Here is a 56356-nt window from a genome sequence, read left to right on the forward strand (position 1 = left end):
ACCGCTTTGCGTTGCGTGTCGAATGCGTATAGCGCCCGAATTGGCTGACCAGCGTACTGTATTCTCAGTTCTTTCATGTTGTGGAAGCGTGATCCGTTAACCGTATCGGCATAGGGCCGTGGCAGCAACGGGCCATAATGCTGCAGGTTTAACAGGGCCGCAGCGATGCGTTTTTTCAGTTTGTTATCCTGTGCCCGCAACCATTCCCGGAAGGTGTCGGTAAAAATGATTTCCCACATAGCGCAATCTCCATATAAGTGATTGCTTATAGTAATTTATAAGCAATCACTTATATGATCAAGCGAGTCAGCAGAAGTAAAACATCAAATGCTCAAACTGGATAATGCTGCACAAAGCATGACAGGCGTTATCTGCCGATTAACTGGTCAATGTGAGCTGAATCGCGCTAGCATTAAAGCCAGACCCTGAATTAACCGAGGACGTTATGGCGATAAAACTGATTGCGATCGATATGGATGGCACGCTGCTGAATCCGCAGCACGAAATCACGGCGGGCGTCAAAGCGGCGATTGGCCGGGCGCGGGATAAAGGTGTGTCGATCGTGCTGGCCACCGGACGCCCGTTTGTTGGTGTGGAGCGCTACCTGATGGAACTGGATCTGCGTCAGTCGGGGCAGTATTGCATCAGCAACAACGGCGCACTGGCGCACAGCGCGGACAGCGGTGAGGTGGTGGCCGAGAAGACGCTTGGCTTTGATGACTATCTCTACCTGGAACAGCTGGCGCGCGACCTTGGGGTGCATTTTCAGGCATTCGACAAATCCTTCCTCTACACGCCAAATAAAGACATCAGCGAATACACCATCCACGAAGCCAGCCTGACCGGCATTCCGGTGCGCTATCGCGCCGTAGAAGAGATGGACCCGGCGACGCGTTTCCCGAAACTGATGATGATCGACAAACCGGAGCTGCTGGATAAAGCCATCGCCGCCTTACCGGCGCGCGCCCGCGACAGTTATACCATTCTGAAAAGTGCACCTTACTATCTCGAAATCCTTAATCCGCTGGTCAACAAAGGCTACGGCGTAAAAATGCTGGCGGAGAAACTCGGCCTGCAGCCGTCAGAAGTGATGGCGATTGGCGATCAGGAAAACGATTTGGCGATGATTGAATACGCCGGCACCGGCGTGGCGATGGGCAATGCGATTGATTCCGTGAAGCAGATTGCGCAGTTCGTGACGAAGACCAATATGGAAGATGGTGTCGCGCACGCCATTGAAGAGCTAGTGCTGTAACCCTCCTCTGATGCGGGCGGCGTTCTGCTGCCCGTCACTTCTCTGCTGAATTTTTTACTGCCAGTGCGCCGATGGGTTGTCTGTTTTGTGATCCATATTGTAGTACAAACATTGCATGTGGTACTACAATATCCGCTACAGGATGCGTCAGGGATTGGGCTTTGCACTACGAAAGCAGTAATCTGATTTCTCACGCCTTTCATGGAATCGAACACGATGACGCAGGAACCACTGAGTAAAACAGAGCGCATCATCCAGACGCTGGGTGAAGAGATTGTTGCCGGAAAATATGTGCCGGGCGCCGCGCTGCCGGCGGAAGCGGAGCTGTGCGAGCGATTTTCAACCTCGCGCAATATTATCCGCGAAGTGTATCGCTCCCTGATGGCTAAACGCCTGATGGAGATGAAGCGCTATCGCGGCGCGTTTGTCACTTCACGTAACCAGTGGAACTATCTCGACAGCGATGTACTGCAGTGGGCGCTGGCGCACGATCACGATCCGCGCCTGATTGCGGCCATGAACGAGGTGCGCGTGCTGGTGGAGCCGCAGATTGCGCGCTGGTCGGCCGAGCGGGCAACGTCGACCGATCTGGCGGCGATTGAGCTGGCCTACAACGATATGGTGGCCAACCACCTCAACCGTGATGCCTTTAACGACGCAGACATCCGCTATCACGAAGCGGTGATGGCCTCGGTGCATAACCCGGTGCTGCAGCAACTCAATGTGGCCATCAGCCAGTTGCAAAAAGCGGTGTTTGCGCAAACCTACATGGCGGACTCCGGCAACATGCCGCGCACGTTAGCCGAACATAAAGCGCTGTTCGATGCCATTCGCCACCAGGATGGCGATGCGGCGGAACAGGCGGCGAAGGCGATGATTGCCAGCTCAACCGCCCGACTCAAGGAGATTTTGTGACCGGTTATATCGCTATTGACTGGGGCTCTACCAACCTGCGCGCCTGGTATTACCGCGCCGGTGAATGCGTCGATGAGCGCCGTTCGGAAGCGGGCGTGACGCGCCTCGGCGACCGCACGCCTGCTCAGGTGTTTGCCACCATTACCGACGGCTGGCCGGTGGCCGAAGTCCCGGTGATCATGGCCGGTATGGTGGGCAGCAACGCTGGCTGGCTGGCAGTGCCTTATCTCGCCTGTCCGGTGGCGCTCAATGCATTAAGCGATCGCCTGACCTGCGTGGAGGGAAAAGCGTGCATTGTGCCGGGACTGAGCGTCGAACGTGACGACAACTACAACGTAATGCGCGGTGAAGAAACCCAACTGCTCGGCGCGGTCACGCTGCAGCCCGCGCCGCTGTATGTCATGCCGGGCACGCACGCTAAGTGGGTGCAGATGGAACAGGATCGCGTCATCGATTTCCGCACCGTGATGACCGGCGAGCTGCACCATTTACTGCTGAAGCAGTCGCTGATTGGCGCCGGTTTACCCGCGCAGGAAGCCTCTCCGGACGCGTTCCGGGACGGTTTGCAGATTGGCAGCCACGACCCATCAATTCTGGCGCGCCTGTTTGAAGTGCGTGCCGCCCACGTGCTCGGCGCGCGCGATCGGCGCCATATCAGTGATTTTCTCTCTGGCCTGTTAATCGGCCATGAAGTGGCGCAGATGACGCAGCAGTTAACGCATAGCCGCCAGCCGATTGTCATTATCGCCGGCAGCGCGCTGGCACAGCGTTATCAGCAGGCGCTGGCCTTTATCGGAACAGATTCAGTCACGCTGGAGGGCGATCGTGCTTTCCAGCACGGAATAAGGAGTATTGCGCATGTCCTGGCCCACTAAACTTCCGTTGATCGCCATTCTGCGTGGCATCACGCCGGATGAAGCTGAAGCGCACGTCGCGGCGTTAATCGACGCCGGTTTCGATGCGATTGAAATTCCGCTCAACTCGCCAGAGTGGGCGAAAAGTATCGGCGCGATGGTGCAAACCTTCGGCGATAAAGCGCTGATCGGAGCCGGCACCGTGCTGCAGGCGACGCAGGTCGATCAGCTGGCGGCGCTCAATAGCAAGCTGGTGGTGACGCCCAATACCGATGCTGCGGTGATTCGCCAGGCCGTGGCGCACGGCATGCTGGTAGCTGCAGGCTGTGCCACCGCCAGCGAGGCCTTTACCGCGCTGCAGGCTGGGGCGCAGGCGCTGAAAATTTTCCCGTCGTCGGCGTTTGGTCCGGGCTACATCAAAGCGCTGAAAGCGGTGCTGCCGCCGGAGGTGCCGGTCTTTGCCGTGGGCGGCGTCACGCCGGAAAACCTGCATGAATTTATCGCCGCCGGTTGCGTCGGGGCTGGCCTGGGCAGCGATCTCTATCGCGCCGGTCAGCCGCTGTCGCGCACCGTGGAGAAGGCCCGCGCATTTATTGCTGCCTATAAGGACGCTGTACGATGAAAATTACGAAACTGACCACTTATCGCCTGCCGCCGCGCTGGATGTTCCTGAAAATCGAAACCGACGAAGGCATCATCGGCTGGGGCGAGCCGGTGATTGAAGGGCGCGCGCGCAGCGTCGAAGCGGCGGTGCATGAGCTGTCGGAGTATCTGATTGGGCAGGATCCGGCGCGGATTAATGATCTGTGGCAGGTGATGTATCGCGGCGGTTTTTATCGCGGCGGCCCGATTTTAATGAGCGCGATTGCCGGTATCGATCAGGCGCTGTGGGATATTAAAGGCAAAGCGCTGGGCGTGCCGGTGTATCAGCTGCTGGGCGGTCTGGTGCGTGACAGCATCAAAGCCTATAGCTGGGTGGGCGGCGATCGTCCGGCTGAAGTGATTGATGGCATTAAGAAATTACGTGGTATCGGCTTTGACACCTTCAAACTCAACGGCTGCGAAGAGATGGGCATCATTGACAATTCTCGTCAGGTCGATGCCGCTGTTAACACCGTAGCGCAGATCCGCGAAGCCTTTGGCAATGACATTGAGTTTGGCCTCGATTTCCACGGTCGCGTCAGCGCGCCGATGGCCAAAGTGCTGATCAAAGAGCTGGAGCCGTATCGTCCGCTGTTTATTGAAGAACCGGTGCTGGCCGAGCAGGCAGAATACTATCCGCGCCTGGCGGCGCAGACGCATCTGCCGATTGCCGCAGGCGAACGCATGTTCTCCCGCTTCGAGTTCAAGCGCGTGCTGGAAGCCGGTGGGCTGGCGATTCTGCAGCCGGACCTGTCACACGCCGGCGGCATCACCGAATGCTACAAAATTGCGGCGATGGCCGAGTCTTATGACGTGGCGCTGGCGCCGCACTGTCCGCTGGGGCCAATTGCGCTGGCTGCCTGTCTGCATGTCGACTTCGTGTCGCGTAATGCGGTGTTCCAGGAGCAGAGCATGGGCATTCACTATAATCAGGGCGCTGAACTGCTCGATTACGTGATCAATAAAGATGATTTTAAAATGGATGACGGCCATTTCTATCCATTAAATAAACCCGGCCTCGGTGTAGAAATTAATGAAGAGCTGGTGATTGCGCGCAGTAAAAATGCGCCAGACTGGCGTAACCCATTATGGCGCTTTCCGGATGGATCGGTAGCCGAGTGGTAATAACCGTGGTATTGCACCCGGTCGCTGCGTTTACCGCTTTATAACAGCACCGATTATCAGGCGATTAAACATCTGACTATTTAAACCATGTGCGAAATATATAAGGCACAGGGCAGCGCTCAACCTGTTTTCACCGCGCTGCCAGTTTACCGCTGCTGCGGCTTTTATCTTCGATAACCTTACCCTGCGTTGGCTGCGGCGTGTTTCGGCACGTCCGCCAGCTGACATCTGACGGAGAAACACCATGGATCTCTCTGCTGTTCAGGCGAAACCTACGCGTCGCCGTTATATTACGCTGCTGATGATTTTTATTACGGTGGTCATTTGTTATGTCGATCGCGCTAATTTAGCCGTGGCCTCGGCGCATATTCAGCAGGAATTTGGCATCAGCAAAGCAGAAATGGGGTATGTCTTTTCTGCTTTTGCCTGGTTATATACGCTGTGCCAGATTCCCGGCGGCTGGTTTCTCGATCGCGTAGGTTCACGCCTGACCTATTTTATCGCTATTCTCGGCTGGTCGGTGGCGACGTTATTGCAGGGATTCGCCAGCGGCTTATTATCGCTGATAGGTCTGCGCGCCATTACCGGTATTTTTGAAGCGCCGGCTTTCCCGACCAATAATCGCCTGGTCACCAGCTGGTTCCCGGAACAGGAGCGCGCTTCGGCCGTCGGTTTTTACACCTCAGGTCAGTTTGTCGGCCTGGCGTTTCTCACGCCGTTGCTGATCTGGATTCAGGAACTGCTGAGCTGGCACTGGGTGTTTATCATCACCGGCGGGATTGGCATTATCTGGTCGCTGGTGTGGATGAAGGTTTACCAGGCACCGAGCCAGAGCAAAGGCATCAATCAGGCCGAGCTGGATTACATTCGTGCCGGTGGCGCGATGGTCGACGGCGATGCGCCCGGCGAGAAAAAAGCACGCGTTAAACTCACCGCGGCCGACTGGAAACTGGTGTTTCATCGCAAGCTGTGCGGCGTGTATCTCGGCCAGTTTGCAGTGACCTCAACGCTGTGGTTTTTCCTTACCTGGTTCCCCAACTACCTGACGCAGGAGAAACATATTGCCGCGCTGACGGCCGGCTTTATGACTACCGTGCCGTTTCTCGCCGCCTTTGTTGGCGTGATCCTCTCCGGGATGGTGGCCGATCGTCTGGTGCGCAGCGGCCGCTCGCTCGGCTTTGCCCGCAAGACGCCGATCATCTGCGGCCTGCTGATCTCCACCTGCATTATGGGCGCAAACTACACCAACGATCCGCTATGGATTATGGTGCTGATGGCGCTGGCCTTCTTCGGCAACGGGTTCGCGTCCATCACCTGGTCGCTGGTCTCGTCGCTGGCGCCGGTACGCCTGATCGGCCTGACCGGCGGCATGTTTAACTTTATCGGCGGCCTCGGTGGCATCACAGTACCGCTGGTGGTGGGGTATCTGGCGCAGGATTACGGCTTTGCGCCCGCGCTGGTGTACATCTCCGCCGTTGCCCTGATTGGCGCGCTCTCTTACATCCTGCTGGTGGGGGATGTGCAGCGCGTGGGCTAAGCTTCCGGGTGCGCATGCCTGCGCACCCGCATTAGCTGCTCAGCTTTTGCTTAACTGAACGGCATCACGTAATTTGTCCGGCAACGGTTACATCTGAGGTTGCCCCATGTCAGAAAAACAACTCACCTTTACTCAGCGCCATCATCAGCTGACCAATATCAACGTCTGGACCGCCGACAGCCAGTGGCTGGCATTTGATGTGCGGCCGTCCGGCGCCGCGTTTACCAGCCTGACCATTGAGCGCGTCAACGTGCACAGCGGCGCGGTCGAGGTGCTGTATCAGGCGCGCGATGGCGCGCACGTCGGCGTGGTGACCGTGAGTCCGGATCTGCCGCCGCGCTATGTCTGTATTCATGGGCCAGAGCATCCCGATGCGCACTGGCACTATGACTTTCATCACCGGCGCGGCGTGATTGTTCAGCAGGGCATCGCGGAGAACCTCGACGCCTGCGATATCACCGCGCCCTACACGCCGGGTGCGCTGCGTGGTGGCTCGCACGTGCATGTGTTCAGTCCGGATGGCTCGCGGCTGAGCTTTACCTATAACGATCACGTGATGCATGAGCGCGAGGTGCGTGACGACCTGCGCAACGTCGGCGTGGCGGTGCCGCTGCATCCGGTGTGCCCGCCAAAACAGCATCCGCGCGAATATGACGGCAGCCACTACTGCGTGCTGGTGAGCCACACCCGGCGCGATCCGCAACCGGGCAGCGATCAGATTGACCGCGCCTATGAAGAGTGCTGGATTGGTGAGCGTGGCTATCAGAAAGCGGACGGCAGCTGGCAGCGCTGGGCCATCGCCTTTATCGGCGATACGCGCAATGCCAGTGGTGAAAAAGTGCCGGAAGTGTTTGTGGTCGATCTGCCTGAGGCGCTGGCGGACTATGCCAGAGCCGGCAATGCGCCGCTGCAGGGCACGGCAGAGCAGCTGCCGGCACCGCCGGCTGGCGTGCAGCAGCGGCGGATCACGTACAGTAAAGGGCTGGCGCTGCAGCCGCGCCACTGGTTGCGCGCTGCGCCGAATGGTAGCGCGATCGCCTTTTTGCAGGCTGACGAGCAGGGTATTGTGCAGCTGTGGACGGTCTCACCCAACGGTGGCGCGGCGCGTCAGATCACCTCACTGCGCAGCAGCATTCAGTCTGCTTTCAGCTGGCAGCCGGACGGCGCAGCCATCGCCTTTATCTGTGATAACAGCGTGATGCGTTGTGAGATAGCCAGCGGACAGTGTACGCGCCTTACCGCGCGCAGCGCGCAACCGCCGGGCGGCGACGCGGTGGTATGGTCGCCGGACGGGAAGCAGATCGCCTACATGCGCGAGGTTGACGGCTGGCGACAGCTGTTCTGCGTCAGTGCGATTCCGCCGGCATAGCCGCCGCGGTGGCCAGGCTGGCCTGGGTGCCAGCCATCTTCTCGCTCTGCAGCACGCGTTCGCGCGGCGAATCTTTGGTTTTATCGTCGTCGGCGCGGAAGTAATCCCACGGCAGCAGCAGCGTATCCATCACCGCCGAGAAGGGCAGATCGATCAGCGCCAGCGGTTTAATCGCCCAGCTGGTATTGTCATCGGTCAGCATCTCTGCGCTGGCGCGCGTGCCGGGGTAGTAACCCTGGCTGGCACCGGTATGCGACATCACGCTGGAGCAGCCTGATGTGGCACAGGCGCAGCAGACCAGCAGGCCGGTGAGCGGAAAGCGTTTCATCATTTTCATCATCATCATCCCTACAGTCATGGCATGGCCCTGGCTGGAGTGTGTCACCTGACATCCGCATAACTCTGTGGTTATGTCCTTCCCGTCAGGCGAAGCGTCCCCTGAGTGTATGCCATATCGTCAGAATTGCTGCAAAAAAAAGCGCATTGCCCCTTGAAAGCGACCTGAGCGCACCCATCTTTAAGCTACGGTCACGACGCGGTCGCCGACAGGGACACCGACGGGCCGGACAACCTGTCCATGGTGGAAGGTTGCCAAAACTTGCTGATTATCAGGAGTCTTATTATGCGTAACTTTGATCTCTCTCCGCTTTATCGTTCTGCTATTGGTTTCGACCGTCTGTTTAACCTGCTTGAGTCCAACCAAAACCAGGCTAACGGCGGCTACCCTCCGTACAACGTCGAGCTGGTAGACGAAAACCACTATCGCATCACCATTGCCGTCGCCGGCTTTGCGCAGAGCGAACTGGATATCACCGCCCATGACAACATGCTGGTGGTGCGCGGCGCCCACCCTGAAGAGCAGCAGGAACGTAAATACCTGTACCAGGGCATCGCAGAACGTAACTTCGAACGCAAATTCCAGCTGGCCGATCACATCGTGGTGCGCGATGCGCGTCTCGAACTGGGCCTGCTGAGTATCGATCTGGAACGTATCGTCCCGGAAGAGGCGAAACCACGCCGGATTGAAATCCTGAAATAAGGCTAACGAAGTAAAGAAAAACGCCGCTGCAACGCGGCGTTTTTTTATGGCTGCATCATCAGGTACGTACCAGCAGGCGCTGGCTCACCATACCGCCAAACACATTCACCAGCAGCCCGAGAATGATCACCGACGCGCCGAGAATCTCCCGCGCCGACAGAGTTTCGCCGAGGATCAGCGCGGCGCTGAGAATACCGACCACCGGCACCAGCAGCGACAGCGGCGCCACGCGCCAGGTTTCGTAGCGGCTGAGCAGATTGCCCCAGATGGCGTAGCCAATGATGGTGGCGAAAAACGCCAGATAGAGCAGCGCCAGCACCGTCTGCAGCGAAATATCCAGCAGGCTGGTGACAATGGCGGATTCGCCCTCAAACCACCACGAACAGGCAAAGAACGGTGCAATCGGCACCAGCGCGCTCCACACCACCAGCGACATCACCGGCACCTTGCGGTTGCGCAGGATAATCTTGTTAGTGATATTGCCCAGCCCCCACGACAGCGCCGCCGCCAGCGTCAGCATCATGGTGGTCAGCGTGATGCCCGCGGTTGTCTGGCCCTCCATACCGGCGGTTGCCAGCATAAACATGCCGAGCGTGGCGACCAGAATGCCGGCGATGTGGTTCCAGCGCAGCTTCTCGGCCAGCAGCAGCGCGCCGAGCAGCAGGGTGAAAAATGCCTGCGCCTGCAGCACCAGCGAAGCCAGCCCGGCTGGCATGCCAAGCTTGATGGCGAGGAACAGAAACGCGAATTGACCAAAGCTGATGGTCATGCCATACACCACCAGCCAGCGCAGCGGAATTGCCGGACGACGCACGAAAAAGATCGCCGGAAACGCCACCAGCGTAAACCGCAGTCCCGCCAGCAAAAAGGGCGGCATGCCCTGCAAACCCAGCTTAATCACCACAAAATTTACGCCCCACGCCACCACGACGCACAGGGCTAACAACATATCTTTCACGGACATACGCATTCCTCAGCGCGGCAATCAGGCGGTTGCCGTCACCGGTGTGGCGATCTCTGCACCGCAGTCGTCGCCGATCAGTCGAAAATAATCATCCACATCCAACGCTACCGAGCGGTCCAGCGCACCGGCGTTAAACCACAGCGTCCCGACATCACGCAGCCGCGCATCCACGCGCAGCGCCAGTCGGTCATCAAAACTAAACGGCGGCACCGCGCCCATCACACACTGCGTCAGCGCTTGTGCCTGCTCAGGGGTGGCAAACGTCGACTTCTTACCGCCAATGGCACGCGCGGCGTGTTTGAAGTTGATTTTGCAGTCGCCGGGTACGATCGCCAGCAGATAGCGCGGCGCGGCACCGTCCGGCATAGTGACTTCCAGCACCATAGCTTTGGCCGCCTGCTGGAGATCGTTTCCGCGGATGGCGCTGATCACCTCGGTCTGGCCGATGGCCTCATGCTCCACCACGCGGTAGCGGGCCTGCTGCGCATCCAGCAGCGCGATCACTTTGTCATAGGTTGTCATACTGTCTTCCTCGTCTAAGGCCGGGATTAACTCCAGGCAATGGCGTGCTTCATTTTTTTGTCGGTCAGGCCAAAGAAAAAGCCCATGGTGATGCGCGTGTCGCCCTCAACGCGATCGATTTCATGATAAAACGCGGGATTAAACAGATAGATATCGCCACTGCGCGGCGCGAACTCGCAGGTCTCGCTGCCGGCGATGACGCCGCTCTGGTAGCCCAGCTCGCCGGGCGTTTTAAAGCGCTCGTCTTCCGACTGCCATTTCTTATTGAAGATGCGCAGCGCGCCGCCGGCGTTGCACTCCTGCAGGCACACCACGCAGCTCAGCTGATGCAGAATGTGCGTCACCGCCAGACCGCTGCCAGCGGCATCGCGCACGATGTTGTCGTTATGCAGCGGATTAGCGACGCCGTCAGCGTGGAAACGCACAATCGAGCCAGCGTAATCACCCAGTGCCGGTTCGGTGGCGGTTTGCAGACTCTCAAGGCGCAGCGCATGCTGCACCCAGTGGTAAATCTGCGCGCGCAGGTGGTGCAGCGAGGCCGGCAGCGCCGGCTGGATGTCGCGCAGTTCGGTGAAATAGTTTTCCGGCGCGGCGGTGTGCTTCGCCAGATACGGGCCGAGCGTGGTCAGCGCGCCATTTGGATAGTGAGAAACCCGTACCTGCTCGCGGCACTGCTGGAGATCAGCCACCACCGCGGTGCGCACCTCTGGCGTGAGGAAATTGCGCAGCACCAGCAGCGGCACGCGCGCGGTGACGATGTCATCCAGCCAGGTGCTTTCGACGAACATGTTGGGGTTAATGACGCGAATCTGATTGAAAATGGCCATGGGTTCACTCTCCAAAAGGAATTTCATGAAGTTCATGGTTGCTCATACGGTGCCATGCTGACGCCGTGCCCAGTGTTGAAACAGGTTCAGAGGAGATAAAGGTGCTGTTGTTCTGCTGACAACGATGCAGGGTGAAATAGTCGGGGTAAGGCGTGTCATCAGGATGCCATTGCCACGCCCAGGCCTTCTCGCGGGTGACGAAAATGGCGTTTGCCGCGCTGCCACCCGGCGCCACCCGGGCCATTTTTTCGCGCAGATAGTCGCGGGAGAAATCGGCGGGCGTCACGCGGTCGACGATATATTCCAGATATTCAGCGGAATCAAAGCGCGACTGCGCCATGCCGAGCTGCGCATAGACGGTCGGCAAAAAGCCGTTGTGCATCATGTACCACTGGGTGGTGCCGCTGGTGCGCCGCAGCGGATGGGAGAACGCAATGCCCTGGTTTTTGCTGAGCGTGGCGTGACGCACGTGCACCGCCAGAAAGCGGCTGTGCTGCATGCGCGTGACGTCAATGGCTGGCAGTGCTTCGGCAAAGGTGCCGCTGCCATGCAGCGTACGGATCTGACCGTGCTCCAGCCACAGACAGCCCCAGCCGTTGGGATGTTGTTTAATCGGGCCGTCGTGCGCGGCGGTTTCACCGCAGCTCATGGCGCGTGCGGCGTCCAGTACCGCAGCGGCGTCAAACTGGCCGTGTGCCAGAATCATTCTGCACATAGTAAATCTCTCCGTGAGGTCAAAGCGGGAACAGCAAGAAGGGCGTGAAACACCGCCAGAATTTCGTCGCGGCTGGCGGCAGGCAGACGCAGCGTAGCGAGAATCCCGGCGTGGCGCGTCAGATCGGCGTACAGCGATGAGCGCGGCGAGACCTCCAGCGCCGGTAAGTTGAGCGGCGGTAACAGCTGGCCGCGCTGGTGCTCGGCAATCCAGCGCTCGGCGGCGTCATGCTGCAGCCGCTGGCGCAATCGCAGCCGGCCGACGGCCTGTGACGGTGAAGCGAAGTGCAGTTCAGGCAGGCCGCGTCCGGCTTCAACCTGAAAGGCCACCTCGGCCCAGTTGATGCCGGTGACCTCTTCCACCAGGTTCACCACGCCCATGCCGGACAGGCGAAAGCCCATTTCGAGAAAGTGCGGCTCGCCGTTCACCATAATGAAATCAATGTGGAAAGCGCCGCGCCGGTAGCCGAAGGTTTCACAGCAGAAGCTCATCAGGCTGGTGAAGGCGGCGGGCAGCTGCTGCGCCGCCATCGCCACATGGCCGGATTCGTAAAAGCTGATACAGCCGTCGGCCTCGGTATGCTGCTCAATCACCTTCTGGCAGCAGGTCAGCGCCACCGCGTGTCCATTCTCCACCACGCCCTGCAGCGAATATTCGTCACCGGCCAGCCAGCTTTCGACGATAAAGCCGGTAAAGCCGCGTCCGCCATAGTTCATGGTGTCGAGCAGCCGGGCAATCACCGCATCCAGCTGGCTGGCCTCTTCCACCAGCCAGATGCCCAGCCCGCCGCCGCCGTCGACCGGTTTGATCACGCAGGGGTAGAGCAGTGCATCCCGCGCGTCGCCAATGCTGAGCGGTGAGGCAAAGAAGCGAAACTCCGGCTGCGGAAAACGCGGCCAGGCTTTGCGCAGCGCCATGCGCTGTGCATATTTATCCGGCGGGATAAACCCCGGACCGGCATCCGGGCCGGCCAGCAGTTCACGCACCCGGCCAGCGCTGGCGTTGTAAGCCTCAAAACCGGCCAGCACCACCTGTGGATGCTCCAGCAGACCGGCGTGCAGACAGGCATTGAGGACATCCCACGGGTTTTCCGGGCGATCGAGACGCACAATCAGATCGAACGGCAGGGCGATGCTGAGCGATTGATAGTCGACAAAATCCCCCATTTCGGCCAGTACGGTAAAATAGCCTTCGCGTTTTGCCACCGCGCAGTAGGGATTTTGCCCGTCGCGCGTGGCGCCAATCTGCAGAAAAATCTTTCTCATCGCGTCGCCTTACCGGGTTAACGCCCGGAAATCACTTCAGTAACGATGTCCTGTAACGCACCGTTGTTAACCTGAATCACCGCTTTGTGCGGGTCGAAACGCAACACGCGCGACAGCGCATCGCCGCGCGCGCCGTCCAGCAGCGAACTCACCGCCGCGCTGCGCCAGCAGTGCCGCATCTGCGCCACGCTGAGGCCAGACAGCTGCGTGAGCTGCTGCGCCAGCGCCACATCTTCGCTCTCTCCGCTCAGCAAGGCGCGCACCGCGGCTTCTTCCGGCGCGGCCGGCAACTGCAGCAGCCAGGCTTTCAGCTGCTGGCCGGCGGCGATAAACGGTGAATAGATCATGCATACCAGTTGGGTTTCACTAAGGCCGAAAGCGTCGAGTGCGAACTGCGCGGCGCGCTGGCGTGCACGGGCAATCGCGGCATCGTCCTGATAGCGCGCGGCCATCTCATCAATCAGCTGCGGCGGAAAGTCCTTCTGCACCATCAGGCCGAGCGCAAAGCGCACATATTCGCGAATGCCTTCGGCGTAGCTGCGCTGCAACAGCGTCTCCGCACGCAGACCGCGAATATGTGCCATTAACGTCGGGTTGCCGCAGTCCGATTCGGAGAAGCTGAACATCAGCTCGTCGAAGCGGAAATGCATGAATTCGGTCAGCAGCGCCCAGTGCGCGCCAGCCTCATAAGCGGTGTCCTGATAGATGTTGAAGAACAGCGGGTCGCGCGTCAGCTGCCAGGTAATGCGATGTGCCGGCGTGACCTGGTCAGCGCCGTAAATGTCGGCGAAGTAACGCGCCGCCACGCCGTCCAGCGTGTGCAGAAAGCCGCTGAAGCCGCGCGACTTATCGGCCATCGGCGCATCAAACAGTTTTGACAGGTGGCGCGCCCACGCAAGGTAAGCGGTCTGTTCCTGCGGCGAATCGCCGGTGATGATCACATCGACGCCGCCATCGTAATGCGCCGCCAGGCCAAACGAATTCACCATACTCAGGTTGCAGGCGTTGCAGAAGGTGGAGCGCGCGTCGGCACGGAAGCGGTGACCATTCATCAGCACATCGTCGCGGTTCTGCTGACGCACGCTCTGCGGCATCGGCAAATGGCGATCGAAGGGTCGAATCTGCAGCCCGTCGGTCACCAGGCACTCGGTGAACGCGTCGTCATGGATACGCAGCGCGCGATAGACGCGGTCGATGTTTTCCATCACGCTGTCGTTCATGGCGGCATGGCGGTTAGTGCTGATGCGCAGCTGAAACGTGCTGTTGCGCTGTTGCCAGATTAACCCCTGAATGTAACGTACGTAGGCCACCATATAGCTGCTGTCTTTGCCGCCGCCATAGGCCAGCAGTACGCGGTTACGTTCGGGATGGTCGGGATCGGGCAGGGCGGCGAGCAGTCGCTGAGCACAGTGCTGGGCGGAATCGAGAATCGCGGGCGTCAGGTATTCTTCAATTTCACTCATCATCGCGGACAGATTATTCATTTTTCACTTCATCCTTTGGCTAATAAAATCGCCGCTGCCGTGCGGGCGACAACGGGCTGGAAAACGGGCCACGAAGGTGCTGCATGAAGCTGAATTAACAGATGCAGCCTAAAGTACTTTGAATGTAATCTGATGAATACGCACAGATCAGCACGATATGGGGTGGAACAGATGGCGGGTGAAACGCAGGAACAGGAGAGTCAGAGCAGTCGTTACCGTCAGATCGCTGAGCAGATAAAACAGGCCATTCATAGCGGATCGCTACCGCCCGACAGCCGTTTGCCGTCGGTGCGCACGCTGGCGACGCAGTATCGCGTCAGCATGACCACTGCGCTGAAAACATTACGCACGCTGGAGGATGAGCACTATGCGGTGGCGCGGCCGAAGTCTGGCTTTTTTGTCGCATCGCGTCCCACAGAGAAAAAAGTGCCGGCGGTATTCAGCGAGCAGCCGCGCGAAGTGGCGCCGCTGGATGAGCAAACCGAACTGCACCTGGCGATGCTGGGATCGGACTGCCGCGTGCGGCTCGATCTGGCCAACGGCGACATCTCGCTCTATCCGGTGAAAAAAATTGGCCTGCTGATGCGGCAGATGGGTTACAGCAAACCGGCGCTGCTCGGTAATACGGTGAAAGGCACCGGCTATGCGCCGCTCAAGGCGGAAATTGCCCGGCGCGCGGTGGATTATGGCTGCAATATCAGCGCCGATGACATCCTGGTCACTAACGGCTGCATTGAGGCGATTTCGCTGGCGCTGCGCGCCACCACGCGGCCAGGCGATATCGTGGCGGTAGAGTCGCCATGCTACTTCGTGCTGCTACAGATGTTGCACAACCTCAACCTGCGCGTCATTGAAGTGGAAGCCGGGCCGGAGGGTTATGTTAACGTCGCGAAACTCACCGGGCTGTTCCGGCGTAAAGCGGTGCAGGCCTATCTCACCATCAACAACATCAATAATCCGCTGGGCAAAAGCATTCCCAACGAGCACAAAGCGTATATCGCGCGCCAGGCCGATGAGAATGATGTAGTGATCATTGAGGACGATATCTTTGGCGATACGGCTTTCGGCGAGCGCCGGCCTTTTCCGATGCGCGCCTTCAGCCCCAATGCCATCCTGTGCAGCGGCTTTTCCAAAACCGTGGCGCCTGGCATCCGTATTGGCTGGGTGCATAGCACCAAGTACATGCGCAAAATCGCCTCGCTGAAGTACACCACCAGCATGGGCACGTCGGTGCTGTCGCAGGCGGCGATTGCCGAACTGCTGCGCAGCGGCGGTTACGATGCGCACCTGCGCAAGCTGCGGCGCGAGCTGAAAAATCAGATTCACCATATGCGCCAGGCGGTGCTGCGCTACTTCCCGGCGGGCACGCGTGTGTCGGATCCGGAGGGCGGTTACGTGCTGTGGGTGGAGATGCCGCAACAGGCGCTGAACGTGCGCGCGCTGTTTCTCAAGGCGCGCAACGCGGGCATCGGCATCGCGCCTGGGCACATCTTCGCCACCGATCACCGCTACGATCACTGCTTCCGGCTCAACGCCGGTTTTGGCTGGAACGCCGAAGTCGAACAGGCGATTCAGCAGCTGGCGCAGTGGTGCCAGCTGTCGTTAAGCGCGGATTAAGCGTTCCAGGCGTTATCCAGCTCTTCCGCCAGAATCTGTACCGCACGCTCAATCTTGTCGCTGTCCGGTACGTAATTCATGCGCATGCACTGATGGGTGTGCGGCCAGGCCTGTTCCAGCCCCGGGAAGAAGAAGTGGCCCGGCACCATCAGCACGCCGCGCGCTTTCAGACGCTGATACAGCGCTTCGGTGCTGATCGGCAGGTCGCGGAACCACAGCCACAGGAAGATAGCGCCTTCCGGTTTGTGGATCAGGCAGCGATCTTCGCTGATATAGCGACGAATAATCGCGATAGTTTCGCTAACCTTGGCCTGATAGAACGGTTTAATCACTTCCTGCGACAGGCGCAGCAGATCGCCACGCACAATCATCTCGGTGGCAATCGCCGGACCGATGCTGCCCGGCGCCAGACTGATAATGCCATTCATGTTACCAATGGCACCGATCGTGCTCTCATCGGCAATGATAATTCCGCAACGTGCGCCCGGCAGGCCCAGCTTCGACAGGCTCATGCATAGAATGGTGTTGGGGTTCCACAGCGGACGTGCCTCACTGAAGATGATGCCGGGGAACGGCACGCCGTAGGCGTTATCGATTAGCAGCGGGACGCCGTGCTGCTGTGCCAGCGCATCCAGCTGCAGCAGTTCGTCATCGGTGATGACGTTGCCGGTTGGATTGGTCGGACGCGACACGCAAATCAGGCCAGTCTCATCATTCAGCGGCAGATGGTCGAAGTCGACGTGGTATTTGAACTGGCCTTCCGGCAGCAGTTCAATATTGGGTTTGGCGGAGATGAACAGATCCTCCTCCAGCCCGGCATCGGCATAGCCGAGGTATTCCGGCGCCAGCGGGAACAGCACGCGCTTTTTGCTGCCGTCGGCGCGGCGGCCGGCGAACAGATTAAACAGGTAAAAGAACGCGCTCTGGCTGCCGTTGGTGAGCGCGATATTTTGTGGCGTCACCGGCCAGCCGAGTTCCTCGCGCAGTAGCGTAGCCAGCGCCTCCAGCAGCAGCGCTTTGCCGCGCGGGCCGTCGTAGTTGCACAGCGCTTCGTTCAGCTTGCCGTCCTGATGCATCTGCAGCAGCAGCTGACTGAAATAATCATTGATGGCCGGAATCTGCGCCGGATTACCGCCGCCCAGCATGATCGTGCCAGGCGTGCGCAGCCCTTCGCCCATATCTTCCATCAGACGAGAGATGCCGGAATGTTGCGTAAATTTGTCGCCGAACTGAGAAAAAGCCATAGGAGGTAAAAACATTGTTATCAGGGGGAAGACCACCATAGCGCCCGCAACCGGCAGGCGCAATGGCTAAAGCCGTGGGATCAAGCCTGGACCTGCGGGTTAACGCAGTTTTTCTCCACTTTACCGCTCAGTGCGGCGATCAGGTTGTCGACCGCATCGCGCGCCATGCCGTAGCGCGTTTCATGCGTGGCGGAGCCGATGTGCGGCAGCGCGACCACGTTCGGCAGCGTGAGGATTTCCGCATCGGCTGGCACCGGCTCGACTTCAAACACATCCAGCCCGGCGGCGTGAATGGTGCCGTCTTTCAGTGCGGCGGTCAGCGCCTGCTCATCGACCACCGGACCGCGTCCGGCGTTGATCAGAATCGCGCTCGGCTTCATCAGTTTCAGCTGTTCCGCACCGATCATATGGTGCGTCTGCTCGGTCAGCGGCAGGCTGATGCAGACAAAATCGCTCTCTTTCAGCAGCGTTTCCAGATCGCAGGCGCGCGCGCCAAAGCGGGTTTCCGCCTCTTCATGCTGGCGGCGGGCGTTGTACAGAATGTTCATGCCGAAGCCAAAGTGCGCGCGCTGCGCCAGTGCCAGACCAATGCGGCCCATGCCGAGAATGCCCAGCGTCTTGTGGTGTACGTCGATACCGAAGTGCTCAGCGTCGATACTCTTTTTCCACTCACCGGCTTTGACCCACTTATCCAGCTCGGTGACGCGACGCGCGGTGCTCAGCACCAGCGCCATCATGGTATCGGCCACGGTTTCGGTCAGTACGGTGGGCGTGTGCATCAGCAGAACGTTGCGCTGGTTGAGCGCATCAACGTCAAAGTTGTCATAGCCGACGGAGACGGTAGAACAGGCACGCAGTGCCGGCATGCTGGCCAGCAGCTCATCATTCACTTTGCCGCCGGAGCCCAGCAGACCCTGCGCTGCGGCGAACTGCGCCGCATGCTGTTTCACCGTCTCCGGCGAGACATCTTTCACTTCCGTGACGCTGAAGTGCTGGTCCAGCTTGGCACGCAGGTTATCGGGCAGGCTCTTATACAGAATCACAGCAGGTTTCATTATTTGCTCCCTGTAGAACGTGTGACGGGCGACCTGAGTCGCCCGGAAAAGTCATCGCTTACGCTTTCAGGCGTGCTTCGCCCCGTGAATTGGCGGCGGCGTTTTGTTGGCCGCCGGTTTGACAATCAGCGTCAGCCACACCGACGCCAGTAGCGCAGCACCCATAAAGACATAGGAGGCGGCAGGACTGCCGGTCGCCCCATTAAGATAGCCTACGATCCATGAACCGATGAAGGAACCCAGTGCGCCCATACTGTTAATCAGCGCCATGGCACCGCCGGAAACGTTGCGCGGCAGCATCTCCGGAATGATGGCGAAGAACGGGCCATACGGGGCGTACATCGCACCGCCGGCAATCACCAGCAGCGCATACGACAGCCAGAAGTTACTGGAGCCCACCATCCACGAGCCGAGGAACGCCAGTGCGCCAATCAGCAGCAGCGGCCAGACAAACAGCTTACGGTTTTGCGTCTTGTCTGACGCCCACGACACTACCAGCATGGCGATGGTCGCCACCAGATACGGTACCGCCGACAGCCAGCCCGCTTCGACCATGCCCATCTGCGTGCCGTTACGCAGAATCGACGGCAGCCACAGCACGAAACCGTACACGCCGATGCTCCAGGCAAAATATTGCAGGCACAGCAGGATAACGTTGCGGTTGCGGAAGGCTTCGCTGTAGTTGCGCACCGCTTTAATGTTCTCCTGCTCCTTCTGCAGCTGCGCCTGCAGCGCCGCTTTCTCTTCGTCGCTCATCCATTTGGCCTGGGCCGGTTTATCCTGCACCATAAACCACCAGGCAATCGCCCAGATCACCGCCGGGAAGCCCTCAATGATGAACATCTCGCGCCAGCCAAAGGAGTTAATCAGGTAGCCGGACACCACCGACATCCACAGCACCGTCACCGGGTTGCCGAGGATCAGGAAGGTATTCGCGCGTGAGCGCTCGGATTTGGTAAACCAGTTGCTGATGTAGATCAGCATCGCCGGCATCACTGCCGCTTCCACCACGCCGAGGACAAAGCGGATGGCGGCCAGCATCGGAATATTGCTGACGATACCGGTCAGCGAGGCGCAGCCGCCCCACAGAATCAGACACCAGAAAATCAGTTTTTTTACGCTGCGGCGCTCGGCATAGACCGCGCCGGGGATCTGAAAGAAGAAGTAGCCAAGGAAGAACAGGGCACCGAGCAGCGATGACATGCCTTTGGTGATACCGAGATCCTCATTTATCCCTGCGGCAGAGGCGAAGCTAAAGTTCGCCCGGTCCAGATACGCCAGACTGTAGGTGATAAACACGATGGGCATGATATACCACCAGCGTTTTGGCGCGATTGTCTGCGATTTCATGGGTGACTCCTCTGGTTGAGGCGGGCGCATTCTGTGGATGCGTCTCGAAATTAGGGTGTAGAGACAGTTTTAACGTATTGGCACGGCATCGTAGCGGCGCGATTCATCGCGCGTTGTTGACGTTGCGTCCTGCATGTGCGCAATAAATTGCGCCGCTACGGGTCCGTGCGTTTGTTTAATAATCGCCGAGCGCTGCGCGCGTCGGCAGGCCTTCGCTGTCGCCGGCAACCTGAATCGCCAGCGAACCAATTTTGTTACCGCGCAGAATCGCCTGCGGCAGCGATTTCCCTTCCAGCAGTGCGCTGATCAGCCCGACCGCAAAGCCATCGCCCGCGCCGACGGTATCCACCACATTCTCCACGTGGATCGGCGCAATCTGGCCCTGTTCGCCCGCGGCGGTTTTATACCAGGCGCCGTCGCTGCCGGTTTTGATCACCACCGCCCGCACGCCTTTGTCGAGGTAGAAATCCGCGATCGCCTCAGGCTGACGGTAGCCGGTCAAAATCAGCCCCTCTTTTTCACCTGGCAGCACCCAGTCGGCGTATTCTGCCAGCAAATTCAGCTGCTTACGCATCTCTTCTTCACTGCGCCACAGCACCGGACGCAGATTAGGATCAAAGGAGATGGTTTTGCCGCGGGCGCGCATCTCTTTCGCCGCATGTTTAGCCAGCGCCAGCGAGCTATCGGAAAGCGCGGCGGCCACGCCGCTCAGATGCAGATGGCGCGCGCTGCCGAAATAGTTTTCGTCGAAATCATCCGGTGACAGGTGGCTGGCAGCGGAGCCTTTACGGAAATACTCCACTTCCGGATCGGAGCCGTCGTCCACGCGCGCTTTGAGCTGAAAACCGGTGCGATAGCGGTTATCAATGGTCACGCAGCGGTGGTCGACATGCTCTTTCGCCAGCTGCTGCAGGGTAAAACGGCCGAAGCTGTCGTCGCCGACGCGGCTGACCCAGCCAACCTGCAAACCGAGGCGCGCCAGACCAATCGCCACGTTAAGTTCGGCACCGGCAATGCGCTTCGTGAACTGATCGGCTGCGGCGAGATCGCCGGTTTGCCCGGCAATAAACATCGCCATCGCTTCACCAATGGTGACGACATCCAGCTGAGAGGTGTGTGTCATGCTCAACTCCTTACACCGCGCGCAGCAGATCGACGTAGTGGCGGGTCACCGCCAGTAAATCTGCGCCGGCTAATGGGAACTCAATACCGCGCGGTGCATCGGCCGGCAGCGCCTGCAACAGCGTGCGCCAGCTGTCGTCGGCGTCATCCAGCGCAATGGCGCGGAAGCTGTCACCGTGCGGCACCGCCGCCTTAACATGAATGTAGCTCACGTAGCGACTAAGCTGCGCCGCTGCCTGCAGGGCGTCTTCGCCGGTCCAGCGCCAGTTGCCCATGTCGAAAGTCATATCCAGCGGCAGCGCGGCATCGCAGGCGTGATGGAAGAAGTGCAGCATTGGCGTCAGCTTACTGTCCGGCGTCTGATCGTTTTCGATGACCAGCGTGACGCGCGAGCCGGCCAGCACCTCGACCAGCTGGCGATCGGCCAGCGAGACATAGTGACCCAGTGCCAGCTTGAGGCGCTGAGCGCCCAGCAGCTCAGCTTCCTGCAGGAACTGCGCCAGACGTGGATTGAGCGCACCGTCCGCCTGCCACAGCGCTTCCGGCACTGAATAGCTGACGCTGAGCTGATGCTGACGCAGCGCGTCGCTAAGCGTATGCAGCTGGCACAATTCGTCGTCGCTGAACAGCTCACGGCGGATCTCGACGCCATCGGCACCGGCCGCTTTAATCAGCGGCAGCAGCGCTGCCTGGCCGCCCAGTCCTGCCACCTTGTGCGCGCCGTAGGCGGCCGTGACCACAATAATTTCCGCTTTCGACATCTTTCCTCCAGCCTGTCTCGCTGTACTGCCCGCCGCACCGTTATGCGCCGGACAGCACGTTAATGTGCTGTAAAAAGCTTAATGGAACCGGTTCCAAAGGAAAGTAGCAGAGTGCGGAATTATGATCCTGCTCACGAAGTGAGCCGTGAAAAGCGGGATTAGCGCAGCGGCTGGCTGGAGCCGCGCACAATCAGTTCGCCGGAGAAAACCTGCTCGCGAATCGGCTGTTCGCTGCCTTCGATACGCGCGATCACCTGCTCCAGCGCGGCATAGCCGATCTGCCAGGTGGGCTGCTTCAGCGTGGTGATGCCGACGCCGGCCAGCGCCGCCCACTCCAGTTCGTCGAAGCCCAGCAGGCCAATGCTCTCGCCCCAGCGCAGCGTCAGGCGCTGTAACGCCCGCGCCACCTGTAGCGTCAGCGCACCGTTGGCCGCCATCACCGCGCAGCGTTTGCCCGGATGGCGCTGATGAAACGCCTGCAGCACCTGTTCCAGCTGTGCCGGCTGATGCAACACCACTTCGGCATTCTCCGCCACCACCTGTGGCGCGCTGCTGATGGTGTCAAAGAAGGCGGCGAGACGTTCGCGGCGGGTATTGACGCTGCCGAGCGGCTCACTGAGAAACAGCAGCGCTTCGTAGCCGTTATCCAGCAGATGCCGGGTGGCAATGCGGGCGGCCTCCGGGTTGTTGAGCCCGACCACGTCGCAGGCGAAGTCGGGAATTTTGCGGTCAATCAGCACCATTGGCAGCATCGACTGCTGCAGACGGTTGAGCACCTCTTCGTGCATCCCGACCGCATTCACCACAATGCCTTCCACCTGATAGCTGCTGAGCAGCTGCAGGTAGTGCTGTTCGAGGTCAACTTCGTTGTTGGTGTTACACATCAGCAGCGTAAAGCCGCGCGCGCGGCAGGCGGCTTCAATGCCGCTCAGCACATCCACCGAGTAGGGGTTGGTGATATCGGCAATGATCAGGCCTATCAGCCGGGTGCGGCCGCGTTTGAGTCCGCGCGCCATCTGGCTGGGGCGGTAGTTGAGGTCGGTAATCGCCTGTTCGATACGGGCTTTCAGATCCGGCGAAAGCAGATGAACTTCGCCATTCAGATAGCGGGAAACGCTGGTTTTACCGGTTTTTGCCGTGCGGGCAACGTCACTGATTGTGGCTCGTGGCGGCCTGGTTTTCATCACATACACCTGATTAATTGCATCAGGCGAAGACTATCACAGCGCGGCACCCGCGCAATCACTGTGCGTCAGAAGTGAGGCGCAGCATTGGCTGCCACAGCGTCTGTAACTGCGCGGGCGGCGCGCCTTCCAGCAGCTGCAGCACCATTTCGGCGACGCGTTCGCCAATCCGCTGCTGTGATGATTGCAGAATCGCGTTGACCGGTTGCGTGATAATGGAGTCGTGCGGCAGACCATCGTACACGTACAGGGGAATTGCCTGCGCGCCGCTCAGACGCCCGGCCTGCTGCAGGGCAATCGCTGCGCCTTCGCCGAGTGGGCTGCAGTCGGTAATGATGGCGTCAGGCTGGATAACGTGCGCCAGCCAGGCACGGGTTTGCTGATAGCCCGCGCGGCGCGAGGGCGGCAGCGCGGCTATCCAGCCAGCCTGCTGCGCGCAGGGCGTGGCGGGCAGCGCGTCGATAAACCCCTGCCGGCGGTCAAGAATGTAGGTGCTGGGCTCGTTACCGCCGAGATAAGCGATGCGCGTATAGCCCTGCTGCTGGCAGTGCTGCGCCGCCAGTAGCGTTCCGGCATGGTTATCATAATCAAACCAGGCGTAAGGCTGCGGCAGCTGGCTGCGCCCCAGCGTAAGAAAGCGAAAACCCTTCTGCTGCAGGCGCTGCAGTCGCACATCCTGCGGCGTGGTATGGGTGACAATCAGCGCGTCCAGCACGCCGCTGCGCAGCATACGCAGCAAATTGCGCTGCTGATCCTGCGGTTTGTCGGGGAGCAACAGCAGATCGATCTCGTGCAGGGCAAGGCGCTGATCAAGCGTCAGCAGCATTTCACTGTAGTAGCTGTCGTTGAGTGAGGCATTGCTGACCGGAAACACCAGCCCGACCGCATTGGCACGACCGGTCTTCAGGCGACGCGCGGCGGCATTCGGGCGATAACCGCGCCGGTCGGCTTCCTCTTCAATGCGTTTGCGGGTAGCAGCGGCGACATCATCAAACCCATTCAGCGCGCGGCTCACGGTGGTCACAGAGAGGCCAAGGGCGGAGGCGATAGCTTTGAGTGACATGATGGCTTTCCACTGATCAAATTTTGATCACGCTAGCATAAAGTCATCGCTGGCTCTATCGTCCGGCGACGTTTACGCGTCATCTGCTGCTTTGCGCGCCAATAAGCGCGTAAAAACGCGTCAAAAGCCGGCCTGCAGCGGCAGACCGGCCTGTGCCTTAGCCCAGCGGACTCAGGGTAATTTCGACGCGACGGTTTTGTGCTTTACCGGCTTCGGTGCTGTTGCTGGCGATCGGGTTATCCGGGCCCATGCCCTGGGTGCGCAGGCGGTTCTGCGCCACGCCCTGCACGATCAGCGCGCTGGCAACGCTTTCTGCACGCTGCTGCGACAGGCGCATGTTCAGCGCGCGCGTGCCGGTGCTGTCGGTAAAGCCGACCACGTTGACGGCGGTTTTCGGATACTCTTTCAGCACCATCGCCACGCCGGTCAGCGTATTTGCGCCGGCCGGTTTCAGGTTGGCGCTGCTCGAGTCAAAGGTCACGTTGTTCGGCATGTTCAGCACGATGTTATCGCCCTGACGCGTTACGCTGACGCCGGTGCCGCGCATCTTGTCGCGCAGTTTGGCTTCCTGCACATCCATGTAATAGCCGACGCCGCCGCCCAGTGCCGCACCGGACGCTGCGCCAATCAGCGCACCTTTACCGCGATCTTTCTTCGACGAAGAGAGCACGCCCACGCCAGCGCCCAGCACCGCGCCCAGACCCGCGCCGATGCCCGATTTCCCGGCCTGCGATTCGCCGGTATAAGGATTGGTGGTACAACCCGACAGCGCCACGCTGCCGCTCATTAACAAGGCCAGCGCCAGTACACGCTTTTTCATGAAAAAGTCCCTCATACGGAAACGGGGAAAACGCCCCAAAACGGCACTATTATGCCGTTCAATGATGGGGAAATTCGTGAGGCGCAGTCTTAATTTGTAAACTTTTGCCTTAAAGATTATCGGGATGGCAGAAACAGCTGGTTTGATGATCGTTGATCAGCCCGCAGGCCTGTAAAAAAGAGTGGCAGGTTGTAGGCCCGACGAATTTAAAACCACGCTTCTTAAGCGCTTTAGACAGCGCAATGGCCGGTTCGGAGGTGGTTGGCGCCAGTTTATAATCCGCGTAACGGTGCAAAATCGGCTGGTTATCGACAAATGACCAGATAAAGCGGGAAAAGTCTGCGCCGGTGGCCTCCAGCGCCAGCAGCGCTTTGGCATTATTGATGATGGCTTCCAGCTTGCCGCGATGGCGGATCAAACCGCTGTTCTGCAGCAGGCGCAGCAGATCGGCCTCATCCATCAGCGCCACCGCCTGCGGATCAAAATCATGAAACGCCTGGCGGTAGTTCTCGCGCTTTTTCAGCACGGTGATCCATGACAGGCCAGCCTGTTGCCCCTCCAGACACAGCATCTCAAATAAGGCGCGCTTATCGGTCTGCGGCACGCCCCATTCCGTGTCGTGGTACGCCAGATAAAGCGCATCCTGTGTTACCCAGCCACATCGCTGCATTGCATCACTCCCTAAGCATGAGGAAAAAGCGGTCAGTCGCTTGACGTTTGAAAGAATCGATTAATAGTTAATCAATGGGTGCCGATAATAACGTCATGGACGTTCGCGCTGCAACCGGGTGAACGCTTCAGGATCATCATCAATTTCAAGGCCAACCCGATCCCTTCCGGCTCGTCAGGAGTCTTTCATGTGGCAGAACAGTCAGCGGACCGGCCAGCGTCTCCTTGCGCTGGCCTTTAGCGGTGGGTGGCTACTGGTGGCGGCCCTGCCGGCGCACGCGTGGGATCAGGCCAGCGAGAGCAGCGCGCCGGATTATAATGCGATACTTGCCGAAAAAATTTCCAGTAATCATCTGATGTTGACAGAAAACCGCGACAGCGATCTGCTTGATGCCGCGCTCAATCCGCCCGGCGGCGGCATGGCGCTGCACAGCGAAACGGCCAGCGTCGGCAACTCGCCGCTGGTGAACCGCTACTCGGCAGGCTGGAACCTGCCGATGAATGACCGCCTGCGCACCGGTCCGGTGGCGCAGTTTGCCGTCGATGATTCCACCCTGAGCTGCGCCGCCTGCGCGCCGGTCGATCGTAACAACGCCGAACACATCGCTTCACTGGGCTGGCGCGTGGATTCCAGTTTTGGCTGGATATCGCCGTGGGCACAGGTGAGTTACAGCCATCAGCTCAGCTTCGACGGCACGGCCGCGCCACGCGATCGGCCGGAAGAGATGAACCGGGAAACGAACTGGATGGATGTCAGCGTCGGTGCCCGTCTGCCGCTCGGCCAGAACATGGCGGCGTTCGCCTCCTTCGCCCAGACCGGCGCGGTCAGCAGCGGCGAACAGTTCATTTACAACCTCGGCGTCAGCGCCAGCTTCTGAAGCGGCATGAAATGAGAAGTGGTGCCAGCCAGCAGAAATATAATAAGCGCGCTAATTATTTTCTGATTTGGTATCACAATGCGCGAAAACATTATTCTTATTAGCCGCGAACTGGCGGCCTTTATCATCAGTGGATTGGTGCTGGTCTTCTGTATGGCGATGGTCTACATCGACGTCAACTGGATGAACGATGCACTGCACGAAACCTCTTTCACCGAAGCGACACAGGAGCTGATGCTGGCGGCCATTGCCGCACTGTTCTTCCTCGCCGCCTGGCAGCGACCGCAGCAGCGCAGCGCGCTGATCCTGGTCGGTGGCTTCTTCAGCTGCATGCTGATTCGTGAAATGGATTTTCTGTTCGACGTGGTGCAGCACGGCGCATGGCTGTGGTTTGCGCTGGCAACGACCGCGGCCTCGCTGGCGATGGCGCTGCGTCAGCCGCGGCAAATCCTGCCGGGCCTGGCGGCACTGCTGCAGCATCGCAGCTGGCAAATGATGGCCGCCGGGCTGCTGGCGGTGCTGGTGTTCTCGCGGCTGTTTGGCATGCATGAGCTGTGGCAGCAACTGATGCTGGATGGCTATAACCGCGTGGTGAAGAACATGGCGGAAGAGGGCAGCGAGCTGTTTGGCTACAGTCTGTGTCTGGTGGCATCGCTGCGCTATCTGTGGCAAACCCGCCCGGCGCTGGCAACGGCCCGCGCCAGCCGTCGCGTGGTCAGCATTGAGGCGGCTGAAGCGCACTTCGCCTCGCGCTAAATCCGCGCGGTTTTATGGCGATCCCCGGTGCTAAAACAGGTACACTGACCGCTTAGCACCGGGTCGCCGGTGCACCGGGTGAGTCAACGTCAGGTTTCTTCATGTCAGTCAAAATCTTATCTTCAACGCTGGTGGGGCTGGACGGCTTTTGCCACGATCCCCTCACCACGCTGCAGCAGGCCGATAACGGCACGCTGGCGGTGCTGCACAACAATGTTCCGGCGTTTTACGCGATCACGCCGCAGCGCCTCGCGCACCTGCTGGCGCTGGAAGCGGCGGCGCAGCAGCCGAATGATGTCACGCTGGACGACAGCCTGTTTCACAGCGACGCCGCGCCGATCGCCGTACCGGTGGGCAAGTTTGCCATGTATCCGGGCTGGCAGCCGGACAGCGACTTCCAGCGCCAGGCGGCGATCTGGGGCGTGGCGCTGAGCGAGCCGGTGACCGCCGCAGAGCTGGCGGCTTTCGTCGCCTACTGGCAGGCAGAGGGCCGGCTGTTTCACCATGTACAGTGGCAGCAGAAACTGGCGCGCAGCGTGCAGATGAACCGCGCCGCCAACGGCGGTCAGCCAAAGCGCGATATCACCCAGATCAGCAATACTGATTATGATATTCCCGATGGATTCCGAGGTGAGTAATGAAAACGCCGAACGATCTTTTCAGTCGCCTGAAAAAAATTATGCCCGCGGATGTGCAGCCAAAGTTTAAAAACGGCGCCGAGCTGCTGGCGTGGAATCAGGAGCAGGGCCGGCTGCGCTCAGAAGCGATTGTGCGCGAAAACCGCGCCATGAAGATGCAGCGCATCATGGGCCGCTCCGGCATTCGTGAGTTGCACATGAACTGCTCGTTCGACAACTACCGCGTTGAAAATGACGGCCAGCGCAAGGCGCTCAGTCTGGCGCGTGAATACGCCGCCGGCTTTGAGAACAGCATCGCCAGCTTTGTCTTCTCCGGCCGTCCCGGCACCGGCAAAAACCATCTGGCGGCGGCGATTGGTAACGATCTGATTCTGCGCGGTAAAAGCGTGCTGATTGTCACGGTGGCCGATCTGATGTCGAGCATGAAAGGTACCTTCAGCGGCGGCAGCGACCTGACCGAAGAGCGGCTGCTGCAGGATCTCAGCCATGTCGATCTGCTGGTGATCGATGAGATCGGCATGCAGAGCGAATCGCGCTACGAGAAAGTGATCATCAATCAGATTGTTGATCGCCGTTCGTCGTCAAAGCGGCCGACCGGCATGCTCTCCAACCTCGATCCGGCCGGCATGAACACGCTGCTTGGCGAACGGGTGATGGATCGCATGCGCCTCGGTAATAGCCTGTGGGTGCGTTTTGACTGGGAAAGTTACCGCAGCCGCGTGCGCGGCGACGAGTACTGATACGCGGCAGAAGCGGTAAAAACCCGGTTTTACCGGCGATTAACCGCCGGTGCGGGCTGCTAAACTTACACCTATTACTCTTTGTCAGGTGAGGGTGCGATGAAAGCAGCCGGGAAAGGACCAGCGGTACTTCGACTGAACAACCTCAAGCGGGTGATGACGCAGCTGCGTACCACCCGTATCACTTCCCGCCAGGAACTGGCGCTGGCGCTCGACCTGAGCAAAAACACCGTTTCCCTGATTATCGATGACCTGCTGGCGCAGGGGCTGATTCACGAGCTTGGCCCGGTCAGCGTGGCTGCGGCCGGTCGGCCCAAAATTGAGATCGAACTGCGCGCGGGTCAGCTGAAAAGCGCGGGCATCATGGTCGAGCGCCAGGCGATTCACTGGCGCGTGTGCGACTACTTTTCGCGCGTGGTGGCCGAGCAAACCTGGCGCACCGAAACGGCCGATGCCGACGGGCTGCTGCACGAGCTGACGGAAGTGTGTCAGACGCTGCGCGCGGCGCATCCGGCGCTGCTGGGCGTGGCCATCGGTTTTCCCGGCATCATTGATTCTCAGCGCGGACGGGTGCACTTTTCTGCGCCGCTCGGCTGGCAGGATGTCGATGTGCTGACGCCGCTGCGGCGTGGCGTTGAGCTGCCGCTGCGCATCATGAATAACGTCAAAGCGGCCGCGCTGCTGGCGGTGCAGCAGCTGGAGCTCAATAAAGCGCAAAGCCACTTCTATCTGCGCATCGCCGACGGCGTGGGCGGCGCACTGGTGGAGCGCGGCGAGGTGTTCAGCGGCAGCAGCTGGACTGCCGGTGAGATTGGCCATCTGAGCGTGCAGCCCAACGGCGCGCGCTGCAGCTGCGGGCGACAGGGTTGTCTGGAGACGCTGGTGAGCCTGCCGGCGATCCAGCAGCAGCTGGCCCGGCGCAAGCCCGGCTTACGCTGGCAGTCTGGCGACAGCGAGCCGGAGATCGTGTATGAGCTGATGGCGCAGACCGGCCGCTATCTCGGCCATGCGCTGAGTCAGGTGATGCAACTGGTCAATCCGGCCAGCATCATCATTGACGGCCCGTGGAATGCGCAACCGGCGTTTGTGCAGGCGGTACAGCAGGCGGCACAGGCCGGCACGCTGGCGTTTACCTTTGCCCATACCGCGCTGCACTTTCTGCCGCAGCGCATCGATCCGGCCAACGGTCTGGCGCTGGCGGTGATTGAGCACTACGAACGAGCGGTATGACCGGCGGAGCAGCGTTTCTTTTTTGACTCGCCAGCGGGCATAATACGTTGATTGACAGGCTCTCTTTGCGGACCGCGCAATGAAAACGCAGCGCATCACTCTGGACGATATTGCGACTCTCGCAGGGGTCACCAAGATGACGGTGAGCCGCTATCTGCGCACGCCGGAAAAGGTCAGGGCGGAAACGGCGGCAAAAATCGCCAGCGTCATGGCCGAAATCGGCTACGTCGCCGAACAGGAAAGCACCGCGGCGTCGCGGCACCCGCCGCCGCGCATCGGCGTACTGATCCCCTCATTCAATAATCAAATCTTTGCCGATCTGCTGGCCGGTATCGAATCGGTCACCAGCGCCCACGGCTATCAGACGCTGGTGGTCAACTACGACTACAATCCGCAGCGCGAAGAGGAGCAGATTGCCACGGTACTGGCTTTTAACGTGCAGGGATTGATCCTGACCGAGTCGGTGCATACCGTGCGCGCGGAAAAGTATCTTAACGCGGCCACCATTCCGGTCGCCGAAGTGATGGGACTGAGCGAGACGCGCGGGCGCATCAACGTCGGCTTTGATAATTACCGTGCCGGCTACGACATGACCGCGATGCTGCTGGCCAGCGGCAAACAGCGGGTGATTTATTTTGGCTCAATGTCCGACCGCCGTGACCAGCAGCGCTACGCCGGCTATTGCGATGCCGTGGCGGCGGCCGGATTGCCGGCCGGACGCATCGTTCCGAACAAAGTCTCTTCGGTGTCGATTGGCACTGGCATGATGACGCTGGCGCGCCAGCTCTATCCGCAGATGGATGCCATTCTCTGTACCAACGATGATCTGGCGGTCGGCGTGCTGCAGGAGTGTCAGGCGGCAGGCATTGCAGTGCCGCAGGCGCTGGCGATTGCCGGATTCCACGGACTGGAGATTGGTCAGGCGACAACGCCGCGGCTGGCCAGTGTGATTACACCGCGCTTTGAGATGGGCAAAGTGGCAACGGAAATTGTGCTGAAGAAGATTAACCAGCAGCCCACCATTGAACAGGTGGATTTGCATTATCAGCTGTCGATGGGCGCCACCATTTGAGCGGTGGCGCTTTGGTGCAGGCGCGACGTGCGCCTGCTTAATCAACGCTTAGTCGCGTGCAGCGGCGGGCGGCACAATCGACGGCTGAGCGTGATGGGTGCGCTTCAGGAAACGGCTCTCCAGCAAATTCCACGAGGTGTAAGCCAGCGCCAGCGTCATCACAATTGTCAGCCCCAGGCCAGCAAACGCGTTGGCATCGAACACACCGAAATGCTGCAGCACCTGAATAATCGGCCAGTGATAGAGGTACATGCCGTAAGAGAGATCGCCGTACTGGCTGATTTTAATCTCTTTACACAGGCTGGTGCAGAACAGAATCACTACCGCCGAAAACGCCACCGGCTCAACGATAAACGCGTAATCCGTGCTCTTGAACAGCAGGAACACCACCAGCGACACAATGGTGATCTCTTTCAGGCGGTCAAAGGTTGGCTGATGCACCGCCAGCAGGCTGCCAAAGAAGAAGTAGGACGACAGCGCAATAAACTGCTTGGCCAGCGTATCGGCTTTCGGGCCGCTGTACAGCGCGGTGAAGTAGAAGTACCAGGCGCAGGAGATAATAAAAATCACGCTCCACACTTTCAGCGGGCTTCGCTTCAGCAACGGCACGATAAAGGGCAGCAGCACGTAGAGCGTCAGCTCGGCTTTGATGGTCCACAGGGAACCATCCAGCGGCTGATTGGGGTTGTTGGTAAACACGCCCGGCAGCGACGGCTGAATAAAGTTAAGAAACGAGAAGTTGGCGACCAGATATTTAAGGGTTTCTTTATTTTTCAGGAAATCCATCAGCGGCAGGGTAGTAAGACACATGCCAATCACAAAACACATGATGATGGTGAAAATATAAGCCGGCAATATACGTTGCGCGCGCTTAATAAAATAGGACGTCAGCGATTTACTTCTTAAGTAACTTTTTGCAATAAGAAAACCACTTATTGCGAAAAATCCTTTGACGGCAAAATCACTATTGAGAAAATGCGCCAGGAAACGGATATCGGCGTTTCTCGTCACCTCAGCGGAATGCACCAGCATTACGATAAAGGCGAGGGAAAGTCGTACGATGTCAAAATTGTTTTTTTCGTTCATGTCAGCATTCTTTCATTGAGTGACGACGTGCCAGGAAAAGCCATGAAAGACTTTGCATGGTTGCTTCGGAATATTCTTATCACAGGTGTTCTGCGTGAGCAGATGCAATCTATTAGAATTTTAATCCTCATAAAAAGCAAGCAATGTTCAGGACCAGTAAAATATTCGGATTTTCCCTGGATGACGATGAGAAAGGGCTTATTAATGAAAAAACGCTAACCAGTTGGCTAGCGTTATTTCTGGACCTAACGGAACAGCTGGAAAGTGCGTGACACCTCATAGCCGACAATCGACTGCTTGCTCGATACGGTGTTGTAGTAGAGATAGTACAGCACCATCAGAATGGTGACAGCCACGGCAAGCACCTTCTTCAGCTTTCTGGTTTCCCAGATACACAGCGAAATAAGCACCGGCTCAACCTGCAGCAAATAGTTCGCCAGACGACCACCGGAAGCGTAATCCTGTAGCGCCATCCTCAGGCCACTGCCGATGGCAAAAGTGATCACCAGAATGTAATAGGTATTAAACTTTTCCGGGTCGAAATTTTTAATTTTATCGCTCAGCAACATGTAGCTGAAGATAAAGACGAAGCCGATATTCTTCAGGTTCGACAGGGTCAGAATACCCTGTTCCTGGCGTGAATCGGCATCGGCATAGCCCATGGCCCTGTCGCCCAGCGCACCGAGGTGGCTGGAGAGCGCGGCGATCAGCGCCGAACTGCCGAGAAACGCCAGCGGCAGGCTGGCGACCACGATGGCAATCGGGATGTATTTGTTTTTGCGCACAATCATCGCCAGCGGAATCAGCAGCGCGACAATCGCGGTGGCGTGGCTGATAAACGACAGGATGAAGGTGGTGATCATGCCAGACTTGCTGCGCCGCGACATGTGCCAGACGAAGCCCATTAAAAACGCCGAACATAAACCGAAGCGAATCTGGTTCATGTCTTTGTTGATAAACAGGTGCGCAGAGTAGACGGCGAGGGCCACCAGCGGCAGCGGTGTCAGCTTACGGAAGTAGTGCGCGTTGACACCAACAGCGATGACCGCGAAGACAAAGATGAAAATGTCCGGATTAGCGGTAAAGATGCGTGTCGCACCGGCAATGGCGTAAATGGCTGGTTCATAACGGAATTCCACGACCGCACGCCAGAAACCTTCGATAATAATTTTATCGATAAACTGGGCATAGAAGTCGCGATACTGGAAGTCATCAAGGCCGGTTCCCAGGCCACGAATACCGCCAAAAGTAAAAAGTACTACAACGGCAACAAAATAAAGCCACGTCCTGATTTGCGCTGTGTTTTCATTTTTACTTAACATGATTTCGACAATAGCGACGAAAGTCAGGCTAAGACTTATGATCCAGTAAATTCCCATGGTCACAGATTCTTATAGTTTAAAATTCACTTATAACATACGGTCTTGTTAACGTAAACATGAGAAAAGTCTAATTTTTTCTGGTCCGATATTATATTGAATAGGTTTTGCCATATTTATTTGCTACCGTTTCCACAGACATTTTTCGATGAGTATGTTTTTTTCATTATCTCGCGGGGAGCCGGAGCGTCACTGAGCGATTTTATCCGCTCAGTTTGACTTTTGTTACTGTTTTTATTCAGGATTTGGAGCCAGTGCGATGAGAGGGTTGCGCATATTTAGCCTGTTTTTTTTACTGTATCTTCCTGCCGCGTTTGCCAATAAGGAAATTCCGATCTGGCCAGATGAAGTGTCAGCAAATAATAAATTTATTAATTTTAGTAAAAACCCGGCCATTAATAATCGGGCTGTTACCCACGTCGATGCGCCACAAATGATTTATGTTCCGGCAACGGGAAAAAATAATCATGCGGCGGTGCTAATCATTCCCGGTGGGGGTTTTTCTTATATTATGAAAGATCTCGAAGGGCTGGATGTTGCCAACGTGCTCAGCAAGCAGGGCTACGCTTCATTTGTGTTAATTTATCGTCTGCCACACGACGGTTCAGCGCAGTATCGCCAGCAGGCTTTTGCCGACACCCAGCGAGCGCTGCGGCTGATTCGGGCCAATGCGCAGCAGTACCAGGTGGCGCCTGACCGCATTGGCGTGATGGGCTTTTCCGCCGGTGCCTTTCTCGCCGCCAATCTGAGCAACACTCCCGATGAAGCTAACTATCAGGCCGTCGATGCGCAGGATAAGGTGTCGGCGCGCCCGGATTTCAGCGCGCTTATCTATCCGGTGCTGTCGCTGAAACAGGGCGTGACCCACCCAGGCACGCGCGCGGCGCTGTACGGAAAAGATCTCAGTGCCCAGCAAATGGCGCAGCTTTCACAGGAAGATCGCGTCAGCGCACACACGCCGCCGACTTTTCTGGTGCAGGCGCTGAACGACGGCACCGCCTCACCGCAAAACGCGCTGGGCATGTTCAGCGCACTGCGGCAGAACAAGGTCAACGTGGAGCTGCATCTGTTCCAGCAGGGCGGTCATGGCTTTGGCACCGGGCAGAAGCAACATCTACCGGTGCAAAACTGGCTCACCCTGTTTCACGCCTGGCAAAGCAGCCTGGTGAAGCGGTAAGCGGGATGCGCCGCGGTAACGCAGATGCCGCAGAGGAAACGGAATTCCTCCCTGGGCAGTTATACGGTGTCTGCCAGCTCACCGTCGGTTAGCCTGGCAAGGATTTGATGATAACTGCTGCACAGCAACTTACCGATCAACACACGGTTATGGTTACCGGCCTGAGCGAGAGGGTGAGCGCTACGTCAAACGGCTGTGTCTCGATAACTCTTTGCAGACGATTTATGAGGCTTCCATTTGATTGCGGTGCACGAAAGCAAATAAATCACTCATGGTTTTGCAGTGCAGTTTATCCATTAACCGGCTTTTATAAGTGCTGACGGTTTTATTACTGACGCCCATCCGCGCTGCGATGCGCATATTATTCAGGCCCTTAATAATGTGATGAAAAACCTGAAACTCCTGTGGTGACAATGATTCAATCATTTTTTTCTCCGCCAGCGTGCTTTCCTGCTCCATTTGCTGCATAAAACCGCCCAGCGGGAAATAACCGTAACCACGTTGTGTCGCCTGAATAGCAGTTGCGATCTCTGGCATATCGGTTTTTTTACTGACAAAGCCATTGGCGCCGCTGCGCAGGCTCTGCACGGCATACACGTTTTCATTTTTCCCGGAGATAACGATGATTTTTCCTGGAAAACTCTGATCGCGCAACGACTTAACCACTTCAATTCCGTCCAGCGACGGCAGGTCGATATCAATGATGACGATATCCGGCTGCTGCTGCTGAATCAGCGTTACCGCTTCCCGGCCATCGGCGCTTTCGGCCAGCACCGTATGTCCATTTTGTTCCAGCAAATAACGAACGGCCATCCGCGCGATCGGATGGTCATCAACCACAACGACCTGAGCCATAGTTAACCTTTTCCTGATGAGTGAATGACAGGTCAAACTTTAGCCGCTCGTTTAATTTTATATATTGCGTATGATCAAGAACAATAAAATAATTATTTGTAGTCTATGTCCTACAAGATTAAATTAATTATAAAAGGGAAATGGTTATTCCGCCTTGAGGAGTTATCTTTCCTGGTGGGAAATAAATATTCCCTTTCTGTCACTCACTTCGTTAATTAACTTATGCCCAATCGCCTTTTCATCGTAATTTCTTATACTGTGGCGGTTTGCCTTTTCCCATTTGGCAGCCTGATTAACGCGGATGCCTGGTCAGGGCGTCATCTACGCTCAGCCGGGATAAATTGTTGCCGCCAGCGTGGTTTGCTACAGTAGCGGGAATTTCAGAGGAAACGTCCATGCCACGCGATAACCGCCTGTCCCGCTCGCTGCACGCGCTCATTCATCTTGATCGTCACGTTAAACGCGCTACTTCCGATGCCATGGCAAAAATGCTCGGCACCAATCCGGTGGTGGTGCGTCGCATGATGTCGGGGTTGCGAGAAAAGGGATATCTGGTGTCGGAAAAGGGGCACGGCGGCGGCTGGGAGCTGCGTGCGGACCTGCACGATATCACGCTGCTGGATGTGTACCAGGCCATCGGCTCACCGGCGCTGTTCAGTATTGGCCCGGCAGCCGATCCTTCGCCCTGCCTGGTGGAACATGCGGTGGACGCCCGGCTCGACCAGGCGCTGGGTGAAGCCGAAGCGCTACTGCTGCAGCGCTTCAGCCAGATTACCGTGGCGGACATCGCCGACGATTACCTGCAAAAAATGGCCAGCCTTGGGCTGGATCCGCACACCTTTCCGCGCTGCAGCGACTAGCCGGCGCGGCCGTTAATCCTGCTTCTGCAATTTGATCTGTGCGTCATGCTTCATCACATGCGTGGTGACGGCGGCCTGAAACACTTTAAACATCATACCGCTGACAAACGTGGTCAGCGTCAGCGTAATGAAGGCTGTCATGATCCAGTCGACCAGCGGCCAACCGCTGTTCAGCAGCGTTGGGTGATAAATCAGCATCGCGGCAAACACTACCCAATGGCTCAGGCAATAGAAACAGTGAAACAGATGACCGAGCAAGGCGTGTTTGCGTGCGGTCCAGGCGCGCAAACCGGCAAACAGTTCGGTCTGCGTCATGGTCATCGCGATGCTGGCTGAGGCCAGCGCAATCGCCAGGCACACACCCGTGTCAGAGAGTAAAAAGGCATGCATATATTTTCTCCTTTGTGACGATTGGTGCAGCGGAAAGAGCGGCTGCTTATCCATAATGTAACTTACAATATTACATGATGTGCGCTGGCGCAACAGCGTGTTCTCCCCGCCAGAGTAGTGGCATGTAAATTGGCGAGTTATCGCTATTTATTGGCTTTATGCGCAAACACAGCCAGTCATCCTGTTTTTACAATGTCGCAGATTGAGTCGCACCACGGCATCAGGAGGAGAGGATGGATATTCACGCAGCCTTTATGCATCAGCTGATGATGTGGATAGAGGCGAATATTGAACAAAAGCTCATGCTGGAGACGGTCGCACGGCGGGCCGGTTATTCGCAGTGGCATCTGCAGCGGCTGTTCCGCAACTACACTGGCGTGGCGCTGGGAGCCTATATCCGTGAACGTAAGCTAACGGCTTCCGTCATCACTCTGCTCAGCAGTAATACGTCGCTGATGCAGATTGCGCTGCAGTTTGGCTTCGATTCACAGCAAACCTACTGCCGCACCTTTCGGCGCATGTTTGACCTGCCGCCGGGCGCGTTTCGCCGCAAATACCGGCACAGCCTGCCACCGATTGACGGTCCGGCTAGCCTGCTGATGCTGCATTCGCAGAGTCGGCTGGCGTCGTAAAGTATTTGCCTGGCGTTGAGCCGAAGGCGGCGCGAAACGCGCTGATATAGCTGCTGACGCTGTCGAAGCCCACCTGCCAGGCAACCTGCTGCACGCTGTGGCCGGCCGCAAGCCCTTCCAGCGATTTCAGCAGGCGCGATACCTGACGATATTTACTCAGGCTCATGCCGACCGCGCTCGACCAGTGGCGACTCAGGCTGCGCGCGCTCAGACCAGCCCACTGCGCCAGCTCCGGCCCGGTGCGTGTATCAGCCGGATCGTCCATCAGCAGGCGTGCAATCTGCCGCAGACGCGGCTCATCCGGCAGCGGCAGGGTGAGTTCCTGCGGCGTGGATTCGTACAGTTCATCAAGAAACACCTGACCCAGCCGGGTATAGCGCGCGCTGCTCCACAGTTCAGGCTCCAGCACCGCCAGCCGTTCTGCCAGCGGCTCCAGCACGGTCGGGCAGGAGAGCAGCACCGGCCGATCCGGCAGCGGTGCAGCCAGCGCTTCGTCAATCAGTACCGTCCAGCCCAGCACGCGTCCCGGCCCGACAAGGGCATGGTCAAACCACGGCGGAATCCAGCCGACCAGCCGCGGCGGATTAGCAAAAATGCCCGACGAGGTGTTCACCGTCATCAATCCCTGGCGCAGGCAAAACAGCTGTCCGGCGGCATGACGATGCGTGCGTCGCTCGCGATCCAGCTCCTTCGACAGTGACACGGCAATAACTTTAGGCGCATCTGGCCGCATCAGCCGCTGGCGCAGCTCTTCCTTACGCGGATCGCCAGAGAACGGAAGGTTGTCGGATGGATGGATGAGCATGGCTGGGCCTGAGTGGTGAGTGGCGGAAGATCACAGGAGTCGAACCTGCCCGGGACCGCTGGCGGCCCCAACCGGATTTGAAATCCGGCCGCCTCACCGGAGACGACGATCTTCCTTTGAAGATGCCGCGCAGTATAGCGGCAATTGGCGGCAAAATCTTGATCGCAGCGGGGCGTTATTGCACCTTCTCGCCGTGATGCTGTCGATACTCCTTTGGCGTGGTGGCGTAGCTTTTCTTAAACACCGAATAGAAGTACTGCAGGGAAGGATAGCCGCACATCTGCGAAATTTCATTAATATTCAATGAAGAGCAGGCCAGCAGTTCACGCGCTTTTTCCAGCTTTTCGCGGTGAATCATGGCGTGAATGGTATCGCCGGTCTCATCGCGAAAACGCTTTTCCAGATTGGAGCGCGACATGCCAATCGCATCCAGCACCTGTTCGACCTTGATGCCTTTACAGGCGTTAAAGCGGATGTAATGCATCGCCTGAATCACCGCCGGATCGCGCAGCGAGCGAAAATCGGTAGAGCGGCGGGCAATGACTTTTACCGGCGGCACCAGAATACGTTGCAACGGCAGCGTTTGCCGATCGAGCAGGCGATGCAACAGCTTGGCGGCCTGATAACCCATCTGGCGCGTGCCCTGGGCCACCGAAGAGAGCGCCACGCGGGACAGATAGCGCGTCAGCTCTTCGTTATCGATGCCGATTACGCTGAGCTTCTCCGGCACCGGAATTTTCAGGTGTTCACAAGCCTGCAGCAAATGACGCGCACGCGCGTCGGTCACCGCGATAATGCCGGTCTGCGGCGGCAGCGTTTGCAGCCAGTCGGCGAGGCGGTTTTGCGCGTGCTGCCAGTTTTCCGGCGCGGTTTCCATCCCCTGATACACCACGCCCTGGTAGCGCTCGCGCATCACCAGCTGGCGAAACGCCTGCTCGCGCTCTTGCGCCCAGCGTTTGCCGCTGGCGGCGGGCAGGCCGTAAAACGCAAAGCGATTAATGCCTTTCTCTTTCAGGTGCAGAAAGGCACTCTCCACCAGCGCAGCGTTGTCGGTGGCGATGTAGTGCACCGGCGGATAATCCTGCTGGCGGTGATAGGAGCCACCAACGCCGACAATCGGCACCGGCACATTGCTGAGCAGGCTCTCGATTGAGCTGTCGTCGTAATCCGCAATGACGCCGTCTCCCAGCCATTCGCGGATGTTGTCGATGCGGCAGCGGAAATCCTCTTCAATGAAGATATCCCAGTCGGTTTGCGAAGCCTGCAGATACTCGCCGACCCCTTCCACTACCTGGCGGTCATACACCTTGTTGGCGTTAAACAGCAGCGTAATACGGTAACGTTTTTCGTGCATCGTGGCGCGCTCCCTTAAACCTGTTGCGCATTGCATAGCACGGCGGAAAAGGCAGCAGAAATTGTTTGCGCCACATTGTGATCGCCCACGCGATTACACCCGGCGGCGCGTAGCCGTATCCATCCACACCGCCAGCAGTAAAATCGCCCCTTTGACGATGTACTGCCAGAAGGTCGGCACGTCCATCATGCTCATGCCGTTATCCAGAGACGCCATGATGAAGGCGCCCATCACCGCGCCGGCCACCGAACCGACGCCGCCCGCCAGGCTGGTGCCGCCAATCACGCAGGCAGCGATGGCGTCCAGTTCGGCAATATTGCCCGCCGAGGGCGAGCCAGCACCAAGGCGTGAGCTGAGGATCAGGCCGGCAATAGCCACCATGACGCCGTTGATGGCGAACACCGCCAGCTTGGTGCGTGCCACGTTGATGCCCGACAGGCGCGCTGCATCAATGTTGCCGCCGATGGCGTAAATCCGTCGTCCGAAGGCGGTGCGCGTGGCCATAAACATGCCGCCGAGCAGCAGCAGTGCCAGCAGCAGGACCGGTGTCGGCACGCCGCGGTAATCGTTCAGTAACCAGATGGCACCCAGCACCAGAACAGCGGTAATCGCCTGGCGTGCCACTGTGCCGCTGGCGGCCGGTTGTGATAACCCCAGCTGCTGGCGACGCAGCCGCAGCCGCCATTGCCAGAGAATAAACAGCGCCAGACCGGCGAAGCCGAAGCCAAAGCCAACACCGCCCGGCAAATAGCTTTGCCCGATCTGCGACATCGCCGGCGTTGTTGGCGCTACGGTGGTGCCATCGGTGATACCAACCAGAATGCCGCGAAACGCCAGCATGCCCGCCAGCGTGACGATGAACGAGGGCACTTTACGGTACGCGACCCACCAGCCATTCCAGGTGCCCAGCAACAGGCCAAGCACCAGCGTTACCACGATGGTCAGCGGCAGCGGCCAGCCGAGCCAGACGTCAAAGATGGCTGCGGCACCGCCCAGCAGGCCCATCATCGAACCGACGGAAAGGTCGATCTCCGCCGAGATAATGACAAACACCATGCCCACCGCGAGGATGCCGGTGATGGCGGTCTGGCGCAGCAGGTTAGAGACGTTGCGTGGGCTAAGCCAGGCACCGTCGGTGGTCCAGGTGAAGAACAGAGCGATAAGCACAATCGCTCCCAGCATCACCAGCACCTGCAGATTGAAGCGCGGAAACTTGCCCGGCGCTGGCTTGCCCGGGGTACCGGACAGGCTCTGGCTACTTTCAGTTTTAAGCATAATGTTCGCTCCGCAGGGCAGCTTCCATGACCTGCTCCTGAGTCAGGTTGTCGTTAATCAGATCGGCTTTGATTTGCCCTTCGTGCATCACCAATACGCGGTCGCTCAGACCCAGCACTTCAGGCAGTTCGGAGGAGATAACAATCACCGCGATGCCCTGCTGCACCAGCGCGTTAATCAGCAGATAGATCTCCTGGCGAGCGCCGACGTCGATGCCGCGCGTCGGTTCATCCAGAATCAAAATGCGCGGATTGAGCAGCAGGCATTTGGCGAGGATCGCTTTTTGCTGATTGCCCCCGCTGAGGCGGCCAATCGCCAGCTCGGGTGAGGAGGTTTTGACACGCAGACGGCGGATAGCATCGTTGATCGCCTGCTGCTCCTGGGCTTCATCCAGCGTGGAGAAGCGATGGCTGTATTGATCCAGCGCGGCCAGCGTGATGTTTTTCCCCACGCCCATCAGTGGCACGATGCCATCTTTTTTCCGGTCCTCCGGCACCATGGCGATGCCGTGCGCAATCGCTGCCCGGCAATCGTCGATCTTCACCTGCTGGCCATCAATCCAGATTTCGCCCTGCCAGCGACCGGGCCAGACACCAAACAGGCACTGGACCGTTTCGGTGCGTCCTGCGCCCACCAGCCCGGCAATACCGAGAATTTCGCCGCGCTTCAGGCTGAAGGACACATTATTAACGCGGCGCACGTGGCGGTTGACCGGATGCCAGGCAGTAAGGTTTTCCACTTTCAGTACCGTTTCGCCGATCTCGTGCGGCTGGTGCGGATAAAGTGCGGTGAGCTCACGACCCACCATCATCGTGATGATGTCATCTTCACTCAGCCCGGCCGCTGGCCGTGTGGCGATGTGCTGACCATCGCGGATCACACAGATGGTGTCCGAAATTGCTTTGACCTCATTAAGCTTGTGGGAGATGTAGATGCAGGCAATACCGTGCTCGCGCAGGTTAGTGATAATCCCAAGCAGCACTTCGGTTTCCTGTTCGGTGAGCGACGAGGTCGGCTCATCAAGGATTAGCAATCGCACCTGCTTATTCAGCGCCCGCGCGATCTCTACCAGCTGCTGCTGGCCGAGGCCGAGCTCACCAACTTTGGTGGCAGGCGAAACCTTAAGTTTGACCCGCTCCAGCAGCTGCTGGCAGCGCAGCGTCATGGTTTCATCATCGACCATACCGAAGCGACCCAGCTCGGCACCGAGGAAAATGTTCTCCATGACCGTAAGCTGCCGCACCAGCGCCAGCTCCTGATGAATAATCACAATGCCTTTGCGCTCGGTGTCGCGGATGGTTTGCGCCTCAATGCGATCGCCGGCAAAGCGAATTTCGCCGTCAAATTCGCCGTGCGGATAAAGCCCGCACAGCACTTTCATCAGCGTCGATTTGCCCGAGCCGTTCTCACCGCACAGCGACATGACTTCACCGGCTTCGAGCCGCAGGCTGACCGCATCCAGCGCTTTCACCGCGCCGAAACGCTTGGTGATGTTGTTCATTTCCAGCAGCATCGATCTGCTCCTTCGCGTTTCAGGCGCTTAGAGTTCGCTCTGTTTATGGAAGCCGTCTTTCACCACGGTGCTTTCGATGTTGTCTTTATTGACCGGAATCGGCTTCAGCAGGCGCGACGGCACCTCTTTCAGGCCATTATTCAGCTTGCTGTTGCTGGCGGGGGTTTTGCCGTCGCCCAGTTCCACCGCAATTTTTGCCGCTTCGGTGGCAAGTTCGGTGATGGGTTTGTACACCGTCATGGTTTGCGTGCCGTTCATGATGCGTTTGATGGCGGCGAGATCGGCGTCCTGACCGGAAATGGCGACTTTGCCCGCCAGTCCCTGCGCGCTCAGCGCCTGAATGGCCCCACCGGCGGTGGCATCGTTGGAGGCAACGACGGCATCAATGTGGTTGCTGTTAGCGGTCAGCGCGTTTTCCATTATTTTCAGCGCATTCTCTGGCAGCCAGGCATCAACCCACTGATCGCCCACCACTTTAATGCTGCCGTTATCGATGTAAGGTTTTAACACCTTCATCTGGCCGGCACGGAACAGACGCGCGTTATTATCCACCGGCGATCCGCCCATCAAAAAGTAGTTCCCTTTAGGTACCTGTTTAACCAGACTTTCGGCCTGCAGTTCGCCGACTTTTTCATTATCAAACGAGATATAAAAATCGATGTCGGCATTATTAATCATGCGGTCATAAGCGAGCACTTTAATGCCTTCGCGTTTCGCTTCGGCCACCACATTACTCAATACCTGACCGTTATAAGGAATGATGACCAGCACATCGACACCGCGGTTGATCATATTTTCAATCTGCGAGATTTGCGTCTCTTCATTGCCGTTGGCCGACTGGACAAATACTTTGGCCCCAGACTTTTCCGCCTGGCTGACAAAAATGTCCCGGTCTTTCTGCCAGCGTTCCAGACGTAAATCATCGATCGCCATACCGATTTTCACTTCTTTCGCCAGCCCGGCGTGGCTGAACAGGGCCAGTGCAGCGCTGAGGGCTAACAGCGTGTGTCTCATTTTCATCATGGTCATCCTGTAGGTTGAGGCTATTGTCGTTGTAAGGCTATGAACCAGGGCGGATGAATTGTTGCCCCGCGACGTGAACAACATCAATTACTGATTTTTATCCTGCTATTACGTTTTTTTGTTTATTTGTGATTCTTTGAGCGCGATCGAAATTTTACGCGGCCATCTGTTAAATCTTGCAGCGGCGCTGCGCGCCGGTACGCGATGTAATTAAATACATGGATTTGCGAGCTGCCGCACAAATAATAATTATCTTAAGTTCAGTGTGAAATATCGTAATTGAGCTGAACGCTTACGCCTCCGCAAAATAACGCTTCACTGCTGACCATTCGGGTCTGATGCTAAGGAGCACAACATGCACGCTTATTTCGACCAGCTTGAGCGCGTTGGTTATGAAGGGGCCAATACCACTAACGCACTGGCGTTTCGTCATTACAATCCGCAGGAAGTGATTCTGGGTAAAACCATGGCGGAACACCTGCGTTTTGCCGCCTGTTACTGGCACACGTTCTGCTGGAATGGGGCGGATATGTTCGGTGTGGGTGCCTTTGAGCGCCCGTGGCAGAAAAATGGCGATGCGCTGCAGCTGGCGAAGCTCAAAGCGGATGTCGCGTTCGAGTTCTTTTACAAACTCAACGTGCCCTATTACTGCTTCCATGATGTCGATGTGTCACCGGAAGGTGATTCGCTGCGCAGCTACCAGGAAAACCTGGCGGTAATGACCGATAAGCTGCTGGAAAAACAGCAGGAAACCGGCGTCAGATTGCTGTGGGGCACCGCGAACTGCTTTACGCATCCCCGCTATGCGGCCGGCGCGGCGACCAGCCCGGATCCGGAAATTTTCGCCTGGGCAGCCAGCCAGGTGTGCAGCGCGATGCAGGCGACGCAGACGCTGGGCGGTGAAAACTATGTGCTGTGGGGCGGACGCGAAGGATACGAGACGCTGCTGAATACCGATCTGCGGCAGGAGCGCGAGCAGATCGGGCGCTTCATGCAGATGGTGGTGGAGCACAAGCATAAAATCGGTTTCCAGGGGATGCTGCTGATTGAGCCGAAGCCGCAGGAGCCGACTAAACACCAGTACGACTTTGATGTCGCGACGGTCTACGGTTTCCTCCGGCAGTTTGGCCTGGAAAAAGAGATCAAAGTGAATGTGGAAGCCAACCATGCCACGCTGGCGGGTCACTCTTTCCACCATGAAATTGCGACGGCGATTGCACTGGGCATCTTCGGTTCGGTCGATGCCAACCGCGGTGACAGCCAGTGCGGCTGGGATACCGACCAGTTCCCGAACAGCGTCGAAGAAAACGCGCTGGTGATGTACGAGATCCTCAAAGCGGGCGGGTTCACCACCGGCGGCTTAAACTTTGATGCCAAAGTACGGCGCCAGAGCACCGACAAATACGATCTGTTTTATGGCCACATCGGCGCGATGGATACCATGGCGCTGGCGCTGAAAGTGGCGGCGCGTATGGTGAGCGATGGCGAGCTGGATAAGCGCGTGGCGCAGCGCTATAGCGGCTGGAATGGTGAGTTCGGCCAGCAAATTCTGAAAGGCGAGTTTTCTCTTGCCTCGCTGGCGGCGCATGCTCAGCAGCAGCAACTCAATCCGCAGCATCGCAGCGGACGCCAGGAGCAGCTGGAAAATCTGGTGAATCACTATCTGTATAATTTCTAACCCATCGGGAGCGAAGCATGGTTATCGGGATCGATTTAGGCACCTCCGGCGTTAAAGTGGCGCTGCTGGATGCGCACGGCCAGGTTCAGGCCACGGCCAGCGCGCCGCTGCAGGTGACGCGTCCGCAGCCGCTATGGAGCGAACAGGATCCCGAAAGCTGGTGGCAGGCCACCGATAGTGCTATGCAGGCGCTGGCGCAGCAGCACGATTTACGCCACGTCAGCGCTATCGGCTTTAGCGGCCAGATGCACGGCGCGACGCTGCTGGACGCCGCGCATCAGGTGTTGCGTCCGGCGATACTGTGGAATGATGGGCGCAGCAGCGCGCAGTGCCACGAGCTGGAGCAGTGCGTGCCGACGTCGCGTCAGATTACCGGCAACCTGATGATGCCGGGTTTTACCGCGCCCAAATTGTTGTGGGTGCAGCAGCATGAACCGGCGATATTTGCGCAGGTAGCAAAAGTGCTGCTGCCGAAAGATTATCTGCGCTGGCGGATGAGCGGCGATTTCGCCACCGATATGTCAGATGCGGCCGGAACAATGTGGCTGGATGTGGCACAGCGCGACTGGAGCGATGCAATGCTGGCGGCGTGCGGGCTGAACCGCAGCCACATGCCGCAGCTGTTTGAAGGCAACCAGATTACCGGCACGCTGCTGCCGGAAATTGCGGCGCGCTGGGGGATGGAGCCGGTGCCGCTGGTGGCCGGCGGCGGCGACAATGCGGCTGGTGCCGTGGGCGTTGGCATGGTTGAGCCAGGGCAGGGCATGCTGTCGCTCGGCACCTCCGGCGTCTATTTTCTGGTGAGCGAAGGCTATCTCAGCAATCCGCAACGCGCCGTGCACAGTTTCTGTCATGCGCTGCCGCAGCGCTGGCATCTGATGTCAGTGATGCTGAGTGCCGCCGCCTGTCTGGACTGGGCCGCTGCACTGACCGGCTGCGATGATGTGCCGCACCTGCTGGCCGAAGCTGAACGCGCCAGCGCCCAGGCCACGCCGGTGTGGTTTTTGCCTTACCTTTCCGGCGAGCGCACGCCGCACAATAATCCGCAGGCACAGGGGGCTTTCTTTGGCCTGACGCACCAGCACGGCCGGCCGGAACTGGCGCGCGCGGTGCTGGAAGGCGTGGGTTTTGCGCTGGCGGAAGGCATGGATGCGGTGCATGAGTGTGGCGTACTGCCCAACGCGGTGATGCTGATTGGCGGCGGTGCGCGCAGCGCGTACTGGCGGCAGATGCTGGCGGACATCAGCGGACTGACGCTGGATTATTGTCACGGCGGCGAGGTGGGACCGGCACTCGGTGCCGCGCGCCTGGCGCAGCTGGCGGTGGACCCGGCCAGCGAATGGCCGGCACCGGCGTTAGTGCAGCGCCATCAGCCAGACGCCGCGCAGTATCAGGCCTATCAGCCGCGCCGTGCGCGCTTTGCGCAGCTATACCAGCAGCTGTTGCCACTGATGTCCTGATTTGGCTGATGCATGGCCGGATGAGGTCGCAAGGCGTGAACAGAGTCGGGTATGATGGGAAGAATCGATGAAGATATGTGGCCGGATTTGGCTGCGCATCTTCGCCCATCGTTACCCCTTCATTGCCTGAGGAACCCACCATGCCGCAGCCCGTCTATTTTCTTGTCCTGCCGGGCGTCATGGCGCTCGACCTCACCGGGCCGGCAGAGACGCTGCAGCTGGCGGGCGGACATTTTGCGCTGCACTACATCGGCCCACAGGCGAGCGTTACCTGCTCGACCGGCATGACCATTGCGGATATTGCACCGCTGCCCGCCACGCTACCCGATAACAGTCTGCTGATTGTGCCTGGCGTGTTCGATTCCCGCATCTGGTTCGATACCGGGGCTGCCGGGCAGGCGCGCGACTGGCTGCGCCAGCAACACGGCGCGATTCATACGCGGCGCATTACCCTCGTGTGTATTTGCTCCGGCGCGCTGCTCTCCGCGCAGGCTGGCCTGCTGGATGGCGTACAGTGCACTACGCACCATGATGTGTTGCCGCGCCTGAAAGCTGCCGCGCCGGCTGCGCTGGTGAAAGACAACCGCGTGTTTGTGGAAGATGCCGGCATCTGGACCAGCGCGGGGATTACTGCGGGTATCGATCTGGCGCTGCACCTGATCAACCGTCTGTGCGGCGCGCGGCAGGCGCTAACGGTGGCGCGGGAGATGGTGGTGTGGTTCCGCCGCTCGGGTGACGATCCGCAACTGTCGCCGTGGCTGCGTTATCGTAATCATCTGCATCCGGCGATTCATCGCGCGCAGGACGCGATGATTGCGCATCCGGAACATGACTGGTCGCTGGGCGCGCTGGCCGAACGCGCCCACGTCAGCGAGCGCCATCTGACGCGCCTGTTTCGCCAGCATCTGGGTATCAGCGTGCGGGAATATCACGAGCAGCTGCGGCTGGTGATTGCGCGCCAGCGCCAGCAGCAGGGGGAGGCGGCGGAGAAAGCGGCGCTGGCCGCCGGCTTCTCCTCGGCACGCCAACTGCGTCGCGCCCGGCAGCGCTGGGACGATCAGCTCACCAGGTGATGCTTGTCCACGCGTTTTAGCAACATCGCCAGCAGCAGGCTGCCCAGCAGGGTTACGCCAAAGACCCACGGCAGATCGAGCCACGGCCGCGACATATCGTCGTAATGATGGGTACGCAGATAGTGAATGAACAGCGCATGGAAACCATAAATCGGCAGCGAATAGCGTGAAATGGTCGCCAGCAGCGGCAGCGGCCGGTGGTTCAGCACATTTTTAAACAGCACCAGCAGGCTTATCGCCGCGATAAACACCAGTGGGCCACAGTAAAGATACCAGGTGTCATTAAACGCGCCGTTAATCTTCAGCATCTGTCTGGTGCCGAGCGCGATACCGATGACGCAGGCGATAAAACTCAGCCCTGCCAGCCAGCTAATGCCGCGCCTGTCGGTATCCATCACGCCAATCGCCCGTCCAAGCAGCGCGTACAGCAGGTAGTAAATCGAGTCGCCGCTGACATACAGATTGACCGGCAGCCAGTGGAACGGCCCCAGCGACTGGCTGACGGTGTTCGGATTGGCGATCACCGCGAGGACCAGCACCAGCAGCGCCACGTAGCGCGGCGGCACGTTTTTCACCTGAATCAGCGGAGACAGCAGGTAAATGCCGATAATGGCGAAGAAGAACCACAGATGGTAGAACACTGGCTTCTGCAACAGCTTCAGCAGTGAGCGGCCTTCGCTGATTGGCGTCAGCCAGGTGATGTAGGCCAGCGCGACGGCGCTGTAGAACAGCAGGCACAGCACAATGCGCAGCAGATGGCGGCCCTGCGCGCTGCGTTCGCCAAAGAACAGATAACCGGAAATCATGAAGAACAGCGGCACGCAGACGCGCGAAGCCGAGTTAAGCAGATTGGCGACGTCCCAGCTGGGTCCGGTGACTGCCATCGGTCCGGTAATGTACCAGGTGGTGGTGTGAATGACGATCACCATCAGACAGGCGACCGCGCGTAAGTTATCAATCCAGCAGATTTTTTGCGACATGGCTTCCTCGTGCGTACTCCGTGCGAAGAAGGGTAGCCAGTGCACAGCGGGCCAACAACCCCCGCAGCCTGGATTTCGGAGCTCTCTGTTAACCGCCGCATAACCGCACCCGCCTGCGCCAGGATTTCCGGCTGCACAATGCGCGGTCAAAGGGTATACTGTCGCACTCTTTTTAAATCCACCCGTATCGCGTGCGAATTCAACATGCAAAAGTTTGATACCAAGACCTTTCAGGGCCTGATCCTGACCTTGCAGGATTACTGGGCGCGTCAGGGCTGCACCATCGTCCAACCGCTGGACATGGAAGTGGGCGCTGGCACTTCTCACCCTATGACTTGCCTGCGTGCTCTCGGGCCAGAGCCGATGGCGAGCGCCTACGTGCAGCCATCGCGCCGTCCCACCGATGGCCGCTACGGTGAAAACCCGAACCGTTTACAGCACTACTACCAGTTCCAGGTGGTGATTAAGCCGAACCCGGACAACCTTCAGGAGCTGTACCTCGGATCGCTGAAAGAGCTCGGTATCGACCCTGGCGTGCATGACATTCGCTTCGTCGAAGATAACTGGGAAAACCCAACGCTGGGCGCCTGGGGACTCGGCTGGGAAGTGTGGCTGAACGGCATGGAAGTCACGCAGTTCACCTACTTCCAGCAGGTCGGCGGCCTGGAGTGTAAGCCGGTGACCGGCGAGATCACCTACGGTCTGGAGCGCCTGGCGATGTACATCCAGGGCGTGGACAGCGTGTACGATCTCACCTGGAGCGACGGCGCGTTCGGCAAAACCACCTACGGTGACGTGTTCCACCAGAACGAAGTGGAGCAGTCGACCTATAACTTTGAGTACGCCGACGTCGATTTCCTGTTCAGCTGCTTCGAGCAGTATGAAAAAGAGGCACAGCAGCTGCTGGCGCTGGAAAAACCGCTGCCGCTGCCGGCCTATGAGCGCATTCTCAAAGCCGCGCACAGCTTCAACCTGCTTGATGCGCGCAAGGCGATCTCGGTCACCGAGCGCCAGCGCTATATCCTGCGTATCCGCACCCTGACGAAAGCCGTGGCGGAAGCCTATTATGCCTCCCGCGAGGCGCTCGGCTTCCCTATGTGCAACCGTAATAAGTAAGAGGCAGCCATGACCGATAAAACTTTCCTGGTGGAAATTGGCACCGAAGAGTTGCCTCCGAAAGCCCTGCGCAGCCTGGCAGAAGCCTTTGCTGCGCACTTTACCGCTGAGCTCGACAGCGCCGGCCTGGCGCACGGCGACGTCAGCTGGTTTGCGGCACCGCGTCGTCTGGCGCTGAAGGTGGCACAGCTGGCGGCCGCGCAGCCCGATCGCGAAGTAGAAAAGCGTGGCCCGGCCGTCGCTGCGGCGTTTGATGCCGAAGGCAAGCCGACTAAAGCGGCAGAAGGCTGGGCACGTGGCAACGGCATTACCGTAGAGCAGGCTGAGCGTCTCAGCACTGACAAAGGCGAGTGGCTGGTGCATCGTGCTGCGGTAAAAGGCGAAAGCGCGCAGGCGCTGCTGCCGGCGATGGTCGCGACCGCACTGAGCAAGCTGCCGATTCCAAAACTGATGCGCTGGGGCGCCAGCGACGTGCAGTTCGTGCGTCCGGTGCACACCGTGACGCTGCTGCTGGGTGATGAGCTGATTCCGGCCACCATCCTCGGTATTCAGTCCGATCGCGTCATTCGCGGCCACCGCTTCATGGGCGAGCCGGAGTTGACGCTGGATAATGCCGATCAATATCCGCAGCTGCTGCAGGAGCGCGGTAAAGTGATCGCCGATTACGCCACGCGTAAAGCCAAAATCAAAGCCGATGCCGAAGCCGCCGCGCAGCAGCTGGGCGGTAAAGCCGACCTGAGCGACAGCCTGCTGGAAGAGGTGGCTTCGCTGGTGGAGTGGCCGGTGGTGCTGACGGCGAAGTTTGAAGAGAAGTTCCTCGCGGTACCGGCTGAAGCGCTGGTGTACACCATGAAAGGGGATCAGAAGTACTTCCCGGTTTACGCGGAAGATGGCCAGCTGCTGCCCAACTTCATCTTCGTCACTAACATTGAATCGCGCGATCCGCAGCAGATCATTGCCGGTAATGAAAAAGTGGTGCGTCCGCGTCTGGCCGATGCCGAGTTCTTCTTCAACACCGACCGCAAAAAGCGTCTGGAAGATAACCTGCCGCGTCTGGAAACCGTGCTGTTCCAGAAAGAGCTGGGTACGCTGCGTGACAAAACCGACCGTATTCAGGCGCTGGCCGGCTGGATTGCCGCGCAGATTGGCGCTGATGTCAATCACGCCACGCGCGCCGGCCTGCTGTCGAAGTGCGACCTGATGACCAATATGGTGTTCGAGTTCACCGACACCCAGGGTGTGATGGGCATGCACTACGCGCGCCACGATGGTGAAGCGGAAGATGTGGCGGTCGCACTTAACGAGCAGTACCAGCCGCGTTTCGCCGGTGACGATCTGCCGTCCAGCCCGGTGGCCTGCGCCGTGGCGATTGCCGATAAAATGGATACCCTGGCCGGTATCTTCGGCATCGGACAGCATCCGAAAGGCGATAAAGACCCGTTTGCGCTGCGTCGTGCCGCGCTGGGCGTGCTGCGTATCATCGTGGAGAAGAACCTGCCGCTCGATCTGCAAACCCTGACGGAAGAAGCGGTGCGCCTGTACGGTAGCAAGCTGAGCAACGCCAACGTAGTTGATGATGTCATCGACTTCATGCTGGGCCGTTTCCGCGCCTGGTATCAGGAAGAGGGCCATAGCGTTGACACCATTCAGGCGGTGCTGGCGCGTCGTCCAACCCGTCCGGCCGATTTCGATGCACGTATGAAGGCGGTTTCGCACTTCCGTACGCTGGAAGCGGCCTCGGCGCTGGCGGCGGCTAACAAGCGCGTGTCGAATATCCTGGCGAAAGCCACCGAAACCCTGAACGACAGCGTGCAGGCGTCCCTGCTGAAAGAGAATGCTGAAATTCAGCTGGCGACCTTTGTCACCGCGCTGGGCGACAAGCTGCAGCCGTACTTTGCGGAAGGCCGCTATCAGGATGCTCTGGTGGAGCTGGCGCAGCTGCGCGAAGCGGTGGATAACTTCTTCGACAACGTCATGGTGAATGCCGATGACGAAGCGGTGCGTATCAATCGCCTGACGCTGCTGGCGCAACTGCGCGAGCTGTTCCTGCAGGTAGCGGACATTTCGCTGCTGCAGTAAGCGATGGGCAGAAGTGAACCGAAGGGACGAGCAATCGTCCCTTTTTTTGTTTCAGGCGGCAGAAGAGGTGAACAGGCGCGCGTCGCGCAGCAGGTGATCGTTACCGCGACGGCGGGTAAAGCCGCTGCGGTCAAAGAATTCCAGAATCTGCACCGCGACTTTGCGGCCGGTACCCAGCTGGTTGCGGAAGTCGGCGGCGCTGGTGCTGCCTCCGGCGGCCGCGCGCTGACGAATCAGATCGGCGAAGATCTGGATCTGCACGCTGCGGTAGTAGCGATCGCGCACGATCGCTGTGATATGGCCGAGACGCGCCGCGGTGAGCAATAAACCGCGAATCTGCTCTTCATCCTGCTGCAGCGCATCGGCAATGTCGCGCACCCACAGCGGCTGGTCGCTGAATAGCGGCTCGACCTGCTGCCACAGCGTGGCTTCCTGCGGATTAAAGCGCGGCGCGAAGTCGGGCAGGTGCAGCCAGCCCTGTTTCTGCCGCAACTCGCCTTGTGCCAGCATCTGGTCGATTAATCCCGGCACCAGCGGTACCGGCGCATGCGGCAGCGCCACACGGCGCAGGCGATCGTGGCCGATGCCCGGCAGCTCCGGATGCTGCTGGTGGAAGGCGCTCAGCGCTTCCCGTAAACGCTGCTGCCAGGCGCTGGCCATGGTGTCGCTCATCAGGCTGGTCCCCAGCCGTACCGGATTCAGCGGCAGCAGCAGCGAGTCCAGCGCCGGCGCAGTGAGCTGGCGCGCCCAGCCGAGCTCGTCATATGCGGCTGGTTGATACGCCAGATGCGCCTGCAGGCTGGCGCTGTCATCGCGCGCCGCGGCCAGTTGCTGCAGCCACTGCAGGTAGTCCGGCTGGCGTTTACCGCGCTTTTTGCTGTCGCACAGCAGTACGCGTCCGCCGCCCAGCGTGTGCTGCGCATTGCTGTCGCGAATAATGATCCGATCGTTTTCCGCCAGCCACAGCGGCTGGTTGAGCACCAGTTCAGCCACATCGTCCGTGAGCTGCGTTAAGCGCCCGGTGACGTGGCTGGCCGCGTGATGCAGATGCACCGGCTGTGAGGCCGTTTTCAGCGGTTGCAGCAGGCGCAGTGCAACGATCAGCCGCTGCGTGCCGGCGGGACGCGGCTGCGCCAGCAGCCAGTCGCCGCGCGTAATCTGTGCCTTCTCCACGTCACCGACGATATTCAGCGCGATACGCTCGCCCGCCTGCGCGCGCGTCACTGGCTGGTTCTGCGCATGCAGCGCCCGCACGCGCAGCGGCAGGTTCAGGCTGCTGAGCCACAGCGTGTCGCCCACCCTGACTTCACCGCTCAGCGCGGTGCCGGTGACCACCAGCCCGGTGCCTTTCAGCGTGAAAGCGCGGTCGATGGCGAGGCGGAAACGGCGGCCAGGCTCAAACGCCGGTGCGTTCAGGCTGCTGAGGTGCTGGCGCAGCGTTTCAATGCCCTGCTGCGTATGGCTGCTGGTAACAAACTGCGCTGCCGCTGGCCAGCCGAGCTGCTGCGTGAGCTGCGCGACCTGCTGCTGCACCTCCGCGATGCGTGCGGCGTCAACGCGGTCGGCTTTGGTCAGCGCCACGCTCAGCGGCGGCTGTCCGGCGAGGCTCAGCAGCTGTAAATGCTCACGCGTCTGCGGCATCACGCCATCGTCACAGGCCACCACCAGCAGCGCATGATGAATGCCGCCGATGCCGGCCAGCATGTTGGCGAGAAATTTTTCATGGCCAGGCACATCAATGAAGCCCAGGGTGCGGCCATCGGGCTGCGGCCAGTAGGCATAACCGAGATCGATGGTCATGCCGCGCCGTTTCTCTTCCGGCAGGCGATCGGCATCAACACCGGTCAGGGCCTGCAACAGCGCGGTTTTACCGTGATCGACATGTCCGGCCGTGGCAATAATCATGGTACTAAGGTCCGTATCAGGGCGGCTTCGTCATCAAGGCAGCGTAAATCCAGCCACAGTTTGCCCTCCTGCAGGCGGCCGATCACCGGGCGTGCCAGCTGGCGCCAGCGCTGCGCCAGGGCGTTGAGCTGGCTGCCGTGACCGTCGCGTGGCGTGAAGGTGATAGCAAAGCTGGGCAGGCGTTCGACCGGCAGCGAACCGCTGCCAATTTGCGAGGAACAGGCAGCGATCGCCAGCGAAAAATCGGCGCTGAAGGCGTGCTCCAGCGCCGGCATCAGACGTTCAGCCTGTTGCAGAATATCGTGCGCGCTGCGCGTCAGCAGGCGCAGTGTTGGCAGCGCCTCGTGCAGGGTTTCTGGCTGACGGTAGAGCTGCAGTGTCGCTTCCAGCGCCGCCAGCGTCATTTTATCGACGCGCAGTGCGCGCTTCAGCGGATGCTGTTGCAGCTGGTCAATCAGCGCTTTTTTTCCGACGATAATCCCGGCCTGCGGGCCACCCAGCAGTTTGTCACCGGAGAAACTCACCAGGCTCACGCCGGCCGCAATCAGCTGCTGCGGCATCGGTTCAGGCGGTAACCCGTACGTCGTCATATCCACCAGCGAACCGCTGCCGAGATCGCTGATCACCGGCAGGCCGTGCGCGTCGCCTAACTGCACCAGCTCGGCTTCAGACACGGCATGGGTAAAGCCCTGAATCTGGTAATTACTGGTATGTACCTTCATCAGCAGGCCGCTATCCTCGCCGATGGCGCCGCAATAATCCTTCAGATGGGTGCGATTGGTGGTGCCGACCTCCACCAATCGGCAGCCCGCCTGGCGCATCACGTCAGGGATACGGAATGCGCCGCCGATCTCCACCAGTTCGCCGCGCGACATAATCACGTCGCGGCCCGCTGCCAGGCTGGCCAGCATCAGCAGCACCGCAGCGGCGTTGTTATTGACGATACAGGCAGCTTCGGCGCCGGTTAGCTCGCACAGCAGTGCGCTGACCGCGCGATCGCGATGGCCGCGCGCCGCGTCGTCCAGCGCATACTCCAGCGTTACCGGCTGGCGCAAACAGGCGCTGACCGCCGCGATGGCGCGATCGCTGAGCTGCGCGCGCCCGAGATTGGTGTGCAGCACGGTGCCGGTCAGGTTAAACACCGGGCGCAGCGCGCTTTGCTGCTGCTGCTGCGCGCGGCGCAGCGCTTCATCCGGCCAGCTGGCGTGCCAGTGTGGTAACGATTGATGCTGCTGAATGTGGTCGCGCGCCTCCTGCTGCATGCCGCGCAGCTGGCGCGTGATAAAGGCGGTACCGGTTTGTGCCAGCAGCGGCTGCAGCGCTGGATCGCGCAGCAGGCTGTCGATGGCAGGGAGCTGACTGTAGAGGGCTTTCATCACATCACTTAGTGGGTGGGCGGAACCGTACGGGCAAAGCTTTCCCGCTCGAACAAGGTCTCTGCCAGTTTAACCAGCGCCGGGCGATTGACGCACCAGTTGGGCAGCACGCGGCGAAAATTGAGATAGCCCAGGGTGCAGCCGGTGGCGATATCGGCGAGGTTGAGCGTGCCGCTGTTGAGCAACTCGCCCTGCGCGGCGGCGGTTTCCAGCGCGTCGAGGCCGCGTGCAATTTTCTCGCGATTACGCAGCAGCACCTCTTCCGATTGCCGATCGCCGGGACGCATCTGTTCGCGCACGATCATCACCGCCGCATCATTGATGCCGTCGGCCAGCTTCTCCAGCTGGCGGATCTGCAGGGCGCGCAGTGCGTCGTCGGGCAGCAGGGCAGGCGCATCGCCACGCAGCTCAATCACCTGAGCAATGATCGAGGAGTCAAACCAGGTCAGCTGCTGGTCATCTATGAAGGCCGGCACTTTACCCAGCGGATTGTACTGCGGGACGTGGCTGTCAGGCTCCCACGGAGAGTGGTTGACGAATTCAAACACCAGGCCCTTTTCCAGCAGGATCACTGAGATTTTGCGCACAAACGGGCTGGTATAGCTGCCAATCAGTTTCATCAGATGTCTCCGTTGCGATAAATGCCAGGCTCCACATTGTAGCGGCGCGATTTATCGCGCAGGGTTTGATGGTGCAAAACCGCGCGATAAATCGCGCCGCTACAAATCGCAGAATGAGTAAATTTACTGCATCAATCCCCGGGAAACATAAACGGATTCAGGCTGCTGCGCGCGAATCCTTCCTGCTCCATGCGGGCATCCAGCACCAGCGAGGCGAGATCGTCGGCCACCGGTTCCAGCGCCGGATCTTTCTCCTGGTATAGCATCTTCAGATAGGTACCGCAGTCGCCGCAGCTTTCGGCTTTCACGGCAGCCTGCTCGCTGTCCAGCGACCAGTAATGCAGATCGCGCGTTTGCTCGCAGTTCGAGCACTTGCTGCGCACCACGTACCACTCGCTTTCGCACAGATTACAGTGCAGATAACGCAGACCCTGCTGGCCAACGTCCATGTGCACCACGCTGGCGACCGGCACGCTGGCGCACACCGGGCAGAACTGACGGTGCTCGCCATATTCGGCCCGCGCTTTGCCGGGGATCATCGCCGCCATCTGCGCCCAGTAAATTGACAGCGCCGCCCAGATGAACGGGGCTTTATCACTGCTGACCTGGGCGAATTCGCCCTCCAGCAGCGCGCTGGCAAGGGTTTCCAGCTCGGTGGACGAGGCCTTCTCCAGATTCTCCAGCACCGCCAGCGCCTGGCCGCTCATCTCTGGCTTCAGCTCGGCGATCAGCGAATGCAGCAGCCGCTGCCAGTGCACATCGCGCGGGTAAGTGTGGATATCCAGCGGCGGTTTGCCCTGCTGCGCGCTCTCTGCCAGCCGCTGATGCAGATCGATCTGCAGCGGATGGTCATACAGCACGATTTCCTGGGCCTGCGCGATCACCGCGGCAAAACGCAGGTAGTCGCCCAGCGGATTTTTCGCCGCCAGATCACGCAACCGCGCCGCACGGCGGCTGTAGAGATTTTTCAGCCGGGGGAAAAGTAACGGCGGAACTTGCTCCGCCGTG

The 56356-nt window shown here is 59.0% G+C and carries 55 protein-coding genes and 1 tRNA gene (2 of these 56 only partly in view); 24 read left to right on the plus strand and 32 right to left on the minus strand.

The window, feature by feature from the left end; all coding sequences use genetic code 11:
• A protein-coding gene (locus tag CBW22_RS04980; RefSeq protein WP_088516156.1) for a type II toxin-antitoxin system RelE/ParE family toxin crosses the window boundary here: on the minus strand, positions 1 to 239 show its 5' portion. It extends 115 nt beyond the left edge of the window; 239 of the gene's 354 nt are visible here — the first part of the coding sequence; the start codon lies at positions 237 to 239; its stop codon lies off the left edge, out of view.
• A gap of 206 nt (positions 240 to 445) precedes the next feature.
• Here CBW22_RS04980 and yidA point away from each other — a divergent pair, with 206 nt between their 5' ends.
• The 7 genes from yidA (at position 446) to CBW22_RS05020 (ending at position 7697) form a co-directional block, all read left to right on the plus strand.
• Entirely contained in the window at positions 446 to 1255 is an 810-nt protein-coding gene (gene yidA, locus CBW22_RS04985) for a sugar-phosphatase (protein WP_088516157.1), read from the plus strand.
• A 216-nt stretch (positions 1256 to 1471) separates the two neighbouring features.
• The gene (locus tag CBW22_RS04990) at positions 1472 to 2170 is read left to right on the plus strand and encodes a FadR/GntR family transcriptional regulator (RefSeq protein ID WP_021506909.1); all 699 of its coding nucleotides are present in this window, start codon (positions 1472 to 1474) and stop codon (positions 2168 to 2170) included.
• Complete coding sequence (locus CBW22_RS04995; RefSeq protein ID WP_088516158.1) at positions 2167 to 3045, plus strand: 2-dehydro-3-deoxygalactonokinase; 879 nt, start codon at positions 2167 to 2169, stop codon at positions 3043 to 3045. The genes CBW22_RS04990 and CBW22_RS04995 overlap by 4 nt, the downstream gene beginning before the upstream one ends.
• A complete protein-coding gene (locus CBW22_RS05000) occupies positions 3029 to 3646 on the plus strand; it encodes a 2-dehydro-3-deoxy-6-phosphogalactonate aldolase (protein ID WP_021506907.1) in 618 nt (205 codons plus the stop codon). Before CBW22_RS04995 ends, CBW22_RS05000 begins: the two co-directional genes overlap by 17 nt.
• Positions 3643 to 4791, plus strand: coding sequence for a galactonate dehydratase (gene dgoD, locus CBW22_RS05005; RefSeq protein WP_058758194.1), 1149 nt, complete (start codon positions 3643 to 3645; stop codon positions 4789 to 4791). Before CBW22_RS05000 ends, dgoD begins: the two co-directional genes overlap by 4 nt.
• 244 nt (positions 4792 to 5035) lie before the next feature.
• Positions 5036 to 6328: an MFS transporter gene (locus CBW22_RS05015; protein WP_021506905.1), complete on the plus strand. Its 1293-nt coding sequence runs from the start codon at positions 5036 to 5038 to the stop codon at positions 6326 to 6328.
• Between the two features lie 106 nt (positions 6329 to 6434).
• Positions 6435 to 7697, plus strand: coding sequence for a DUF3748 domain-containing protein (locus CBW22_RS05020; protein WP_088516160.1), 1263 nt, complete (start codon positions 6435 to 6437; stop codon positions 7695 to 7697).
• Here CBW22_RS05020 and CBW22_RS05025 read toward each other — a convergent pair.
• Positions 7675 to 8034, minus strand: coding sequence for a YceK/YidQ family lipoprotein (locus tag CBW22_RS05025; protein ID WP_040679624.1), 360 nt, complete (start codon positions 8032 to 8034; stop codon positions 7675 to 7677). The two genes, CBW22_RS05020 and CBW22_RS05025, sit on opposite strands and share 23 nt — an antisense overlap.
• Positions 8035 to 8319: 285 nt before the next feature.
• Here CBW22_RS05025 and ibpA point away from each other — a divergent pair, with 285 nt between their 5' ends.
• The gene (ibpA, locus tag CBW22_RS05030) at positions 8320 to 8736 is read left to right on the plus strand and encodes a small heat shock chaperone IbpA (RefSeq protein ID WP_010617843.1); all 417 of its coding nucleotides are present in this window, start codon (positions 8320 to 8322) and stop codon (positions 8734 to 8736) included.
• Positions 8737 to 8794: 58 nt separating this feature from the next.
• Here the strand turns inward: ibpA and CBW22_RS05035 are convergent, their stop codons facing one another.
• From CBW22_RS05035 to CBW22_RS05060, 6 genes are read right to left on the minus strand one after another with little or no spacing between them, the layout of a single operon-like run.
• A complete protein-coding gene (locus tag CBW22_RS05035) occupies positions 8795 to 9700 on the minus strand; it encodes an EamA family transporter (protein WP_088516161.1) in 906 nt (301 codons plus the stop codon).
• A 21-nt stretch (positions 9701 to 9721) separates the two neighbouring features.
• Positions 9722 to 10222, minus strand: coding sequence for a YbaK/EbsC family protein (locus CBW22_RS05040; protein WP_058775617.1), 501 nt, complete (start codon positions 10220 to 10222; stop codon positions 9722 to 9724).
• A gap of 26 nt (positions 10223 to 10248) precedes the next feature.
• Positions 10249 to 11049, minus strand: coding sequence for a 2OG-Fe(II)-dependent halogenase WelO5 family protein (locus CBW22_RS05045; RefSeq protein WP_088516162.1), 801 nt, complete (start codon positions 11047 to 11049; stop codon positions 10249 to 10251).
• Positions 11050 to 11053: 4 nt separating this feature from the next.
• The gene (locus tag CBW22_RS05050) at positions 11054 to 11764 is read right to left on the minus strand and encodes a class II glutamine amidotransferase (protein ID WP_088516163.1); all 711 of its coding nucleotides are present in this window, start codon (positions 11762 to 11764) and stop codon (positions 11054 to 11056) included.
• Complete coding sequence (locus CBW22_RS05055) at positions 11752 to 13029, minus strand: ATP-grasp domain-containing protein (protein WP_088516164.1); 1278 nt, start codon at positions 13027 to 13029, stop codon at positions 11752 to 11754. The genes CBW22_RS05050 and CBW22_RS05055 overlap by 13 nt, the downstream gene beginning before the upstream one ends.
• A gap of 17 nt (positions 13030 to 13046) precedes the next feature.
• Positions 13047 to 14513: a hypothetical protein gene (locus tag CBW22_RS05060; protein ID WP_088516165.1), complete on the minus strand. Its 1467-nt coding sequence runs from the start codon at positions 14511 to 14513 to the stop codon at positions 13047 to 13049.
• Positions 14514 to 14684: 171 nt separating this feature from the next.
• Here CBW22_RS05060 and CBW22_RS05065 point away from each other — a divergent pair, with 171 nt between their 5' ends.
• Positions 14685 to 16130 carry an aminotransferase-like domain-containing protein gene (locus tag CBW22_RS05065; RefSeq protein ID WP_088516166.1) on the plus strand — a complete coding sequence of 482 codons (1446 nt, stop codon included), beginning with the start codon at positions 14685 to 14687 and terminating at the stop codon, positions 16128 to 16130.
• Here the strand turns inward: CBW22_RS05065 and CBW22_RS05070 are convergent.
• The 9 genes from CBW22_RS05070 to CBW22_RS05110 form a co-directional block, all read right to left on the minus strand.
• Positions 16127 to 17374 carry a valine--pyruvate transaminase gene (locus CBW22_RS05070; RefSeq protein WP_088516167.1) on the minus strand — a complete coding sequence of 416 codons (1248 nt, stop codon included), beginning with the start codon at positions 17372 to 17374 and terminating at the stop codon, positions 16127 to 16129. The genes CBW22_RS05065 and CBW22_RS05070 overlap by 4 nt on opposite strands.
• Before the next feature lie 80 nt (positions 17375 to 17454).
• Positions 17455 to 18429: a glyoxylate/hydroxypyruvate reductase GhrB gene (gene ghrB / locus CBW22_RS05075; protein WP_088516168.1), complete on the minus strand. Its 975-nt coding sequence runs from the start codon at positions 18427 to 18429 to the stop codon at positions 17455 to 17457.
• Positions 18430 to 18495: 66 nt separating this feature from the next.
• A complete protein-coding gene (locus tag CBW22_RS05080; RefSeq protein WP_021506893.1) occupies positions 18496 to 19779 on the minus strand; it encodes an MFS transporter in 1284 nt (427 codons plus the stop codon).
• Between the two features lie 175 nt (positions 19780 to 19954).
• Positions 19955 to 20902 carry a sugar kinase gene (locus CBW22_RS05085; RefSeq protein ID WP_058775610.1) on the minus strand — a complete coding sequence of 316 codons (948 nt, stop codon included), beginning with the start codon at positions 20900 to 20902 and terminating at the stop codon, positions 19955 to 19957.
• Positions 20903 to 20912: 10 nt separating this feature from the next.
• Complete coding sequence (locus CBW22_RS05090; protein ID WP_088516169.1) at positions 20913 to 21662, minus strand: sugar phosphate isomerase/epimerase family protein; 750 nt, start codon at positions 21660 to 21662, stop codon at positions 20913 to 20915.
• A 158-nt stretch (positions 21663 to 21820) separates the two neighbouring features.
• Complete coding sequence (locus CBW22_RS05095; RefSeq protein WP_088516170.1) at positions 21821 to 22846, minus strand: LacI family DNA-binding transcriptional regulator; 1026 nt, start codon at positions 22844 to 22846, stop codon at positions 21821 to 21823.
• A 58-nt stretch (positions 22847 to 22904) separates the two neighbouring features.
• Positions 22905 to 23909, minus strand: a complete 1005-nt coding sequence (locus tag CBW22_RS05100; RefSeq protein ID WP_058770744.1) for a LacI family DNA-binding transcriptional regulator — start codon at positions 23907 to 23909, stop codon at positions 22905 to 22907.
• A gap of 157 nt (positions 23910 to 24066) precedes the next feature.
• Positions 24067 to 24729, minus strand: a complete 663-nt coding sequence (locus CBW22_RS05105) for an OmpA family lipoprotein (protein ID WP_088516171.1) — start codon at positions 24727 to 24729, stop codon at positions 24067 to 24069.
• Positions 24730 to 24838: 109 nt separating this feature from the next.
• On the minus strand, positions 24839 to 25399 hold the full coding sequence (locus CBW22_RS05110) for a DNA-3-methyladenine glycosylase I (protein WP_088516172.1): 561 nt from the start codon (positions 25397 to 25399) through the stop codon (positions 24839 to 24841).
• 187 nt (positions 25400 to 25586) lie between these two features.
• Between CBW22_RS05110 and CBW22_RS05115 the strand changes: the two genes are divergently transcribed.
• The 6 genes from CBW22_RS05115 to CBW22_RS05140 all read left to right on the plus strand — a co-directional run bounded on the left by CBW22_RS05115 (position 25587) and on the right by CBW22_RS05140 (position 30712).
• Positions 25587 to 26276, plus strand: a complete 690-nt coding sequence (locus CBW22_RS05115) for an autotransporter domain-containing protein (protein WP_058775605.1) — start codon at positions 25587 to 25589, stop codon at positions 26274 to 26276.
• A 78-nt stretch (positions 26277 to 26354) separates the two neighbouring features.
• Positions 26355 to 27032: a hypothetical protein gene (locus CBW22_RS05120; RefSeq protein ID WP_059010246.1), complete on the plus strand. Its 678-nt coding sequence runs from the start codon at positions 26355 to 26357 to the stop codon at positions 27030 to 27032.
• 101 nt (positions 27033 to 27133) lie between these two features.
• On the plus strand, positions 27134 to 27670 hold the full coding sequence (gene dnaT / locus CBW22_RS05125; protein WP_021506884.1) for a primosomal protein DnaT: 537 nt from the start codon (positions 27134 to 27136) through the stop codon (positions 27668 to 27670).
• Positions 27670 to 28410 carry a DNA replication protein DnaC gene (dnaC, locus tag CBW22_RS05130; RefSeq protein ID WP_021506883.1) on the plus strand — a complete coding sequence of 247 codons (741 nt, stop codon included), beginning with the start codon at positions 27670 to 27672 and terminating at the stop codon, positions 28408 to 28410. Before dnaT ends, dnaC begins: the two co-directional genes overlap by 1 nt.
• A 99-nt stretch (positions 28411 to 28509) precedes the next feature.
• Positions 28510 to 29640, plus strand: coding sequence for an ROK family protein (locus tag CBW22_RS05135; protein ID WP_088516173.1), 1131 nt, complete (start codon positions 28510 to 28512; stop codon positions 29638 to 29640).
• Between the two features lie 79 nt (positions 29641 to 29719).
• Positions 29720 to 30712: a LacI family DNA-binding transcriptional regulator gene (locus tag CBW22_RS05140; RefSeq protein WP_088516174.1), complete on the plus strand. Its 993-nt coding sequence runs from the start codon at positions 29720 to 29722 to the stop codon at positions 30710 to 30712.
• Between the two features lie 48 nt (positions 30713 to 30760).
• Here CBW22_RS05140 and CBW22_RS05145 read toward each other — a convergent pair whose 3' ends face one another.
• Positions 30761 to 31798 (minus strand): acyltransferase family protein, encoded by a 1038-nt coding sequence (locus CBW22_RS05145; protein ID WP_088516175.1) that lies wholly within the window; start codon positions 31796 to 31798, stop codon positions 30761 to 30763.
• Between CBW22_RS05145 and CBW22_RS26255 the strand changes: the two genes are divergently transcribed.
• Complete coding sequence (locus CBW22_RS26255) at positions 31688 to 32017, plus strand: hypothetical protein (protein WP_164861029.1); 330 nt, start codon at positions 31688 to 31690, stop codon at positions 32015 to 32017. The genes CBW22_RS05145 and CBW22_RS26255 overlap by 111 nt on opposite strands.
• 26 nt (positions 32018 to 32043) lie before the next feature.
• On the opposite strand, the gene CBW22_RS05150 is transcribed toward CBW22_RS26255, so the two are convergent.
• Positions 32044 to 33120: an EpsG family protein gene (locus CBW22_RS05150; protein ID WP_223815726.1), complete on the minus strand. Its 1077-nt coding sequence runs from the start codon at positions 33118 to 33120 to the stop codon at positions 32044 to 32046.
• Between the two features lie 490 nt (positions 33121 to 33610).
• Between CBW22_RS05150 and CBW22_RS05155 the strand changes: the two genes are divergently transcribed.
• On the plus strand, positions 33611 to 34354 hold the full coding sequence (locus CBW22_RS05155; protein WP_369597188.1) for an alpha/beta hydrolase: 744 nt from the start codon (positions 33611 to 33613) through the stop codon (positions 34352 to 34354).
• Positions 34355 to 34576: 222 nt separating this feature from the next.
• Here the strand turns inward: CBW22_RS05155 and CBW22_RS05160 are convergent, their stop codons facing one another.
• The gene (locus CBW22_RS05160; RefSeq protein ID WP_058758170.1) at positions 34577 to 35209 is read right to left on the minus strand and encodes a response regulator; all 633 of its coding nucleotides are present in this window, start codon (positions 35207 to 35209) and stop codon (positions 34577 to 34579) included.
• Between the two features lie 395 nt (positions 35210 to 35604).
• Here CBW22_RS05160 and CBW22_RS05165 point away from each other — a divergent pair, with 395 nt between their 5' ends.
• Positions 35605 to 36069 (plus strand): Rrf2 family transcriptional regulator, encoded by a 465-nt coding sequence (locus CBW22_RS05165; RefSeq protein ID WP_088516177.1) that lies wholly within the window; start codon positions 35605 to 35607, stop codon positions 36067 to 36069.
• 12 nt (positions 36070 to 36081) lie between these two features.
• On the opposite strand, the gene CBW22_RS05170 is transcribed toward CBW22_RS05165, so the two are convergent.
• A complete protein-coding gene (locus CBW22_RS05170) occupies positions 36082 to 36459 on the minus strand; it encodes a hypothetical protein (RefSeq protein WP_021506874.1) in 378 nt (125 codons plus the stop codon).
• Between the two features lie 233 nt (positions 36460 to 36692).
• Here CBW22_RS05170 and CBW22_RS05175 point away from each other — a divergent pair, with 233 nt between their 5' ends.
• Positions 36693 to 37091 (plus strand): helix-turn-helix domain-containing protein, encoded by a 399-nt coding sequence (locus CBW22_RS05175; RefSeq protein WP_088516178.1) that lies wholly within the window; start codon positions 36693 to 36695, stop codon positions 37089 to 37091.
• Here the strand turns inward: CBW22_RS05175 and CBW22_RS05180 are convergent.
• The 6 genes from CBW22_RS05180 to xylF all read right to left on the minus strand — a co-directional run bounded on the left by CBW22_RS05180 (position 37048) and on the right by xylF (position 43058).
• Positions 37048 to 37896, minus strand: coding sequence for an AraC family transcriptional regulator (locus tag CBW22_RS05180; protein ID WP_058781886.1), 849 nt, complete (start codon positions 37894 to 37896; stop codon positions 37048 to 37050). The two genes, CBW22_RS05175 and CBW22_RS05180, sit on opposite strands and share 44 nt — an antisense overlap.
• Positions 37897 to 37916: 20 nt before the next feature.
• Positions 37917 to 38011, minus strand: a tRNA-Sec gene (locus CBW22_RS05185).
• Between the two features lie 60 nt (positions 38012 to 38071).
• Positions 38072 to 39250 carry a D-xylose utilization transcriptional activator XylR gene (xylR, locus tag CBW22_RS05190; RefSeq protein WP_088516179.1) on the minus strand — a complete coding sequence of 393 codons (1179 nt, stop codon included), beginning with the start codon at positions 39248 to 39250 and terminating at the stop codon, positions 38072 to 38074.
• A gap of 93 nt (positions 39251 to 39343) precedes the next feature.
• A complete protein-coding gene (xylH, locus tag CBW22_RS05195; protein ID WP_058758166.1) occupies positions 39344 to 40525 on the minus strand; it encodes a xylose ABC transporter permease XylH in 1182 nt (393 codons plus the stop codon).
• Complete coding sequence (locus CBW22_RS05200) at positions 40518 to 42038, minus strand: xylose ABC transporter ATP-binding protein (protein WP_088516180.1); 1521 nt, start codon at positions 42036 to 42038, stop codon at positions 40518 to 40520. Before CBW22_RS05200 ends, xylH begins: the two co-directional genes overlap by 8 nt.
• 27 nt (positions 42039 to 42065) lie before the next feature.
• The gene (gene xylF, locus CBW22_RS05205) at positions 42066 to 43058 is read right to left on the minus strand and encodes a D-xylose ABC transporter substrate-binding protein (RefSeq protein ID WP_058758164.1); all 993 of its coding nucleotides are present in this window, start codon (positions 43056 to 43058) and stop codon (positions 42066 to 42068) included.
• Between the two features lie 358 nt (positions 43059 to 43416).
• Here xylF and xylA point away from each other — a divergent pair, with 358 nt between their 5' ends.
• The 3 genes from xylA to CBW22_RS05220 all read left to right on the plus strand — a co-directional run bounded on the left by xylA (position 43417) and on the right by CBW22_RS05220 (position 47272).
• Complete coding sequence (gene xylA, locus CBW22_RS05210) at positions 43417 to 44739, plus strand: xylose isomerase (RefSeq protein ID WP_088516181.1); 1323 nt, start codon at positions 43417 to 43419, stop codon at positions 44737 to 44739.
• A 17-nt stretch (positions 44740 to 44756) separates the two neighbouring features.
• Complete coding sequence (gene xylB / locus CBW22_RS05215) at positions 44757 to 46199, plus strand: xylulokinase (RefSeq protein ID WP_088516182.1); 1443 nt, start codon at positions 44757 to 44759, stop codon at positions 46197 to 46199.
• Between the two features lie 140 nt (positions 46200 to 46339).
• Positions 46340 to 47272 carry a GlxA family transcriptional regulator gene (locus CBW22_RS05220; protein ID WP_058770764.1) on the plus strand — a complete coding sequence of 311 codons (933 nt, stop codon included), beginning with the start codon at positions 46340 to 46342 and terminating at the stop codon, positions 47270 to 47272.
• Here the strand turns inward: CBW22_RS05220 and CBW22_RS05225 are convergent.
• Positions 47257 to 48252 carry an acyltransferase gene (locus CBW22_RS05225; protein ID WP_058758160.1) on the minus strand — a complete coding sequence of 332 codons (996 nt, stop codon included), beginning with the start codon at positions 48250 to 48252 and terminating at the stop codon, positions 47257 to 47259. The genes CBW22_RS05220 and CBW22_RS05225 overlap by 16 nt on opposite strands.
• A 204-nt stretch (positions 48253 to 48456) precedes the next feature.
• Between CBW22_RS05225 and glyQ the strand changes: the two genes are divergently transcribed.
• Both glyQ and glyS read left to right on the plus strand, forming a co-directional pair.
• A complete protein-coding gene (gene glyQ, locus CBW22_RS05230; protein WP_021506863.1) occupies positions 48457 to 49368 on the plus strand; it encodes a glycine--tRNA ligase subunit alpha in 912 nt (303 codons plus the stop codon).
• 9 nt (positions 49369 to 49377) lie between these two features.
• A complete protein-coding gene (gene glyS, locus CBW22_RS05235; RefSeq protein WP_058781907.1) occupies positions 49378 to 51447 on the plus strand; it encodes a glycine--tRNA ligase subunit beta in 2070 nt (689 codons plus the stop codon).
• Positions 51448 to 51498: 51 nt separating this feature from the next.
• Here glyS and selB read toward each other — a convergent pair whose 3' ends face one another.
• The 4 genes from selB to fdhE all read right to left on the minus strand — a co-directional run.
• A complete protein-coding gene (selB, locus tag CBW22_RS05240) occupies positions 51499 to 53352 on the minus strand; it encodes a selenocysteine-specific translation elongation factor (protein WP_088516183.1) in 1854 nt (617 codons plus the stop codon).
• Positions 53349 to 54728, minus strand: coding sequence for an L-seryl-tRNA(Sec) selenium transferase (selA, locus tag CBW22_RS05245; protein WP_088516184.1), 1380 nt, complete (start codon positions 54726 to 54728; stop codon positions 53349 to 53351). Before selA ends, selB begins: the two co-directional genes overlap by 4 nt.
• Before the next feature lie 8 nt (positions 54729 to 54736).
• On the minus strand, positions 54737 to 55348 hold the full coding sequence (locus CBW22_RS05250; protein ID WP_021506859.1) for a glutathione S-transferase: 612 nt from the start codon (positions 55346 to 55348) through the stop codon (positions 54737 to 54739).
• Positions 55349 to 55479: 131 nt separating this feature from the next.
• On the minus strand, positions 55480 to 56356 hold the 3' portion of the coding sequence (gene fdhE, locus CBW22_RS05255) for a formate dehydrogenase accessory protein FdhE (protein ID WP_058770768.1). Its footprint extends 50 nt past the window's final position; 877 of the gene's 927 nt are visible here — the last part of the coding sequence; its start codon lies off the right edge, out of view; the stop codon is at positions 55480 to 55482.

Origin of the sequence: Pantoea sp. VS1 (genome assembly GCF_002207995.1) — a bacterium.
GTDB lineage: Bacteria > Pseudomonadota > Gammaproteobacteria > Enterobacterales > Enterobacteriaceae > Pantoea > Pantoea dispersa.

Coding starts and splice junctions, on each gene's coding strand:
- CBW22_RS05085 (WP_058775610.1), bottom strand. CDS start 20,902: ATGACACACACCTCTCAGCTGGATGTCGTCACCATTGGTGAAGCGATG.
- selA (WP_088516184.1), bottom strand. CDS start 54,728: ATGAAAGCCCTCTACAGTCAGCTCCCTGCCATCGACAGCCTGCTGCGC.
- CBW22_RS05100 (WP_058770744.1), bottom strand. CDS start 23,909: ATGTCACTCAAAGCTATCGCCTCCGCCCTTGGCCTCTCTGTGACCACC.
- xylH (WP_058758166.1), bottom strand. CDS start 40,525: ATGCTTAAAACTGAAAGTAGCCAGAGCCTGTCCGGTACCCCGGGCAAG.
- CBW22_RS05015 (WP_021506905.1), top strand. CDS start 5,036: ATGGATCTCTCTGCTGTTCAGGCGAAACCTACGCGTCGCCGTTATATT.
- CBW22_RS05150 (WP_223815726.1), bottom strand. CDS start 33,120: ATGTTAAGTAAAAATGAAAACACAGCGCAAATCAGGACGTGGCTTTAT.
- CBW22_RS05020 (WP_088516160.1), top strand. CDS start 6,435: ATGTCAGAAAAACAACTCACCTTTACTCAGCGCCATCATCAGCTGACC.
- CBW22_RS05120 (WP_059010246.1), top strand. CDS start 26,355: ATGCGCGAAAACATTATTCTTATTAGCCGCGAACTGGCGGCCTTTATC.
- CBW22_RS05180 (WP_058781886.1), bottom strand. CDS start 37,896: ATGCTCATCCATCCATCCGACAACCTTCCGTTCTCTGGCGATCCGCGT.
- CBW22_RS05135 (WP_088516173.1), top strand. CDS start 28,510: ATGAAAGCAGCCGGGAAAGGACCAGCGGTACTTCGACTGAACAACCTC.
- CBW22_RS05110 (WP_088516172.1), bottom strand. CDS start 25,399: ATGCAGCGATGTGGCTGGGTAACACAGGATGCGCTTTATCTGGCGTAC.
- xylA (WP_088516181.1), top strand. CDS start 43,417: ATGCACGCTTATTTCGACCAGCTTGAGCGCGTTGGTTATGAAGGGGCC.
- CBW22_RS05200 (WP_088516180.1), bottom strand. CDS start 42,038: ATGCTGCTGGAAATGAACAACATCACCAAGCGTTTCGGCGCGGTGAAA.
- CBW22_RS05035 (WP_088516161.1), bottom strand. CDS start 9,700: ATGTCCGTGAAAGATATGTTGTTAGCCCTGTGCGTCGTGGTGGCGTGG.
- CBW22_RS04990 (WP_021506909.1), top strand. CDS start 1,472: ATGACGCAGGAACCACTGAGTAAAACAGAGCGCATCATCCAGACGCTG.
- CBW22_RS05040 (WP_058775617.1), bottom strand. CDS start 10,222: ATGACAACCTATGACAAAGTGATCGCGCTGCTGGATGCGCAGCAGGCC.
- ghrB (WP_088516168.1), bottom strand. CDS start 18,429: ATGAAACCTGCTGTGATTCTGTATAAGAGCCTGCCCGATAACCTGCGT.
- CBW22_RS05045 (WP_088516162.1), bottom strand. CDS start 11,049: ATGGCCATTTTCAATCAGATTCGCGTCATTAACCCCAACATGTTCGTC.
- ibpA (WP_010617843.1), top strand. CDS start 8,320: ATGCGTAACTTTGATCTCTCTCCGCTTTATCGTTCTGCTATTGGTTTC.
- CBW22_RS05055 (WP_088516164.1), bottom strand. CDS start 13,029: ATGAGAAAGATTTTTCTGCAGATTGGCGCCACGCGCGACGGGCAAAAT.
- CBW22_RS05220 (WP_058770764.1), top strand. CDS start 46,340: ATGCCGCAGCCCGTCTATTTTCTTGTCCTGCCGGGCGTCATGGCGCTC.
- CBW22_RS05105 (WP_088516171.1), bottom strand. CDS start 24,729: ATGAAAAAGCGTGTACTGGCGCTGGCCTTGTTAATGAGCGGCAGCGTG.
- dnaC (WP_021506883.1), top strand. CDS start 27,670: ATGAAAACGCCGAACGATCTTTTCAGTCGCCTGAAAAAAATTATGCCC.
- CBW22_RS05145 (WP_088516175.1), bottom strand. CDS start 31,798: ATGAACGAAAAAAACAATTTTGACATCGTACGACTTTCCCTCGCCTTT.
- CBW22_RS05000 (WP_021506907.1), top strand. CDS start 3,029: ATGTCCTGGCCCACTAAACTTCCGTTGATCGCCATTCTGCGTGGCATC.
- CBW22_RS05025 (WP_040679624.1), bottom strand. CDS start 8,034: ATGAAAATGATGAAACGCTTTCCGCTCACCGGCCTGCTGGTCTGCTGC.
- dnaT (WP_021506884.1), top strand. CDS start 27,134: ATGTCAGTCAAAATCTTATCTTCAACGCTGGTGGGGCTGGACGGCTTT.
- CBW22_RS05060 (WP_088516165.1), bottom strand. CDS start 14,513: ATGAATAATCTGTCCGCGATGATGAGTGAAATTGAAGAATACCTGACG.
- CBW22_RS05090 (WP_088516169.1), bottom strand. CDS start 21,662: ATGTCGAAAGCGGAAATTATTGTGGTCACGGCCGCCTACGGCGCGCAC.
- CBW22_RS05095 (WP_088516170.1), bottom strand. CDS start 22,846: ATGAAAACCAGGCCGCCACGAGCCACAATCAGTGACGTTGCCCGCACG.
- glyQ (WP_021506863.1), top strand. CDS start 48,457: ATGCAAAAGTTTGATACCAAGACCTTTCAGGGCCTGATCCTGACCTTG.
- CBW22_RS05065 (WP_088516166.1), top strand. CDS start 14,685: ATGGCGGGTGAAACGCAGGAACAGGAGAGTCAGAGCAGTCGTTACCGT.
- CBW22_RS05080 (WP_021506893.1), bottom strand. CDS start 19,779: ATGAAATCGCAGACAATCGCGCCAAAACGCTGGTGGTATATCATGCCC.
- CBW22_RS05115 (WP_058775605.1), top strand. CDS start 25,587: ATGTGGCAGAACAGTCAGCGGACCGGCCAGCGTCTCCTTGCGCTGGCC.
- CBW22_RS05165 (WP_088516177.1), top strand. CDS start 35,605: ATGCCACGCGATAACCGCCTGTCCCGCTCGCTGCACGCGCTCATTCAT.
- CBW22_RS05050 (WP_088516163.1), bottom strand. CDS start 11,764: ATGTGCAGAATGATTCTGGCACACGGCCAGTTTGACGCCGCTGCGGTA.
- CBW22_RS05140 (WP_088516174.1), top strand. CDS start 29,720: ATGAAAACGCAGCGCATCACTCTGGACGATATTGCGACTCTCGCAGGG.
- CBW22_RS26255 (WP_164861029.1), top strand. CDS start 31,688: ATGCGCCAGGAAACGGATATCGGCGTTTCTCGTCACCTCAGCGGAATG.
- xylB (WP_088516182.1), top strand. CDS start 44,757: ATGGTTATCGGGATCGATTTAGGCACCTCCGGCGTTAAAGTGGCGCTG.
- CBW22_RS05250 (WP_021506859.1), bottom strand. CDS start 55,348: ATGAAACTGATTGGCAGCTATACCAGCCCGTTTGTGCGCAAAATCTCA.
- dgoD (WP_058758194.1), top strand. CDS start 3,643: ATGAAAATTACGAAACTGACCACTTATCGCCTGCCGCCGCGCTGGATG.
- CBW22_RS05160 (WP_058758170.1), bottom strand. CDS start 35,209: ATGGCTCAGGTCGTTGTGGTTGATGACCATCCGATCGCGCGGATGGCC.
- CBW22_RS05070 (WP_088516167.1), bottom strand. CDS start 17,374: ATGGCTTTTTCTCAGTTCGGCGACAAATTTACGCAACATTCCGGCATC.
- selB (WP_088516183.1), bottom strand. CDS start 53,352: ATGATTATTGCCACGGCCGGACATGTCGATCACGGTAAAACCGCGCTG.
- glyS (WP_058781907.1), top strand. CDS start 49,378: ATGACCGATAAAACTTTCCTGGTGGAAATTGGCACCGAAGAGTTGCCT.
- yidA (WP_088516157.1), top strand. CDS start 446: ATGGCGATAAAACTGATTGCGATCGATATGGATGGCACGCTGCTGAAT.
- CBW22_RS05155 (WP_369597188.1), top strand. CDS start 33,611: ATGATTTATGTTCCGGCAACGGGAAAAAATAATCATGCGGCGGTGCTA.
- xylR (WP_088516179.1), bottom strand. CDS start 39,250: ATGCACGAAAAACGTTACCGTATTACGCTGCTGTTTAACGCCAACAAG.
- CBW22_RS05175 (WP_088516178.1), top strand. CDS start 36,693: ATGGATATTCACGCAGCCTTTATGCATCAGCTGATGATGTGGATAGAG.
- xylF (WP_058758164.1), bottom strand. CDS start 43,058: ATGAAAATGAGACACACGCTGTTAGCCCTCAGCGCTGCACTGGCCCTG.
- CBW22_RS05225 (WP_058758160.1), bottom strand. CDS start 48,252: ATGTCGCAAAAAATCTGCTGGATTGATAACTTACGCGCGGTCGCCTGT.
- CBW22_RS05170 (WP_021506874.1), bottom strand. CDS start 36,459: ATGCATGCCTTTTTACTCTCTGACACGGGTGTGTGCCTGGCGATTGCG.